Genomic DNA, 57,671 nt, shown 5'->3' on the forward strand with positions numbered 1-57,671 from the left:
TTCCCAGCACGGTGCCGATCCAGGCCATCTCGATCGAGCGCCAGGTCTGCAGCAGGGCGTCCGGAAGCTTCGCCCAGTTCGGCGATGCGAACATCAGCCCGAAGTACCGGATGATCTCGGCCGGCAGATCCGCCAGCCGCGACCAGGTGATGTCCACCGACCAGAACGCAACGATCACGACGACCGTGACCACACCGCCGACGACCAGTCGCCACGGATGGCGGGGTTTGGCGGGCAGCGCGTATGCGGGGCGCGCGAGATCGAGGGCGCTCACACCAGCCTCCGTCGGATCGCGTCGCTGACCACGTCGATGACGATCACCACGATGAGGATCTCCAGGATGATGAGCGAGAGCTGGTCGTAGCGGTAGAACGTACGAACCGAGTCGATGAGCAGGCCCATGCCGCCCGCGCCGACGAGGCCCAGCACGGTGGACGCTCGCACGTTCAGCTCGAACACGTACAGCACCTGGCTGGCGAACGCCGGCCAGGTGTCGGGAAGCACGAGTGCGCGGTTGATCTGGGTCTGCGTGCCGCCGGCCGCACGGCCCGCTTCGATCGGACCGGAATCGGTGATGTCGATCGCCTCCGACACCAGCTTCACGATGATGCCGAGATTGAAGATGACCAGCGCCAGGATTCCCGGGAGGGCGCCGACACCCACCATCGCGACGAGCACGGCGGCGTACAGCAGGTCCGGGATCGAGCGGATGATGTTGAGGATCGTGCGCACGACGCCGCGCGTCCACGCGGTGGGATTGCTCGGCCGTGCGGCCCAGAAGCTCACCGGCAGCGCGATCACGGAGGCCACCGCGGTGGCGATCACCGCCATCTGCAGCGTCTCCACCCACGGCGCCACGGTGCGCGGGAAGAACGTCCAGTCCGGCAGCAGGAGCTTGATGACCTTGTCGGCGCCATGCTGCCAGTTGCGCGCGATCGCCTGCAGGTCGAAGCCGATGCCGATGCCGGGAAGACACATGATCACGGTGATCACCACGACCACCGCCGCGATGGCCCACAGCTTCCAGCGCCCGCGGGGACGCTCCGGCAGCGTCACGGCACGGCCGGTGGCGAGATTCACCGAGCTCATGCGCCGGACCTGTCGGCGTTGGTGAGGGAACGGCCGTAGATCTCCTCGAAGTCGGCATCCGTGGCCGTGGCGGCCGGGCCGTCGTAGACTACCTTGCCGCCGCGCATGCCGATCATCCGGGTGCCGAACTCGCGGGCGAGATCCAGCAGGTGCAGGTTCACCAGCACCGTGATGCCGAGGTCGCGGTTGATGTCCTGCAGGTCCGTCATGACGCCGTGGGCGGTGGGCGGGTCCAGGCTCGCGACCGGCTCGTCGGCGAGGACGATGCGCGGCTGCTGCGCAAGTGCGCGAGCGATCGCGACGCGCTGCTGCTGTCCGCCGGACAGGGCCGAGGCGCGGTCGTAGAGCTTGGGGAGGATGCCCACCCGATCAAGGGCGTCGTAGGCGAGTTCCTTGTCGGACTCCCGGTAGGCGCCGATCATCGTGCGCCACAGCGGCGTGTGGGCGAGCCGGCCCACCAGCACGTTCTGGAGCACGTTGGCGCGACCGGCCAGGTTGAAGCCCTGGAACACCATGCCGATATCGCCGCGCAGGCGACGCAACGCACGGCCGGAGGCGCCGTCGACGCGGTGGCCGCCGACGGTGAGCGATCCGGAGCTCACCGGAACCAGTCCGTTGATGGTGCGGATCAGGGTGGACTTTCCCGAGCCGGACAGACCCACGACGGCGACCATGTCGCCCGCGGCGATATCCAGACTCACGTCGTCCAGGCCGACGACGCCGTTGGGATAGCGGACGGTGACGTGGTCGAGCGAGATCGACCACGGCGCGGACGCCGCGGCCGAAGCCGCGACGTCCGCGCTGTTGTGTGTGGCGGTCACTTACTGCAGTCCCAGTTCCTTCGCGGCCTTGGCCACAACGTCCAGCGACGACGGGTCGGCCGGGGCGAGCTTCGTGATCGAGTAGATGCTCTGCAGCGCCTCCGAGCCGGCCTCGGTGTTGGAGAAGTCCTCGAGAGCCTTCGTGATCTTGTCGCGCAGTTCGGGCGAAAGGTCGTCGGTGAGCGCGACACCGTCGTTGGGGATCTCCTCGCTGAGCGCGAAGACGACCACCTTCTGACCCACATCCGGGGTGTCCTTCATCACGATGTCGCGGGCATCCCAGAAGCTGAAGCCCACCTCGGCGTCGCCGTTGTACACGGCGAGCACGCTGGCGTCGTTGGCGGTCACCGGAAGCTTCTCGAAGTCCGTGTCGATGTCGAGACCGGCCTCCTTCAGCGCGAGCATCGGGTAGATGTAGCCGGCGGGCGAGCCAGGGCCGAGCAGCGCGACCTTGGCGCCCGCGATCTTCTCGATCGCGTCGAGACCGGCCGGGCCCTGCAGCGCGTCGGCGCCGTTGCAGAACAGCTTCCCGTCACGCTCGACCGGCTTGTCCGCGCAGTACTTGTCGGGGTTGTTCGTCATGAACTGCGCCGGGTAGGTGATGTTGCCGTTGCGCTCGGTCTGCAGCACGGTGTGCGCACCATACATGTCCGATGCCTGCCACAGCTGCAGGGAGGGCAGGAAGCCGATCTGGGCCTGGCCTGCGCCCATCGCCTCGACGGCGGCCTGGTAGTCCTTGGACACCACGCCGGTCACGGGGATGCCCAGCGCCTCGGTCAGCGCGTCGGTGAGCGGAGCCGCTGTCTCGACCAGACCCGACTGGTCCTGGGAGGGGACCAGCGCGAGCGTGAGGGAGGTCGGGTCGGACGCGGCTGCACCGGTCGCGGGGCCACCGGCATTGGCGTCACCGGACGCGCAGCCGGCGAGGCCGAGGGCGATGAGGGCTGCGGCGCCGAGGCCGGCAGCGCGGAGAAGGGAGGTGCGCATGGGGATTCGCTTTCGTGTGGGGGCTCAGTGGGAAGAGGTGGATGGGGCGGATGCGGGAAGCCAGGAGCGCAGGTCGTCCCACAGCTCCGGCAGAGTCGGTGCACGATGATCGGGAGCGGCGGACTCGTCCGCGAACTCGCCGATCAGTGCGGTGCGGCCACCCCGGCGGTGCACCGGGGCGAGGTCGTTGCGCCAGATGTCACCGATGCTCAGTACATCGGTGACGCCCTCCGCAGCGAGGTCATCAAGCAGGGCGTCCAGCCCCGCGGGCTTGCCGACGCTGGTGACGATGCGATCGAAGCCGCCCTCGATCCCCAGCGATTCGAGCGCCTCGGCGATGCGCACATCCGGTGCGTTGGTGGCGAGGATGCGCAGCACCCCCGCCTCCCCTGCGGCGCGGAGGAACTCCGCGAGACCGGCGGGGGCGAAGATCGCGGCTTCCGCGGTACCCAGCACGGCGCGGCTCGCGAGGTAGGCAGCGCTGAGGACGTCCGCGTCGACGCCGAGGTCCTCGGCGGCCGCGCGAATGACGTCATAGCCGTCCAACAGCTCCGGGGCGGGAACGGCGAGCGCCTGCTCGATGCCGGTCACGCCGCCAAGCTCCTCGACCGCACGGGCGTATGCCCGCAGCGGCCCGTCGCCGAGTGCGACGGTACCGTCGAAGTCGAAGATCACTGCTGGTCGGTTGGTCACGAATCCTCCTAGTGGACGTTGCGTCCATGATGCCGATAGATTGTGGACAATGCGACCACAGTGTGTGAACAGTGTGTGAACTCCGCCGCACAGACCGGAAATCTGCGACTTAGAGTGGGCCTATGACACCCTCAGCGGCGGCCGACCACAACGCTGACGACCCTTTCGTCCACGAGCTGGACGTTGCAGCGGTCCGTGCGTCCACGGACGCCGATCGCGCCATCGCGTCGCTTGGCTGGCTCGAAACGTCGATCGCAGAGGACCGGGACTCGGACGCATTCGCCGCCTGGGGAGAGTCCACCGTGATCGACGAGAACACGGGAGAGCCGGTGATCGGCACCGGGCTGTTTGGCGCGTTGCATCGGCGTGCGGGCATCGAGGCCACCTGGCCCGTGGGCAATGCCGGCCTGATCCACTGCTACGGATACCTGCTGTCGCTCGCCGCAACACCGTACGGGCTCAAGCGCGAGCGCTGGCTCACCGCCGACCTGGCTCGAGCCGCGGGCCGTGAGGACGACGCCCTCATTCCGTGGCGGCCCGGTCCGACGCTGCTGTCACGCGCCGCCGAGCTGATGACGAGCGCTCTGGACGACGACGCCTCCCCCCTCGATATTCCCGTTCCCGACACGGACGGCGTCATCTCGACGCGTGTCGGCGTCCTGCACAGCGCGGGGCAGTCGGCGGTGGCCTATAGCGTGGCCGGTCGCTTCATCACGACGTTTCCGATGACGGCGCCCCCGGAGCGCATTCGCGCCGATCTCATCGCGGAAGCACCACGCCTGCGCTGGAACGCCGTGCTCCCGGCGCGCGGTCATCCGCACCCCGTATCCTGAATCGTCCCGAACCGAACGAAACCAGGGGGAACTGTGGCCGCCCAGAAGTCCGCGAACCGCTCCGGCACGACCACCTACAACGACCGACCGAGCGCGCGTGCGCTCGGTGCCTTCATCTTCGCGAGCCGCTGGCTGCAGGCCCCGATCTACGTGGGTCTGATCGTCGCGCAGCTGGTCTACGTGGTCGTGTTCGTCTACGACCTGATCGGCCTCATCGGCGACGATGTCATCACGCCGATGGCCACCGGTCACCACCCGAACGAGTCCACCATCATGCTGGCGGTGCTCGGCCTGATCGACGTGGCGATGATCGCGAACCTGCTGATCATGGTGATCGTCGGCGGCTACGAGACCTTCGTCTCCAAGATCAACCTGGAACAGCACCCCGACCAGCCGGAATGGCTCAGCCACGTCAACGCGAACGTGCTGAAGGTGAAGCTGGCGATGGCCATCATCGGCATCTCCTCCATCCACCTGCTGAAGACCTTCATCGAGGTCTCCAACATGAAGGACGGCGTCGCACCCGGTATCGCGGACGGCGGCCACGGCAACGAGATCACGTGGGAAGGCGCGATGTGGCAGGTCATCATCCACATCGCCTTCATCTTCTCCGCGCTGGCGCTCGCGTGGATCGACCGGATGCAGATCACCGCGGACGCCCGCATGCGCGTGGCTGAGGCCGAGGCGACGAAGACGCAGCTCGAGGCCGACGTGCTGGAGAACTCCCTCCCCGAGGTGCACCGCGACGCCCGTCCCGCCGCCCCCGTCGTCTCCCCCGACCTGCACCCCTGATCGATCGCTGATCCCGCCTCCTGATCCCGCGAGACTTCCGTCTGTGGGCGAGAATCCGCGCAACGCGCCGATTCTCGCCCACATTTGGCATTCTCGCGGGTCATGGGTGGCGACATCTCGCGGGTCATGGGTGGCGACATCTCGGGACGGGGGCGCGCATTCTCGGGCGGAATGTGTGACGAACGAGAGGACGCGGATCGCGCTGCGCGGTACGCTCGGGGGGTGACTGAGCGCGCTCCCCTCTCCCGAAAACTCTCCGCCATCGCCGAGTCCGCGACCCTCAAGGTCGACGCCAAGGCCAAGTCGCTGCAGGCGGCGGGCCGACCGGTGATCTCCTACGCCGCCGGCGAGCCGGATTTCGCCACGCCGCAGTTCATCGTGGACGCCGCGGCCGAGGCGCTGAAGGATCCCAAGAACTTCCGCTACACCCCTGCCGCCGGCCTTCCGGTGCTGCGGGAGGCGATTGCCGCGAAGACGCTCCGCGACTCGGGCCTGGAGGTCGCGCCGAGCCAGGTGATCGTCACCAACGGCGGCAAGCAGTCGGTGTACCAGGCATTCCAGGCCGTGGTGAACCCCGGTGACGAGGTGCTGCTGCCGGCGCCGTACTGGACCACCTACCCCGAGGCCATCCAGCTCGCCGACGGCGTCCCGGTCGAGGTGTTCGCCGGTTCCGACCAGGAGTACAAGGTCACGGTCGAGCAGCTGGAGGCCGCCCGCACCGACAAGACCACGGTGCTCGTGTTCGTCTCTCCGTCCAACCCCACCGGCGCCGTCTACACGCCGGAGGAGACGCGCGCCATCGGCGAGTGGGCGCTGGAGCACGGCATCTGGGTGATCTCGGACGAGATCTACCAGAACCTGACCTACGACGGCGTCACGGCGGTCTCGATTGTCGAGGCCGTGCCCGAGCTCGCCGGACAGACCATCCTCGTCAACGGCGTGGCGAAGACCTACGCGATGACCGGCTGGCGCGTGGGCTGGATGGTAGGCCCCGCGGACGCGATCAAGGTGGCCGGGAACCTCCAGTCGCACCTCTCCAGCAACGTCAACAACATCGCGCAGATCGCGGCGGCCACGGCCCTCACCGGCCCGCAGGATGAGGCGGAGCAGTTCCGTCAGGCGTTCGACCGCCGTCGTCAGCTGATCGTGGCGGAGCTGTCGAAGATCGACGGCATGACCGTGCCGACTCCGCAGGGCGCGTTCTACGTCTACCCCGACGTCACGGGTCTGCTCGGCCGCACCTGGCGCGGCAAGACGCCCACCACCAGCCTCGAGCTTGCGGACCTGATCCTGGACGAGGTCGAGGTCGCCGTGGTTCCGGGCGAGGCGTTCGGTCCCTCCGGCTACCTGCGCCTGTCGTACGCACTGGGCGATGACGCGCTGCTGGAGGGTGTCAACCGCCTGCAGGAGCTGTTCCGCTCCTAATCGTCACCTCACGCATGAATGGCTCCGATCCTCGCGGATCGGGGCCATTCGCACGTTCCGGAGGCAGATTTCGTTGAGTTTGAGTCACGAAACGATATCGACGACTTGACTTCGAGTCTCGAACCCAACAGAGTATTCACCGTCGATGAAGACCCTTCGAGTCTTCATCGGAGGACGCCGACCGGCGTGACGTTCACAGCAAAGGAGCTCACAGAATGAACAAGAAGTACGCAGTGGCCGCATTCGGCCTCGCCGCGATGCTCACCCTCGCCGGTTGCGGCGGTGGCGGTGCTGGTGGCGGCGCGGGCGCAGGTGGCGGCGACGCGACCTCAGGTGCCGGCGGCAGCACGGACAAGGGCGACGTCCTCGTCGGCGTCTCGATGCCCACGCAGACCTCGGAGCGCTGGATCGCGGATGGCGACGCCGTGAAGAAGGGCCTCGAGGACGCCGGCTACCAGGTGGAGCTGCAGTACGCGGGCGACGACATCCCCACGCAGGGCCAGCAGATCGACCAGATGATCACCAAGGGTGCCGACATCCTGATCATCGCCGCGATCGACGGCACCGCGCTGTCCACGCAGCTGGACGCCGCTGCGGCCGCGAACATCCCGGTCGTCTCCTACGACCGCCTCATCCGCGACAACGAGAACGTCGACTTCTACGTCACGTTCGACAACTACCAGGTCGGTGTTCAGCAGGCCACGTCGCTGCTCGTGGGCCTCGGCCTGCTGAAGGAGGACGGCTCCGCCGGCAGCGCCACCGGACCGTTCAACATCGAGCTGTTCGCCGGTTCGCTGGACGACAACAACGCCCACTTCTTCTGGCAGGGCGCCATCGACACCCTGCAGCCGTTCATCGACAAGGGCACCATCAAAGTCCCGTCGGGCCAGACCAAGATCGACCAGGCGGCGACGCTGCGCTGGCAGCAGGAGACGGCGCAGAAGCGCATGGAGGACCTGCTGACCTCCACGTACAGCAACGGCACCAAGCTCGACGGCGTGCTCTCGCCGTACGACGGCATCTCGCGCGGCATCATCACGGCGCTCCAGGGCGTCGGCATGGGCCCGACGGTCGCCGACGGCCTGCCGATCGTCACCGGTCAGGACGCCGAGATCGCGTCGGTCAGCCTGATCAACAAGGACGTCCAGTTCGCCACGATCTTCAAGGACACCCGCAAGCTCGCCGAGCAGTCCGTGGTGGTGGCCGAGGACATCCTCGCCGGCGAGGAGCCCGAGGCGAACGACACCGAGACGTACGACAACGGCGTCAAGGTGGTCCCGAGCTACCTGCTGCAGTCGGACGTGGTCTACAAGGACAACATCCAGAAGCTGCTCATCGACTCCGGTTACTGGACCCAGGCCGAGGTCGACAAGGGCGTCGCGGAGTAAGCACGCCTTCGACGGGGGTGCGTCGCACACGCGGCGCACCCCCGCTCAGGCCACTGCACACAGCTGAAAGGAGGAATCGGCATGAACGCACCCATCCTGCAGATGCGCGACATCACCAAGACGTTCCCCGGCGTGAAAGCGCTTCAGGGCGTCGATCTCCAGGTCGCAACGGGAGAGATCCACGCGATCTGCGGCGAGAACGGCGCCGGAAAGTCCACCCTCATGAAGGTGCTGTCCGGGGTCTACCCGCACGGCACGTACGAGGGTGAGATCGTCTATGAGGGCGAGGAGGCCCGGTTCTCGTCGATCAATGATTCCGAGCACGTCGGCATCGTGATCATCCACCAAGAGCTGGCGCTCGTGCCCTACCTCAGCGTCGCGGAGAACATCTTCCTCGGCAACGAGCGCCGCGGGCGCGGCGGTCTCATCGACTGGGATCGCACCAATGCCGAGGCGGCGAAGCTGCTCCAGCAGGTGGGACTCGACGAGAACCCCACCACCCCCGTCGGCCAGCTGGGTGTCGGCAAGCAGCAGCTCGTCGAGATCGCCAAGGCGCTGTCCAAGAACGTGCGCCTGCTGATCCTCGATGAGCCGACAGCAGCTCTCAACGACACGGATTCCGCGCAGCTGCTGGATCTGCTGCGCCGGCTCCGCGAGGACGGGATGACGTCGATCATCATCTCGCACAAGCTCAATGAGATCGCCGCGATCGCGGACAGCACCACGATCATCCGCGATGGTCGCACGATCGAGACCCTCGACATGCACGACCCGACCTCCACGCAGGAGCGGATCATCCGCGGCATGGTGGGTCGCGATCTGGAGCACCGCTACCCGGAGCGCACCCCCGACATCGGCGATGAGGTCTTCCGCATCGAGAACTGGTCGGTGAATCACCCCACGCAGCCCGGTCGCGTGGTGGTCGAGGGGGCCAACCTCACCGTGCGTGCGGGCGAAGTGGTTGGCATCGCCGGCCTCATGGGCGCGGGGCGCACCGAGCTGGCGATGAGCGTCTTCGGCCAGACCTACGGTCGCGGCGCCACCGGCAAGGTGTTCGTCCGAGGACGCGAGGTGGACACGTCCACCCCGTCGAAGGCGATCGCCGCGGGCATCGCCTACGCCACCGAGGACCGCAAGCACTTCGGTCTGAACCTCATCGATGACATCCGCCACAACATCTCGGCCGCATCCCTCGGCCGCATCTCGCGCGGCGGATGGATCGAGGGCAACGAAGAGCTGGCCGTCGCGGAACGCTACCGCGCGGACATGAACATCAAGACGCCCACCGTGCTGGCCACCGTCGGAAACCTGTCCGGCGGCAATCAGCAGAAGGTGGTGCTCAGCAAGTGGATCCAGACGGAGCCCGATGTGCTGATCCTCGACGAGCCCACGCGCGGAATCGACGTCGGCGCGAAGTATGAGATCTATACGATCATCAACAGGCTCGTCGCCGCAGGAAAGGGCGTGCTCGTGATCTCCTCGGAGCTTCCCGAGCTGCTCGGCATCTGCGACCGCATCTACACCCTGGCGTTCGGACGCATCACCGGTGATGTGCCCATCGCGGACGCCGACCAGGAGAATCTCATGACCCTGATGACCCTCGAAAGGACCAACGAGCGATGACCGCCGTCAACAATCTCGCGAGCCTCGTGACGCGGAACCTCCGCCAGAGCGGCATCGTCGTCGCGTTCGTCGCGATCGTGATCTTCTTCGCGATCCTGAACCCGACCTTCCTCTCGCCGGGAAACCTCACCAACATCGTCCTGCAGTACTCCTACATCCTGATCCTCGCGATCGGCATGGTGATCGTGATCATCGCGGGCCACATCGACCTGTCGGTGGGATCGGTGGTGGCGCTCACCGGAGCCGTGGCCGCCGTCGTGGTGATCAAGGGCCAGCAGCCGTGGTGGGTCGGCGTGCTCGCCGCCCTCGCCGTCGGCATCGTGGTGGGTGCCTGGCAGGGCTTCTGGGTGGCGTACGTCGGCATCCCCGCCTTCATCGTCACGCTGGCTGGCATGCTGCTGTTCCGCGGCCTCACCTTCCTGGTGCTCAACAACGTGTCGCTCTCGCCCTTCGGTGGCGAGTACTACCAGATCGCCAACGGCTTCTTCAACGGCCTGCTGGGTGGGTACGGGGTCGATACGTTCACGCTCGTGATCTTCGGCATCGGCGTGCTCGGCTACGTGGTTTCCCAGATCCGCGCCCGTCGCGGCAAGATCTCCTACCAGCAGACTGTTGAGGGCCTGCCCTGGTTCATCGTGAAGCTCGTCGCCGTGGCCGCCGTGGTCATGTGGTTCGGCTTCCAGCTGGCCAGCAGCCGTGGTCTGCCGTTCGTGCTGATCATCCTCGCCGTCCTGATCATCGTGTACTCGATCGTCACGCAGAAGACCGTGTTCGGTCGCCACGTCTACGCGATCGGCGGCAACCTCAACGCGGCACTGCTCAGCGGTGTGAAGGTGAAGAAGGTCAACTTCTGGATCTTCGTCAACATGGGTCTGCTGGCCAGCATCGCCGGCATCGTGTTCTCCGCCCGCACCAACGGCTCGCAGCCCGGTGCCGGAAACATGTTCGAGCTCGACGCGATCGCAGCCTGCTTCATCGGCGGCGCGGCGGTCACCGGTGGTGTGGGTCGCGTGGGCGGTGCCATCATCGGTGGTCTGATCATGGCCGTGATGAGCAACGGCATGCAGCTCATGGGTCTGGACCAGGCGACCCAGCAGGTGGTCAAGGGGCTCGTGCTCCTCATCGCCGTGGCGTTCGACGTCTGGAACAAGCGTCGCGCGGGGGCCGCACGCTGATCCAGGTTCGCACCGGTGGCCGCGATAGGCTCGCGCTGTGAGCAGATGGCCGGCCGGATCCCAGTCAGGACTTCGCGAGGCGAACGCCGCGAAGATCATTGACACGATCAAGCGCTTCGGCGGGCTCACTCAGGTTGAGCTCGCCGAAGCGACCGGTCTTTCCGCGGCCACCGTCTCGGCCATCGTGAAAGATCTCTCGCTGTCGGGGATGGTGGAGACCCATCCGACCTCCCGCAGCGGTCGGCGCGCTCAGCTGGTCACGATCGCCCGGCGCACCGGTGTGGTCGGTGCCGTTCACGTGGGCAACCGATCCATGCGGGTGCGGCTCAGCGATGTGAATCAGACCTCTCTCGCCGAACGGTCCATGCCGCTAGCGGCCGATCATGCCGAAGACACGGTGCTCGACCGCATCGCCCTGCTGATCGTGGACATGCTGGGCATGATCGCGGCGGAGGCCGAGGACCTCATCGGTGTCTGCATCGCCGTTCCCGTCCCGGTCGACCCGGTCACCGGACACGTGGCACTGCGCGGCATCATGCGTCGGTGGGAGGGCGAGCCGCTCGCCGAGGTGATGAGCAAGCGACTGGCGTGCCCGGTGTTCGTCGAGAAGGATGCGAACCTCGCCGCCCTCGCCGAGTCGGTCCGCGGCACGGCCCGCGATGTCGCGGAGAGCGTGTTCGTGCGGGCGTCCCACTCCACCAGCGCCGGCATCATGATCAACCGGCGCATTCATCGCGGACACGACGGTGCCGCCGGCGAGATCGGGCACGTGCAGGTCGACCCGGCCGGCGCGATCTGTCGCTGTGGACAGCGCGGCTGTCTCGACACCGTCGCGGGTGCTGACGCGATCCTCGAACCGCTGCGCGCCACCTACGGACAGCTCAGTTTCCGCGATGTGATCGTGCAGGCCGCGGCGGGCGATCCCGGCTGCGCGCGAGTGATCGCGGATGCCGCCTCGGCCATCGGCACGGTTGTCGCCGGCCTCGGTCGTGCCGTCTCCCCCGCCGTCGTCAGCGTGGGCGGAGAGCTCACCGAGGCCGGTCCGATCTTCATGGTCCCCTTCACGAACGCCCTGCGCGCTCACACCCCCGCCGGCCTGCATTCCTTCCAAGACCCCGTTCCCTCCGCGTTCGGCACCGACGCCGAACTGGTCGGCGCCACCATCATGGTGTTGCAGTCCACGGATTCCACGTCCCTTCTCGAGGAGCGAGCATGAGCCTGCCCGTCTCGATGTCGGCAGCGCAGCCGGCACCGCCGCTGCTGAGCATGCGCGCCATCACCAAGCAGTTCGGCGCGGTGGAAGCGCTCAAGGACGTCGACTTCACCGTGCATGCGCGCGAGGTGGTCGGCCTCATCGGGGACAACGCCGCGGGGAAGTCGACGCTGGCGAAGATCATCGCCGGTGCCCTGACGCCCACCTCCGGGGAGATCGCCATCGACGGCGAGGCGCGCGATATCGCCTCCCCCTCCGACGCGCACGCCCTCGGCATCGCGACCGTGTTCCAGGATCTTGCCGTCTGCGAGAACCTCGACGTCACCGCGAACGTGTTCCTGGGCCGGGAGCTGCGCGGCAGCGGAGGCTGGATGCAGCAGGGCGAGATGGAGGTGGCCACGCGTGCCGCTCTCAATGACCTCGCCGCCCACATCCCCTCCATCCGCAGCCCGCTTCGTGAACTGTCGGGTGGTCAGCGCCAAGCGGTGGCCATCGCCCGCACGCTCATCGGCCAGCCGCGTCTGGTGATCCTGGATGAGCCGACGGCGTCACTGAGCGTGGCGCAGACGGCCGAGGTGCTCACCCACATCGAACGGCTGCGCGAGCTGGGCCTCGGTGTGGTCTTCATCAGCCACAACCTCGCGGATGTGCAGGCGATCTCCGACCGCGTCGAAGTTCTGCGCCACGGTCGCAACAACGGCAGCTTCAGCGCCGACGTCCCGCAGGCCGATCTCATCGCCGCGATCGTGGGTGCCACCCGTCACGGCTGATCTGGGATTCCCGGTGGCGACACCACAACAGGTCCCGAGGAGATCCTGGTCACGCCCGGATGAGTGAAGGCTAGATCTCGACGCCGACGAGGATCGGCTCGGGCTGGAGCGTGAGGCCGAACTCGGACTGCACGCGGGCGCGCACGAAGCGCGCCAGCTCGGCGATCTCCTCCGCGGAGGCACCACCGCGGTTGGTGAGCGCCAGCGTGTGCTTGGTCGACAGGCCCGCGCGCGAGCCCGGCAGCCGGAAGCCCTTCGCCACACCGGCATGCTCGATGAGCCACCCCGCGCTCACCTTGACGTCCTGGGCCGCGGCGACGATCGGCGGCACGGTTCCGTCATAGGCTGCCAGCGGAATGGCCGTGGCGGTCGCGGTGCCGCTGTCGGCGGCGACCGGCCATCGCGGGCACTCGGCGGGCAGCGTGCGGGCGAAGTCCTCGGGGACGATGGCGTTCTGGAAGAAGGATCCGGCGCTGTTCGTGTCGGGGTCGGTCGGGTCCAGCACCATGCCCTTGCGCGCGCGGATCGACAGGATGGTGTTCCGAACCTCCGCCAGCGTCATCGACTCGTCATCGGCCAGTCCCAAGGCGGTGCGCAGCTGACCCGGCGGGATCGAGAGCGCGGCATCGCCCACGATGCCGAGATCCAGCGTCACGCTCAGGATCACGGCGTCGCGTTCGGCCACCGAGCCGTAGTGGCTCTTCAGCACCGACGTGCGAAAGCCGAGTCCCAGTTCCGCAGCGGGAACGTCGGAGACCTCGCCGGTGGACTCGTCGATCAGTTCCACGCCCACCAGCGTCTGAACGATCTCCTGTCCGTACGCGCCGATGTTCTGAACGGGTGCGGCACCCACGGTTCCGGGGACGCCCGAGAGCGCCTCGATGCCGGCGAGGCCGTGCTCCACCGTCCAGGCGACGAGATCATCCCAGCCGTGGCCCGCCTGCACGCGGATTCGCGCGACGCCCTCCGCCGGATCGTCCAGGCGCTCGATGCCCGTCGTCCGAACCCGGATCACGGTGTGCGCCAGCTCCCCGTCGCCGGCGAAGAGGTTCGATCCACCGCCCAGCACCAGCCACGGTTCGCCCGCAGCCCAGGTGTCACGCAGCGCATCGACGAGCTCGTCACGGGTGTCCGCGTCGATCATGCGCGCGGGCACGCCACCGGAGCGCAGGGTGGTGAGCTCGCTGAGCGGAATCGGGGTGATTTCCACCATACTCAGGCGTCCGTGCGGACCGTGAGCTGCGCCTTGCCCAGCACGGTGGTCTCGCCATGCTTGACGGTGAGGTCGATGCGCACGGCACCCTCCAGCACCGCACCGACCACGGCGGTGATGTCAAGCTGTGCGCCGTCCGTGGCATCCACGACCACGGGACGAGTGAAGCGCACGCCGTAGTCGGTGATGCGACCGGTGTCGCCGATGGCCTCCGCCACGGTGTTCACGCCGACGCCCATGGTGAGCATGCCGTGTGCCAGGACCCCGGGAAGGCCGACCTCCGCGGCGATGTCGTCACGGTAGTGAATGGGGTTGAAGTCGCCCGACGCTCCGGCGTACTTCACCAGGCTGTCGCGGGTGAGGTGGACGCTGCGCTGTGCGACGATGTCGCCCTTTTCGAACGCGCTCATTCGGCTCCTCCTCCGACCAGCAGCACCGACGTCGCGGTGACGACATGAGCACCGTCCGCATCGGTGATCGTGGCTTCGCTCGTGACCATGGCGTTGCCGCCGAGGGTGCGGATGCCGGTGACGGCCAGCTGCGCCACGAGCTCATCGCCGGCGACGATCGGGCGCGAGTACGTGAAGCGCTGCTCGGCGTGCACCAGTCGATGCAGCTCGATACCGGAGTCCTCCAGCGCCAGCAGCTGCTGCATGGTGCGGTCCTGGATCACCATGGCGAACGTCGGCGGAGCGACGACATCGGCGTACCCCAGCGCGCGCGCCGCCTCGGGATCGACGTGCTGCGCCGCGGTGGCGAACGTGGCGCGCGCGAACTCGCGCACCTTCTCACGGCCGACGAGATAGGGGGCGGTCGGCGGGAACTCACGCCCGACCAGATCCGGATTCACACTCACCCCGCTATCCTATCGACCCGCCTTCCGCGGGCCCTCCGTGTGCGCCGGGGAAAAGATCAGGCGTTCGCGAGGATCGATGCCACGAGCTCGGCCATATCGGTGATGATGACCTCCGCTCCCGCATCGCGCAGACGCTCAGCCGGTGTGTGGGTCGCATCTCCCGGGGCGTAACCCCAGACGCGCGCGCCCGCGGCGACGCCGGCGGTGACCCCGGCCACCGTGTCTTCGACCACCACGGCACGCTCTGGCGACACCCCGAGCGCCGCCATGGCAGCGAGATACACGTCCGGCGCCGGCTTGGTGCGTGCGTGCTCGAGCCCGGAGAACACGTGGGGACCGAACGCGTCAGCGAGCCCCAGCATGCTCAGCTGCATCTCGATCTTCGCCCGATCCGCACCGCTGGCCAGCGCGATGCCCAGCGGGAAGCGCGCGGCCGCCGTGCGCACCGCTTCGGCGGCGCCGGCGATCGGCTGCAGGTGCGCGCGCAGCGCCTCGTCGCGTCCCGCCCGGAAACGCACGATCCAGTCCTGATCGATGCGGACACCGGTGTGCTGCTCGATCACATCGGCACGATCGATCAGGGCGTGTCCGGCGAACTCCGCCAGGCACTCATCGCGCGTCAGCTGCCAGCCGAGATCGGCCAGCATGCCGCGCAGCACCTCGTTGGTGAGTCCCTCGGAATCGGCGATCACGCCGTCGCAGTCGAAGATGACGGCGTCCACGCGAGTCGCGACGTCAGCGGTTGCGGTCATCGTCTCGGTCAGCTCCTGTCCGGGTGTCGGCGAGTGCGGTTGGCTGGTCCGACTCAGTCTTTGTTCCGACCGCGGACGGCCTTGATCGCCATCTGCAGGCCGATGTAGACCATGAACGCCGCGAACAGGATGTTGCCGAGCCATGGCTCGATACTGGTTGCGAAGTAAGCACCCACCGCCGTCGTGCAGCACGCCGCCAGACCGATGAGCGCTCCACCCAGCAGGTCCACGTTGCCGCGTCGGATGTTGCCGATCGTGCCGGACAGGGCGGTCGGGATCATCATAAGCAACGAGGTGCCCTTGGCTATGAGGTCGCTGGCCCCGAACAGCAGCATCAGCAGCGGCACCACCACCACGCCACCGCCGACGCCCAGCAGGCCGGCGAGCACCCCGGTGACCAGGCCGAGGAGCACGAGTCCGGGACCGGTGATCCAGGTCACGTGGAGTTCGGCATCCCGAGAGGGCACCACGAAGAACAGGCTGATGATCACCAGCACCACGAAGGCGACGAACCCCCAGCGCAGCGCGGTCTGGGAGATGCGCGGCAGCAGGGCGGTGCCGATCTGCGCTCCGATCACAGAGCCGACCGCGAGGATGAGGGCGGGGATCCAGGCGACGTTGCCGCCGATGGCGTAGGAGATCACCCCGACGGTAGCGGTCGGGACGATCGCGGCGAGGGACGTACCCGCCGCGATGCGCTGATCGAAGGCGAGCAGCATCACCAGCATCGGCACGATCACCGTTCCGCCGCCCACGCCGAACAGACCCGACAGAAGACCGGCCGCGAGGCCGATGACGAGATACAGGATGATCGAGCGCGCGGAGCGCGGGGCGGCGTCGGGGGTCATCACTGCTCGAGCCTATCGTCCGCCAGAGGACGCTATAGGCTGGCCCCCTCACGACGTCTGGGGGCATCATGATCATCTTCGGCACGCGCGGCACCGCGAAGTTCCTCGCCGCTCTGTTCACCGTCTGCGGCTTCTGTCGCGCGACGGCCGCCCAGCGGCTGTATCGCCGGCGCACGTGGTTCACGCTGTTCTTCATCCCGATCTTCCCGTTCGGCCACGGCAAGTACGTGATGCAGTGCGCCAACTGCGGCGAGCAGTCCGAACTCCCGCGCGATGTCGCAGACCGATTCCAGGTGGACGCCGCACAGCAGCAGGCGGCGCGCCAGGCGGCGGAATCGACCACCGCTCCGGCACCGTACTCCCCCGACGCCTCCTGAACCGGCGCGCCCGCCGGCGGGCGGGCAGCGAGTAGCATCCCAACGTGGGATCGGAGAGCGCAGGCGGCGGGACGGCCGTCTCGCGAACCACGCAGATCAGCACCGATCTCCGGCGCCGCATCAGCGCCGGCGAGTTCCCCATGGGCGAACGTCTGCCGAGCGAGTCGGCGCTCGGCGCCGAGTACGCCGCCACGCGCAGCGTGATCCGCGGGGCACTCGCACGCCTCGCTCGCCTGTCGCTGGTGGAGGCTCGCCCCCGCGACGGCTGGATCGTGCTCGACGCCCGTCGCACGCAGGGCTTCGCGCGCATGCAGTCCTTCGCCGAGTGGGCACTCGCCGGCGGTCGTGTTCCCGGTGGCCTCATCACCACGCGGGAGATCGGAGCCGCTACCGCACGTGAGGCGCAGCGATTCGGAATCCGACTGGGCGACCCGCTCCCCCGCTTCGTACGGGTGCGCACACTGGATGGGCGCCCGGTGATGGTGGAGCGATCAGTGTGGGCGCCATGGCTGGCATCGGTGGTGGCCGGCCTGCCCGATGACGTCGTGTCCACCACCGCCGCACTGGCGGAGGCCGGAATCATCGTCGCGGCCACCAACCATCGCATCGAGGTATCCGCCGCGTCCACCGAGGAGGCCGCGCTGCTGGGCGTGCGACGCTCGAGTCCGCTGCTCCAGGTCGCTCGCACGACGGTCACCGCCGAGGGGCGACTGGTCGAGATCGGCGTGGATCGCTATCGCGCCGGCGTGATCGCGTTCGAGATCGACGCGGGCACTCCGGTGCGCAGCGCGATCTGATCCCACACCGCCCCGAGGCAGCCCAGTGTGCGCACTCGGCGAACGGACTCGCGGTGCGCCATGCGGACGATGACCGGTGTTCACCGCGCGTTCGAATTCGGTTGCTGGTGTCGGGAAGTACCCCCTCACGCCCGCGATTCAGGAGTTCGGATGTCCAGCGAGCCCACCCCCTTCACCCCCGACCCGTACGAGCGCACGAAGACCGTGCCCGAAGAGATCATCCGTTCCGGGCTGTCTCGACGCGGCATGCTCAAGGCGCTCGGCCTCATGGGGGCCGCGGCCGCGGTGGGAATCACGGGAGCCGTCACCGCGAGCGCTCCGGCATCCGCGGCAACAGGGGCACGCATCGCTCCGGCCGCCGTGCCCCGCGTGCGCGCCGTCCTCCCCGACGGCTTCGCCGGTGACATCACCGACATCAAGCACGTGGTCGTCCTGATGCAGGAGAACCGCTCGTTCGACCACTACTACGGCGCCCTCCCCGGCGTACGCGGTCACAACGACAAGCAGGCGCTGCGGTTCCAGAACGGCACCGACGTGTTCTCGCAGCCGTCGGGCAACTCCTTCGTGCGCCCGAGCCGCGTCACCACCGTCGCCGGTTCCACCACCGGGCTCGATCACTCCTACTCGGGCGGCACGGGAGCATGGGCCGGTGGTCGGTACAACAACTGGATCGGCGCCAAGGGCGCGAGCACCATGAACTATCTCAGCGGCGAGGAGCTGCCCTGGCAGTACTCGCTGGCCAGCGCCTACACGATCTGCGACAACTGGCACTGCTCCGTCATGGGCCCCACCACCCCCAACCGGCTCTATGCCTGGACGGGAACCTCCGGCGGGTCCAGCGACAACGGCGGCGAATCCAACGGCATGCGCGACTGGCAGACCTACCCCGAGGCGCTGCAGGATGCGGGAGTCTCCTGGCGCATCTACGTCGACAACACCAACAACGGCTCCAGCTGGGTCGGCGACTACACGGACAACCCGATCCGCGGATTCGCCACGTTCACCACGTCAGGGTCGACGGCCACCGATATCGCCAACCGCAACGATCCCGTGAAGAACGCCCCGGGTACGGGTCTGGTCTGGCGCGCCGGGTCCGCCCCGTACAAGGGCACCGGCGTGCCGAACAACGACAGCGACACGAACCTCAACGGCGTGCTGCGCGACTTCATCGCCGCCTGCCAGCCGGGCGCGGAGTTCCCGCTGCCGCAGGTGAGCTGGGTGGTGGCGCCGTACAGCTGGTCCGAGCACCCCTCCGCCAACCCGGAGCACGGGGCGCACTTCTGCAACCGCGTGATCTCCACGCTGCAGGGCAACGCGGAGATCTGGAACAGCACGCTGCTGATCATGACCTTCGACGAGAACGACGGCTACTTCGATCATGTCCTTCCCCCGTTCGCGGAGCCGGGTACCGAGGGCGAGTATTCCGGTTCGACTCCGCTCGGATACGGGGCCCGCATCCCGACGATTCTGGTCTCGCCCTGGACGCGCGGCGGCTGGGTGGGAACGGAGACGTTCGACCACACGTCGATCATCCGCTTCCTGGAGACCTGGACCACCGCCATCGGCACTCCGGCGCTGTCCACGACCATCACGGACTGGCGCCGCGCCATCAGCGGCGATCTGACCAGTGCGATGGACTTCCAGAACCCGATCTTCGACATTCCGGCACTGCCCGATTCGGATGCCCTCGTGCAGATCGCGCGCGCCGGTGGCACCATCAGCACGCAGGTGCCGGAGGCCGACAAGTGGGATGGCGGCACGCTGACGGCGCGCCCGCTGTCCTATCACCCGCACGGCACGTTCAGCGAGGACCGTACTTCCGGAACCGTGACAGCGTCCCTGAGCCTCACCGGCGGTCCGGACGGCAAGGCGGTGAGCCTGCAGGCCTTCCCCGATCGGTACCTGCCGTTCGCCAACACCCCGTACACCGTCTCCGCGGCGAATCCGCGCACCCACACGTGGGACGCGACGGCCACCGAGGGACGCTATGCCTTCTCCGTCTACGGACCGGACGGGTTCGTCCGATCCCACGCGGGAACTGTGATCCCGGCCGGGCAGAACAACGCGGGAGTGCCGCGCGTAGACGTGGATCTGATCGGCGGCTCCGAGCCCACGGTCGCCCTGCACCTGCGCAACGACGGTCGTCAGCCGGTGCACTACAACGTGGTCCCCCACGACTTCGCGGGCGAGGCCCGACGCGTGTGGGTGAAGCCCGGCGAGACGGCGGAGCTGATGTGGCCCACCGACAACGGGTACTACGACATCGTCATCACGGCTGACACGAACACCGGGTGGGAGCACCGCTATGCCGGCCGGATCGCCCAGCTCGGCTTCTGACGCGAATCGGAGAACGTAGACATGAACGCGAAACGCACCGGCCTGCGCCGGCTGGCGCTCATCGTGCTGGCCACGATGAGCGTGACCACACTGATCGGACTGGCGGGACCATCCGCAGCACCCGCGGAAGCGGCGCCCACCGTCTCACCCGTCGCCACCTACACCTTCGACGGTGACAGCGGCGCCACGGTGACCGACACCTCCGGCAACGGCCTGAACGCCACCTGGATCGGCACCCCTTCCTACGTCTCGGGCGTCTCGGGGTCTGCCGTGGCGGTCTCGTCCGGCAAGAACTACGTGAAACTCCCGCTGGTGGCGGGCAAGACCGACGCATCGGCGAGCTTCTCGTACGAGTTCTGGATGCAGCTGCAGAGCCGAACCTCCTACGGCACGCTGATGAGCAACCAGAACTTCGTCTCCTGCAACAACGCCGGCATCACGCTCTACAACCAGACCACGCCCGGCGTCCTGCAGGCCTGCTGGGGTCAGACCGCCGGTGGCACCAAGGAGTATCTGAACGGCGCGACGCCGAACATCCAGGGCACCTGGCACCACATCGCCGTCACCGTGGATCGCACCGCCAACCAGGTGAAGATCTACACCGACGGCGCACTCACCGCCACCTCTCCCGCCGGATACGTGAACGCCAACACGAAGTTCGCCAGCGGACTGGCCTTCAACATCGGCGGATTCAGCGGCAGCGAGACCGACTCGGCGGACGGGTACACCAACGCCCTCATCGACACGCTCAGCTTCTACAACGACGTGGTTCCGGCGTCGCAGGTGGCGGCTGACTACGCCGCGCAGAAACCGCTGCAGTACACGATCGCGTTCGACGGCAACGGCGCGACCGGCGGCAGCACCGCATCGCAGCTGCTCGTGGGCGGGCAGACGGCCGCGCTGCGAAAGAACGGCTTCACCCGCAACGGCTTCCTGTTCCAGGGATGGGCGGCGAGCCCCACCGGGCCGATCGTGTACACCGATGCGCAGAGCGTCGCCGACCTCGCGGTCACGCCCGACGCGACCGTCACCCTCTACGCGGTGTGGGCCGCGCGTCCCGCCACCACCGATGGGTCGACGCTCGCTCAGGGATTCGTCTCCAGCGTGCTGCGTGCCCCGAGCGGTCGCGTCGGCGAGACCGTCTCCCAGTCCGTCGCCGGTCTCTGGAACGGCGCCGCCCCGACCTCGTTCACGAAGACGGACGGCGACGACTGGCTGACCGTCAGCGCGGACGGCGTGGTGACGGGCACGGTGCCCGAGGCCGCGACGGAGTTCCCCGGCTGGATCGACGTCTCCGCGACGAACGGAACCACCACCTCACTGATCAGCGTGGAGGTGCCGGGCGTGGCGATCGGCGCGCCCGTGCCCCTGGACGCCGTCACGTGGGACCTGTGGGACGGCGGCTCGCACGTCGACGATGCTCTGCTGAAGAACCTCGCCGTCATCGCGGAGAACGGCTTCGACGTGATCGGCGTTCAGCATGACGGCGGCACCGGGGCCGGGGCCCTCGCCACCGCTCTCGGCTGGCACGCCGTCGAGGGCCCCGACGGCACCGGCATCGTGTCGCCCTATCCCCTGACGGAACGGGTGGATGCCCAGGACGGAGCCCCCGCGTTCGGTGTCACCGCGGACGTCTGGGGACAGGACATCCGGGTGTGGAGTGTGGCGCTCGATTCGGGCGCGTACGGACCGGACGCGGCCTGCGACGCCGATCCCGCCGATCCCGCGACGCTGATCGAGACGGAGAAGGCCACCCTCCGCTTCGCACAGGCAGAGGCCGTGACCCGTTCGCTGCAGGCCGACGTGGCGGCCTCCGCGCGCACGGCCGTGATCGTGCTCGGTGACCTGCAATCGCCCGCCGGCACCGATTGGACCGCGGACACGGCGGCCGCGCACTGCACGACCGGAGCCGTGGACTGGCCCGTGCCCGCAGCCTTCGCTGCGGCAGGACTGACCGACGCGTTCCGTACCGCCAACCCCGACCTCGCTGACCGCGGCGACACCTGGTCGCCGATCATCGCCACGCGCCCCGATGGCTCTTCTCAACCGCAGGATCGCATCGACTACGTCCACTTCGCGGGTGCCCCGCTGACCTTGGACGGCGCGAACACGGTGGTCGCCGGATGGCCTTCGAAGACGAACATCATCGGCAACGCGTGGGCCAGCAACCACCGTGCCGTGGTGGGGTCCTTCCGGCTCGGCGCACCGGCCTCCGCGGTGGCTGCCACCGCGCAGGACGCGCAGGCGGCCACGGATGCCGGTGTGGCGGTCACACTGTCGCCCACGTTCTCGGCGGGAACCGAGATCGGCGGCCAGCCAGCCACGGGCGAGCTCACGGTGACCCCGACCGACGCCGCGCAGGGGACCTGGACCGTATCCGGCAACGACATCACGTTCACGCCCTCGCCGGCCGCCGCCGACGAGACCGTGACGGCGACGTACACGGTGAGCTCCAGCAACGGCACCACCGCGAGCGCGACGCTCACCGTGGTCGTCACCTCCCCGGCCGCGCCGGCCACCGCGAGCGCGAGTTCGGCGGTCACTGATCCCGGACGCGCGGTCCGCGTCGTGCTGACCTATTCGGCCGGGACCCTCGTGGGCGGCACACCCGCCACGGCCACGGTGGAGCTGGTGCCCGACGATCCGGCGCTGGGGACGTGGGATCTCAGCGATCAGGCGTCCACGGGCGTTCTCGCGCAGCTGCTCGACCTCGTCGCTCGCGCGGGCGGCCCCGAGCTTGCGTCCCGGTCCGTCGTGTTCACGCCCGCGGATGGCGTCGCCGATACGACGGCGACCGCGACGTTCACGGTGAGCTCGTCCAACGGCACGACCGCGACGAGCACCGCGACGGTGAGCATCGGCTCGGTGGCGGCATCACCGAGCCCGACGATGACGCCCACCTCGACGCCCACGGGCGAGCCGACCGGAGAACCGACGGGAGAGCCCACGGGCGAGCCAACCGGAGAGCCGACCAGCGAACCCACCGGAGAACCGACCAGCGAGCCGACGGGCGAACCCACCGGGCAGCCCACGAGCGAGCCGACGGGCGAACCCACCGGGCAGCCGACAAGCGAACCCACATCTGAGCCCACGGGAGAACCGACGACACAACCCACAGGAGAACCCACCGGCGAGCCCACCGCCCAGCCGACCACACAGCCCACCGGAGAACCCACGGTGCAGCCCACTGGTGAACCCACGGCACAGCCCACAGGCGAGCCCACCGCCCAGCCGACCACACAGCCCACCCGAGAACCCACCGGCCGGCCCACGGGAGAGCCCACGGGTGAGCCGACAGCTCAGCCCACGGGTGAACCCACGGCACAGCCCACAGCTCAGCCCACCGGGGAACCGACACCGAACCCGTCTGCGTCGGGCTCGGTGACACCGCCTCCCCCGAGCGCGACGTCGGATCTGCCGTCGACCGGATCGGATGCTTCCTCGCTCGCGCTCCCCGTGGTACTCGGTGCGATGCTCGTCGCCTTCGGAGCCCTGGCGTTGCGCGCACGCGTGCGCACTCGCCGCCGCTGAGTCCTGAGCGGGCGAACGGCTCCGGCGCACCCCGTGAATGGGGTGCACCGGAGCCGTTCTGCGTGCAGGATCCGACACGGGTGGCGTTCAAACGCGACCCGGTGACCAGGTCAGTCGGTCGGTCGCGGATCCAGATGAATCCCCGCGAGCATGCACCGCACCGAGCCGCCCGCCAGCTCGATCGGTCCCACCTCCAGCGGGAGGATCCGGCACGAGCTCTCGATGACGGAGCGCTGCGCGGCGGTGAGGGCGCGCTCCGCCGTGGTGGACATCGCGAGCAGGCGGGAACCATCGCGGGACCGCAGTTCGATGGCGTTTCCCGCGAAGGCGTTGAGCTGCTCGAACGACAGATCGATCAGCTCGTGCCCGCCATCGGCCAGGCGCTGCAGCACAGCGGCCCGACGGCGTTCATCGGCGATGGCCGCCGAGCCGATCAGGGCGAAGTCCGTGGCAACACACATCATGACGTTGGTGTGATAGATCGGCGTGCCGTGCTGGTCGGCGGCGTCGAACAGCATCGGCTCGTAGCCGAACGTCGTGCAGAAGCGCTCGAGAAGGAAGGGGTCAGCGCGTGCCGATCGGGCCGCATACGCGATGCGAGCGACGTGATCGAGCACCATCGCCCCGGTGCCCTCCAGGAACAGCTCGTCCGGTTCCAGGCCGGAGTAGTCGATCACCTCCTGCACGCGATACGCCCGCTTCAGGAACTCGATCACGTCGCTGCGTCGTTCCCCGCGACGATTCGCCGCGCGCATCGGATACACCGCGACCCGGCCGCCCGCGTGCGTGGAGAACCAGTTGTTCGGGAAGACGCTGTCGGGATGCGAACTGGTGCGATCGTCGAACAGCACCACCTCCACGCCGGCGTCTCGCAGCCGTTCTGCGGCCTTCGTCACGGTGGTCCGCGCCTGCCGCGACACATCGGTCTCGGGCTCGGACTGGAACGCGTTGTCGATCGCGGTCTGCGGGTTCGGTCGGAAGTGATGCGGACGGATCATCACCACCGCAGCCGGGGCCTGGGCGGAGAAGCCCGTCACCTCTCGATCCCGGCAGCGGCGATCAGCGAGAACAGGTCCTTGGGGTCGCGGGGGTCGGCAACGAGGTCGACGGCGGATTCGGTGCCGTCGAACTCGTCGGCCAGCAGGCACAGCGCGGAGAAGTCCTCTACGGCGAAGCCCACGGAGTCGAACACCGTCACCTGATTCGGATCGGTGCGCCCCGCTGCTGCACCGGAGAGCACTTGCCACAGCTCGACGGCAGGGAAGTCGTCCTCGAGGTGCTGGATCTCCCCCTCGATCCGGCTCTGCGGCAGGTACTCCGCGAAGACGGCCGCGCGGCGGAGGATCGCGGGATCCAGCTCCGTCTTTCCCGGGCAGTCGCCGCCGATCGCGTTCAGGTGCATCCCCGCGGTGACGAGGTCGTCGGTGAGCACCGTGGCCAGCGCCTTGTCGGCGGTGCAGGTGGTGACGATGTCCGCACCCGCCACGGCCTCGGCCGCGCTGCCGGCTCGCACCACCTCTAACCCGAGCGCGCGGGCGTTGCGCTCGAACTTGTCCATCGCGGCGGGATCGGTATCCCACACCCGCAGCGTCTCGATACCGAGGACCCGCCGGAAGGCGAGCGCCTGGAACTCGGCCTGGCTCCCGGTGCCGATCAGTGCCAGCACCCGCGAATCGGGCCGCGCGAGCACCGAGGCGGCGAGCGCGGAGGTCGCCGCCGTGCGCAGCGCCGTCAGCAGCGTCATCTCCGCGATCAGCACCGGGTATCCGGTCGCGACATCCGCCAGCACGCCGAACGCCGTGACCGTCTGCAGCCCGGTGCGTGGGTTGTCCGGGTGACCGTTGACGTACTTGAACGTGTAGCGGCGGCCGTCGCTCACCGGCATCAGCTCGATCACGCCGCGCGCCGAGTGGCTGGCCACCCGCGGCGTCTTGTCGAAGTCCTCCCATCGCAGGAAGTCCTCCCGCAGGCGCGACACCAGCCGCTCGGTCAGTGTTTCCACCCCGTGCCGCGCGATCCAGGCGGCCATCGCGGGCACATCGATCATTCGTACCGTGGCGCCGCTCATCGGCGACCCTCCATTCCGATGACGTCGTCATCCTCGTCCAGCGGGTGGCGCACCACCGGGATCGGCGCGGTCAGGGGCCGGCCCTCGCGCAGCAGCCGGCGCTTGCGCAGCTGCCACAGCACGGCGAGGATCGCGAACCACACCGGTGTGGCCAGGAACGGCAGCCGCGTGTCCTCGCCGTACAGCAGCGTGGCGGCGATGAACACGAAGAACACCAGCACCATCCACGGGGTGACCGCGGCGAACGGCATCTTGAACTTCGAGGCGGCGTGACGCTCGGGGAAACGACGGCGGTAGATGATGAAGCTCACGACGATGCTGCCCCAGGTGAACAGCACGAGGGTGGCGCACACCGACGACACGAAGGTGAACGCAGCCGACACGCTGTTGCCGAGCAGCAGCAGCGGCACCGCGGCGAACAGGAAGACGCACGTGAACAGCGCGGCGTTGCGCGGCACTCCGCGCGAGGTGGCATGCGAGAACTGCGTCGGTGCATGGCCGTCCTTCGACAGCCCGAACAGCATGCGCGTCCCGGAATACAGGCCCGAGTTAGCGCTGGAGGCCGCCGAGGTCAGCACCACGAGGTTGATCGCGAGCGCGGCGATCCCGAAGCCGGCGTACGCGAGCGTTGTCACGAACGGACTGGCGTTCGGGTCGATCTTGTCCCACGGTGTGATGCTCATGATGATCGTCAGCGCCCCCACGTAGAAGATCAGGATGCGCACCACGATCGAGTTGATGGCCTTCGGTAGCGTCTTGCGCGGATTCTGCGTCTCCGCCGAGGCGGTGCCGACCAGCTCTACCCCGATGAACGAGAAGATGCCCATCTGGAAGCCCAGGATGAAGCCGCTGAGCCCGAACGGGAACATCCCGCCGTGATCCCACAGGTGCGAAAGGGAGGCGGTGGTACCGGTGTCGGGGTTCTGGAAGCCGATGACCAGCATCACGACACCGGTGGCGATGAGGCCCAGGATCGCGACGATCTTGATGAACGCGAACCAGAACTCCACCTCGCCGAAGTACTTCACGGGCTGGAGGTTCAGGAGGGTCAGCGCGAGAGCGGCGATGAGCGCCGGCATCCAGTGCGGGATGCTGGCATTGAAGTACGCCACGTAACCGGTGATGGCGACGATGTCGGCGACACACGCGACGATCCACGAGAACCAGTAGGTCCACGAGACGAAGAACCCGGCCCACGGCCCGATCATGTCCTTCGCGATGTCGCCGAAGGTCTTGTAATGCAGGTTCGACAGCAGCAGCTCACCGAGCGCCCGCATGACGAAGAAGATCATGAACCCGATGATCATGTAGACGAAGATCACGGCCGGCCCCGTGACGCTGATCATCTTCCCGGATCCCATGAACAGGCCGGTGCCGATGGCACCGCCGATCGCGATCAGTTGAAGGTGCCGGTTCTTCAGCCCGCGGGCGAGTTCTTCGCCCTGTGCCGGTAACGTGCCCTGCGACATACCCATCACTCCCTTGGAATAGGTGGGCCGGCTCGTCCCCCGGGCGGCCCCGTGGCCTCAACCTAGCGACTCACTGGCCTGCGACTGAATATCAAAAAATCTTCCAGAGCGTCATACTCTCTAGCATGCTCACGATTCAGCAGCTTCGCGTCCTGCTCGCGATCCGCGACCACGGAAGCCTGTCGCGTGCCGCGGCCGAGCTGCGGTACGGCGTCCCCACGGTGGCCCATCACCTCGATGCGTTAGAGGGTCACCTGGGCGCTCGACTCGTGGAGCGCACGCCGCGGGGCACGGATCTCACGCCGCTCGGCGAGCTGTTCGCCCGTGAGGCTCAGCACATCCTGCGCCGGGTGGAACAGGCCGAACGCATGGTGGCGCGCCAGCGCGAGGCGGGTGTCGCGACCCTCCGAGTCGGCACGTTCGCCTCGTTCGGTGCGCGGTTCCTGCCGGCGGCGATCGATCGCCTGCGCGCCGAGTATCCGATCACCGTCGAGATCAGCGAGGCCGAGCCCACTCGACTGGTGCACCTCGTCGAGGATGGCGAGGTGGATGCGGCGCTCATCTACGACTTCGCGGACGACCCGCTGTTCGGCGGCGGCGGTCTGCGGTTGACCCGACTGCTGGACGAGCCGTTCCGCGTCATGGTGGCGGCGCACGGTCCACTCGCCGCACAGGAGGTGCTCGACCTTCGGGACCTCCGCACCGTCGCGTGGGTGTCCAGCCGCAGCGACGACGAAGCGTCGGGACGAACGATCCGTCGCGCCTGCCGTTCGGCGGGATACGAGCCGCGCGAGCTCATGCGCACGGACGACCTCGCGATGATCCACGGCCTGGTGGCGCAGGGGCTCGGCATCGCGCTCGCCACGGAGATCGCCGTCGATCCGCGCTTCGACGTGTCGCTGCGACCCGCACTGCAGGATCTCGGGTTCCGGCGCATCCTGTTCGCCACCAGGCCGGGACCGCTGCTGCCTGCGGTGGAACGGCTGCGGACCATCCTGCAGGAACTCATCAGCGAGGCCGCGGCCGGGTGACGACAATGGTCGCAGCGCCGGTCAGGACGCTGCGACCATCGGGTGTCGGCTCAGACTGTGCGTGAGATCAGTCGCGCAGCGCCCGCGTCCGACGGCGCGCCATCAGCACGGCTCCCGCCGCAACCAGCAGCAACGAGACGAAGCCGGCTGCCGCCCAGGACGAAGCGTCGACACCTGTGGACGGGAGTCCTCCGGTCGGCGCGCTCGCCACGGGTGCCGGGCCGCCGGGCGTCGTGTCTTCGCTTCCGCCCAGGGCAGGAGTGCCCGGGGCCGAGGTCTCGCTCGGGGCGGAGGTTTCGCTCGGTTCCGGCGTCTCGCTCGGCTCAGGAGTCCCGCTCGGCTCAGGAGTCTCACTCGGCTCAGGAGTCTCGCTCGGCTCCGGTGTTGATGTCGGTTCCGGGTCGCCCGTCGGGGTCGACGTCGGCTCCGGGCTCACCGTGGGTAGCGGCGTTGATGTCGGCTCCGCCGTCGGCGACGGGGACGGCGTGGACGTCGGCTCTGTGGTCGGCGTGCCGGTCGGCGAGGGGGTCGCGGTCGGTTCCGGAGTCGCCGTCGGCGTCGGTGTCGGTGTCGGTGTTGGTTCGGGCGACACGGTTCCGCTCGGCGTCGGCTCCGGGCTCACTGTCGCACTCGGCGTCGGTTCCGGCGTGACCGTGACACTCGGCTCCGGCGTCGCCGTCGGTTCCGGCGTTGCCGTCGGTTCCGGCGTCGAAGTCGGCTCAGGCGTTGCCGTCGGCGTCGGCGTCGGCGTCGACGAGGGCGTTGCCGCGAGCGCGACAGTGACAGTGACGCTGTCCGACACCCCCTCCACCCGCGTACTGCGCGCCGTGATCCGATAGTCGCCCGGCACGGCGTCGACTGCTACGTGCAGCACACCGGACTCATCCACCGTGAGCGCCGGCTCGACGTCCGCCCGCAGGGCGACGCGCGCGATTCCGGCGTTCGCCTCGTCCACGCTCCACGCGATGTCTTGGCCCCACTCATCGGTCGTCGTATACGGCGCGGCACCGATGACATTCACCGCGATGGGAGCGGAATCCCCCGGCGCGAGCTCGGACTCCGTCATCGTCAGCTCGATCGACTCCGGCCGCGGGTGCGTCGTGACCACCTGTTCCGGACGCAGTTCGCTCGGGTTGGTGATGCCGCTCGGCAGCTGGATGCCGCCGGGGAACCGGTACGTGTCGGGCGGGCTGGTGGGCCCGTAGTTGCGGGGATCATCGTCCCATCCGGTGACCACGAGGTCCACGGTCGATCCGTCGTCCAGCGTCGCCGAGACCACGCCGGGCATGCCCAGCTCGCTGCGTGAGAGACCCACGGGGACGTCCATCGGCGCCAGTTCCGCGAGGCTGACCACGTGGCGGGCGATCACGCGCACCACCGCGACGATCGGCGCGGACACCCCGGCCGCGCGACCGAGGAAGGTGTGCTCCCCCTCGTTCTGCAGCTGGTCCGCCGTGATCTCCGGCCACGCCACCGCGACCTCCGCCGTCTCGCCGTTCGAGTACGTCACGGTGACCTTCTCGGGCAGCGTCGGCACCTCCCCCGGCGCGACATCGACCGAGACGGGGCTCACCGACGACAGGAACACCTCCGACAGACGCAACGACGGCGCGAGTGCCGTCTCGGACATCTCGAAGCCCGCCGGCAGGTTCGCCGGCAGCGTGAGCTTGCCCGCACCGTAATCGGCGAACGCCTGCTTGGCGCCGAGGATCGAGAACGCGTCGAATCCGGCGTTGTCGCGGTTGTAGTTCGCGATGGCGCTGGCGGGGATGTCGATCGCGAAGCTGATCGGTCCGGAATCGGCCGGGAGGGAGCGGATGTAGTCCGCGACATCCAGGTCGATCGCGTTGCCGTTGTCGATGATCTGACCGTTGGTGAAGGCCTGGTGCGACACCGGGACCAGCTCGTCGTACGACGGGATGCCCTCGTTGGCCGAGTAGTCGGCGTGCGCGTAGCGGGAGATCTCCGCGCCCAGGGGCGCGTTGTTCCACGTGAGCGTCGAGGAGTTCCACGTGGGCTCGGTGGCGTACACATCAGCGGTGAACGCGGTATTGCGCAGGCGCTCCGCGTCTGTGCCGCCCGCTCCCGTCCACGCGTCATACCGCGAGACGTAGAGCCGGATGGACGCATCCTTCACCGCGGAGAGATCGCCCTCGTAGGAGGACGGGTCGAACTGCACGTAGATGCGGCGGGTGAACCCTGCCGACGCGGCGTTCTTCAGCTTGAGCACCAGATTGTTGGACATCGAGACGCCGAACGGGAACTTGTACTTGTCGGCCGCGGCGGGCGCGGTGCTGGTCCCCGCCTGCGCACCCATTGCGGTGGTTCCGGATCCGCGCTGAACGAAGCTCGCGTCCAGGGCGATCGACTCACCCTGTGCGGTTCCGGCACCGAGGTCACCGACCACCGTGACGGTGGCCTCGATCGGAGCGCTGGGCGTTCCGCCCACGGTTCCGGTTGCCGTGATGGTGCCGGCGGTGCGATAGCTGTCCCCGGGGATGAGGTCCCAGGTGACCGGTCGCTTCTCGGTGCGCTCCGTGGTGTTGCTGCCTGCGGTCTCGCGGACAGTCACGTCCAGCACCTCGGGCAGCGTCGGGTACACGCCGGCGGCGGTGGGCACGGAGACCTCGGGAAGCACGAGCGTGGCCACCGTCTTCACCTGCGACACCTGGTGCGCACCGATGTCGAGTCCGACGCCGGCGGTGTTCGCACCGAAGAAGTCCTCGGACGGACCCCCGGTGATGGCGGTACCGGCCGTGACCGCGGGGCTGGTCGACGCGATCTGGAACAGCGACGCCCGCTCGCGGAGCCGCCCGCGCGAGGTGAAGTCGGCGATGCGGTCGGTGGCATCGTCGAACGTGGTGGTCGCCTGGGATGCCAGGCGGGAAGCGAGCTGTGCGTCACCCTCGATGGCGAGCTGGGGCTTCGCGAAGATGTTGCCCGCGGCCTCCATCTTGGCGACGTCGACACCGCTCGCGGCGCTCGCCAGGCTCTCCGGCCAGAAGATGTTGTTCTTCATGAGCTTGTCGGGTGACCCGAGCGCGCGCTCGATGGCGTCCTTGCCGTCCGACGGGTGCGCGGTCAGGAACTTGAGCGATCCGGCGCCTTCCTTCATCAGGATGTTGTTCCAGAAATAGGCGTTGGTCCCGGAGTTGTCGCCCGAGTTGCCCTCACCGAACAACGCGGTGGAGATGCCGTCGCCCACGTACAGGGTGTTGTTGTAGATCTGGGGCATCGCGGAGCCCTCGTTCTTCACCCAGTAGTGGAAGATGCTCTGTTCCTTGTACGTGTAGCCGCCGCCACCGCCCTTGTCGGCGTTGGTGCCGCGGTTGCCGCCGCCGTCGTTGGCGGAGATGTTGTACCGGACGATGGAGTCCTTCTGGTCGGACATCAGCAGCATGAAGCCGCCCGCGTTGTGATGGCTGTAGTTGTACTGGTAGACCACGTTCACGCAGCCGAGGTCGATGTCGTACGCCTCGGCATCGTTGTAGCCGAACGTGGTGCCGTAGACCTCGTTGTACTGGAACAGCGCGTCGTTGTTGGACATCGACCAGACGCCGGCGAAGTTACGCGCGCCGTAGTCGGCGTTCGCGGGACGCACGGCGATGTTGCCCTCGACGAGTCCGCCGGATGCGACCTCGCTCAGCACGATCGCATCGCCGGAGACGTCCTCCAGGTAGTTGTTCTTGATGCGGATGTCGGACATCGTCTTCTTGAACGAGTTGCTCACCGCGGTGTTCGCGTCCGCCTTGGTGCGGATGCCCTCCAGCCCGACGCGCTTGACCACGTTGTTCTCGACGGTCACATCGTGGAAGCCGGTGGACGAGCGCCACTCTCCCGCGGGCAGCAGCACTTTCCCATCTGGGTCGACCCAGTGGCCCAGGATGATGATGCCACCGGTGGCCTTCAGTGCCGGCCCCTGCGACGCCGGCGGGAGGCCCGGCTGCTGGAAGTACTCCGACTGCACGTCGTGGACGTAGTTGTTCGCGACGCGAATGGACGTGAACGTGCGGTCCTGCTCGTAGCCCATCACGAGGATGCCGGCGCGCTGCGCGTCGCCCGGCTTCTTGTACCCCTCGGGATTGGAGGCCTCGGGGCTGTTGGTCACCTCGAGGTTCTGAATCTGCCAGTTCTCCTGATTGACCAGCTGCACCGCACCGGTGATGTACCGCTTGAAGGTTCCCGTGCCGTAGGTGCCGCCGCCGTTGATGACGGGGCGCCGCTCCGCAGTGAAGGTCGCCGTCCCGCCTTCCTCGTTGTAGAAGTCGACGGCGATCGGAGCCTCGGCAGTGCCGCTGCCCTTCGGGTGCAGCATCTGACCGTTCCAGGTGCTGTCGGATTCGAGCAGGATGTGATCGCCCGGCTCGAACGTCGTAGCGGAGACCTTGGTGAGACTCTTCCACGCGGTGGCGGGGCTGGTTCCGTCAGCGCTGTCGGCACCGGACGCGCCGTCGACGTAGTAGGTGGTCCCGGTCGTCGAGGGGCCGATCGAGGTGAAGGCCGCCGGTTCCGGCTCGACGGCGGAGGCCGCCGGCGGGGCGGCGACGCCCGGTATGAAGAGCGCCGCGGACAGTGCCGCGGCGAGAGCCACGCGGGAGATTCTCATTCCGACGCAGTCCTTTCTGTGTGGGGAGGTTCGTGTCGCGATGCGCGTGCGGTTGTGCCGCCGTGCGGATCGGTGACAGGTCAGGGAATGGCGTCGAGCAGCAGGCGGGAGAGGTCGGTGGTCACGCGGAGGGGCTCGGCATCGATCTCCTCCGCCAGCCGCTGCGCGAGCAGGTCGTTCACGTAGGCGTTGCGGGCGAGCTGCGGCGCCTGTTCGAGGGTGAGCAGTCCCCCACCCACCTTGTCCACGAGGATGAGACTCTCTCCGTCCGCGAATCCGTCGATCACGATGCCCGCCTCGGCGTGCTGCATGGCGTCGAGGATCTGGGCGGAGTACAGGTCCTCTTTCGAGATCTCCTGCGAGTCGATGTGCAGCTCGTCGATGCTCGCGCCCGCGGCCGTGAGGCGCTCACGCAGCTCCGCGGTATCGGCGGCATTCGCCGCGGTGGCGTTTGCCGTGGTCGTCCCGAGCACCGCGTCACCGCCGTGAACGCGCCAGACGGTGACGGCCAGGTCGGACTCTTTGTACACGTCACCGAGTCGCTCGAATGCCGTGCGCAGCTCCGCGTCGTCGGGCGGGGACCGCTCGAGCAGAGCGGCGCGCACGGTGTCCTTGAGTTCTTCGGCGCGGGAGCGGATGCGCTCGTACGCGTCCACGCCGCCCGGGGTTTCGGTGACCGCGCGGAATGCCGACGTGTCCGCGCCGACCTCATCGGCGACGCGGATCAGCGCACAGTCGGCCGCAAGCGCGGATTCCACGGCCGAGGCGAGAGCGTCGACCGGTCGCGCACCGTCGTACTCCTGCCCCCAGAAGTCGGAGCCGTAGGACGCGATGTCGTGCTGGGTCGCGAAGTCGGTGCCGACCGCGCTCTGCAGGCCGAGTCCATACGTGGTGGCCGTGACGTCGGAAACCGGGTCGCCGCCGCACATCGCAGCTCCGGTGTCGCCCTCACGCGTGATCGCCCATGCCCCGGCTGACACTCCCCCGATGAGAAGTGCGGCGATGACCGCTCCGATCAGCGTCCGTCGTCCTTGACGCGCCCTCTGCATGCCTGTTCCTCCGGGACTGCGAGTTGTGAACACTGTTGTTCACCAAATCACAGTCTTAAACAGAGAGGAACACTAACGAAAGTTCGTGTTCATTATTGATCACTTCGGTCGCAGCACGGGCCGCCGCGCATCGGTGGAAGCTGGAAACCGCACCCCCGCACCGCCTGCGCAGAGGCGTCTTCGACCTTTCATCGCTGCGATTCGACGGCCCAGTTCTGGAAGGCGAACGCCGCGAAGGTCGGCACGAGCGCGATCGACATCGTGGCGGCGAACAGCGTGACACCGGCCGCTGACGCTCCCGCGGCCAGGTAGACGGCGAGAACCAGCTGAAGGCTCACCGACACGACTCCCGACGCCAGCGCGGTGAAGAAATACACGCGCGATCGAAGCGGCACCGTCGGGACGAGCGCCACCCGGAGCAGGAGCGCACCGATCGCCAAGACTCCGAGCACACGCAGCACCCACGGACCCGGACCCATCGCAAAGCTGAAGAACTCGAAGACTAATTGGTCGTACACCAGCGACGCGCTCGCGAGGAGGGCAGCCCAGAGTGCGAGCCACGATGCCGCTCCCACGAAAGCCAGGGCGGCGAGCAGAGCGATGAGCACTTGCGCGCGGCGGGAGGTGTTGAGCCCGATGACGATCGCGCCCCACAACATCGCCACGCCTGACAGAAATGCCGCGGCGCAGAGGGAGATCAGAGGCCACGGCGACCCGGGAACGGGAGCGAGGAAGAGGAACGCGGCGATGCCCAGCATCACGCCGGCGGCACCGAGCACCACCGAGATCCACATGGCGTGTGCCGGATGCGACATCACTGTCCTCTCCCCGTTTGGGCGAGTCTAGGCCCGATGCCCGCCGTCGCCGCAACAACTGCGCTCGGTGACGGTGCAGATCGTCGCGAACTTCACGGGGCGCACCGTCGAGAACCCGACGACGCGCCCCCGACGCCGGATCAGCGAGCCGTGCGAGCGAATGCCACCGCGGCGAGCGCTGCCGCCTGATCGCCGAGCACCGCGTCGTCGAACACGACGCGCGGCGAGTGATTCCACTCGACCGTCGCCAGATCAGTCTCCGGAGGCGAGGTCATCAGCGCGATGAACGTGCCCGGAACCTCGTTCAGCACGAAGGCGAAGTCCTCTGAACCCATCATCGGCGTCGGCATGATCATCACCCGCTGCTCGCCGAAGGTCCCGCGCAGCACGTCGACGGTCTCCGCCGTCTCCGCCGCGTCGTTGACCGTGACGGGGTACATCGTCTCGAAACGCACGTCGACCGACAGTCCGTGCGCGCTCGCGACGCCCTCGATCACCCGGGGCAGGCCCTCCTGCAGCGTCTGCAGCGATGCCGGAGACATGTTGCGCACGGTGGCGGCGAGTTCCACCTGCTCCGGGATCACGTTCACGGCGCCATCGCCGGTGGACAGTCGGGTGACGGACAGCACGATCGGGTCGAACGCGTCGAACCGGCGCGTCACGAAACTCTGCAGCGCCAGGACGATCTCCGCGGCCGCCGGCACCGGATCCAGCGTCTGCTGCGGCTGGGATCCGTGCCCGCCGCGTCCCTTGACGGTGACGAAGAGCTGGTTCGAACCAGCCGCAACCGCACCAGAACGCGTGGCGAACATGCCCCGCGGACCCGGAGCGACGTGGATCGCGTAGGCGGCGACGGGACGCTCGCCTGCGGCGTCCAGCAGACCCTCGTCGAGCATGACCTTCGCTCCGCCATGCCCTTCCTCACCCGGCTGGAACATGAAGATCACGGAGCCGTGGAGTTCGTCGCGTCGGGCGGAGAGGAGCTTCGCGGCACCGACCAGACCCGCGGTGTGCAGATCGTGCCCGCAGGCGTGCATGTTGCCGTTGGTCGAGGCGAAGTCGAGGCCGGTCGCCTCGTCGATGGGAAGCGCGTCCATGTCGCCACGGAGCAGGACCGCAGGGCCCGGATGGGCGCCGCGAAGCACGGCGACGACCGAGGTGGTGGCCGTTCCCGTGGTGATCTCCAGCGGAAGTCCGGCGAGGGCGTCGATGACTTTCTGCTGGGTGCGGGGCAGGTCGAGTCCGAGCTCGGGGTCGGCATGCAGTGCTCGGCGCAGCGCGACGAGTTCGGGAAGGATGCCGACGGCGTCTGCGGTGAAGTCGGGGGCGGTCATGATTCAGCCTTTCGTGGTGACGGTGGTGTCAGCGTGGCTCGGCATCCGCATGAATGCCAGCGCCACGGCGGCGATGATGAAGGCTCCGGCGCATACGGCCCAGATGGTGACATAGCCGCCGATCGACGAGGAGAGCGAGCCGGATGCCGTGAAGCCCGCGAGGATCACGGCGAAGACGGCACCGGCCGCGGAGCCGCCGAGCGTGCGCAGCGAGTTGTAGACACCGGTCGCGATGCCGGTCTGATCGCTCGGCGCGACCTCCGCCACGAGGGCGGGAAGAGCTCCGAGCAGCAGGCCCATGCCGATGCCGTTGATCGCGGAGACCAGGAAGATCTGCCAGAGCTGATCGTGGAAGGCGATCTGCACGAGCGAGCCGGATGCCGCCACGATGGCGCCGGTCACCAGCACCGATCGAATGCCGACCTTGCGTGCGATCGGCGCGAACGTGGCGGCGCCGATCGTGGCGAGGATCGTCACCACGGCTGTGACCGCGGATGCCGTGCCCGCGCTGGCGGCGAAGCCGTACCCGGTCTGTGCGGGGTCGGCGGTGAGGAACGTGGTCGACGGGGACTGCGCTCCGAACATCACCATGCCGAACAGGAAGGCGGTGAGGTACACCGGACCCATCCGAGGGGACACGATCAGGCGGACGTCGATGGCCGGAGAGGAAGAGCGCAGCTCCCACAGCACCCACAGCGCGAAGATCACGACGGCGGCTGCCAGCGTGCCGATCGTGGCTGCCGAGGCGAAGCCTTCGCTCGAAGCAAGGCGGAGGCCGAACAGCAGCACCACCATGGCCAGGCCGATGCCGACGAAGCCGAGCACGTCGACCTTCGCACCCGTGCGCGAGGTGGACTCGGGAACCTTGAAGAACACCGCGTACACGCTCACCGCGACGAGGAGCACCGGGATGAACAGCGTCAGGGTCAGGTTCGGCAGCAGCGCCGAGAAGACACCGGCCGAGATCGTGCCGAGGATCGCGCCACCGGTGAGGAACGACACCAGCAGGCCGATCGACGTGCGAGCAGTCTCGCCCTTGATGCGGTTGTGCACCAGCGCGATCTCCAGCGGCAGCCAGACGGCGAGCGGTCCCACCAGGATCCGGGCGGCCAGCACCAGCGGATAGTTCGGCAGCAGTGCGGTGACGACGGTGCCGATCAGCACGGAGATCACCGCGATGCGCAGCATCCGACGATGACCGAAGATGTCGCCGAGCTTGGACAGCAGCGGGACGCACACGGCGGCGGCGAGCGTCTGCACCGTGAGGAACCAGGTGATGTCTGCGTCAGAGACCTTCAGGTGACCCGCGATCTCGCCGAGCAGTGGGGCGTAGAAGCCCTGGACGAAGCCGCTGGCCAGCTCGCAGAAGATGAGGAACCCGACGACCGCGCGAGCGCTGACCTTGGGCAGGGATTGGGTGACGGGGGCGTCAGTGGACATGGTGGACCTGTTCGTCGGAGTCGTGGGAGCGACGCGGCGGGCGGGAGACGAGCGCGTCGATGATGTCGACGTAGGAGTGCTCGGCGATGCGAATGCGTTTGACGGACTGCCGGTACAGGGTGAGCCCGGCGATCGTGTCGAGGAGAACGTCATGGTGGACGTCGGCGGGGAGCTCGCCTCGGGCGATGGCGCGGTCGATGATCTCGATCCCCTGCGCTCTGCGGTGCTGGAAGAACCCGTCCCAGAGGGCCGGGAAGACGTCGGGCTCGAACATGGCGCGCAACCCGTGGCTCTGCTCAGGGGAGAGCTCCTGGTTGCGCTGGTTCTGCAGTGCGTGCTCGAGGAGGTCGGTGCGCACGTCGCCGGTGTCGGGCATGTCTCCGATCCGTACCTCCGACTGCAGCACGGCGGCGACCAGCGCACCCTTGTCGGCATAGCGACGGTAGATCGCGGTCTTGCCGCAGCCGGCGGCCTTTGCGACCTGCTCCACACTCAGCGCGGCGTATCCGCGTTCACCGAGAAGCCGTCCGGCGCTCTCGAGGATGCGGCGGGTGAGGTCTTCGTCGGTCGGACGGCCGGTGCGCTCGGAGCTGGTCGACGTCATGAGAGAAACGATACGGTACGACGTGTTTCGTAAGTGTTACAGGTCCATCACGATGCGGAGGGGGGCTTTTCGCGCCGCGTCGGAGCGCGAACTGTGCCCCGTCGACGACGCACTTGTGCGCGATCTCCTCGCGATCAGCGCCTCGGGGCGGCCACCGAGGAGGGGCTCAGCGGCGCAACGGGCCTCCGAGGCGATCAGCGTCTCCTGATCGCCACAGGTGGGCGGCTCAGCTCGTGGCCGGCGCGCATGCAGCTGCGCGGCGCGCGATGAGCATGATTCCGGCGGCCGCGGCGAGGAAGATCCCCGCGAGCATCGCCCATCCCGCGAGGCCGAATGTCAGCGCGGTGGCGTTGACCACCATCGGCGAGGCCAGTGCGCCGAGCGAGAAGCCCATTCCGAACACGCCCTGATACGCGCCCGCGCGCACCGGATCCGCCAGCTCGAAGCTGAGCCCCCAGGCGCCGGCCTGCGACAGGATCTCCGCGAACGTGTGCGCGACCATCGCGAGCACGAGCACCGTGATCGCAGCCCAGGTGGGAAGCCCGGCCGCGAGCGCGTAGATGAAACAGGCCGCAGCCATAAGCCAGCCCGCGATCATCGTCACGCGACCGGCGACGCGAACATCGTGCGTGCCGCGGGAGGCCTGAACCTGGAACAGCACTACGAGCGCCGTGTTCAGAATCAGAAGCACCGACACGATCACGGTCGGCGCCTGCGTCTCCTGCGTGATCCACAGCGGCACGCCGAGTTCGGCGACGCCGAACTGCATGCCGAACACCGCGGACAGCACGGTCAGCAGGAGATAGCGCGGATCCCGCCACGGCGAGCGCCGGCGCCAGTCGCGGCGCTCCTCCTGCGCCACCGTGTTGATCGAGCCGGTCGGGGTGCGCAGCGCGCTCGCGTTTCGTGCGGGTGCGTCGACGGTGGCAGGCAGGCGGAGCAGCGGGATCGACCCGATCGCGCAGAGCAGCCCCGCTACGAGGATGACCGTGCGGTACGCGGGTGCGGTGCCGAGCGCGAGGGCGATCGCGGCGATACCGGACCCCAGCGCGATCGACAGGTTCGTGACGGTCCGCAGCACCGCTCGCGCATGCACGCGGCGCTCGGGAGCGAGTCCGCGAGCGATGATGGCCGAGCGAGCCGAGTGACCCACCGAATCGAAGAATCCGGAGAGACTGGCGAGGATCAGGGCGGAGACGAAGTCGCCCGCGAGGGCATACCCGGCCAGCAGTAGACCACCGAGCGCCTCACACACGAACGCGATGCGTCGCGCGCTGCGGCGATCGGCCAGCCAGCCGCCCACCAGCGAGGCGACCACTCCGCACGCACTCGACACCGCGAGCACGACGGCCGCCTCCCCCGCACCGAGCCCGAGGATCTGCGTGAAGAACAGCACCGTCACGGTGAGGAACACGCCGCGACCCACACGGGACACGGCCGTCGAGATGACGAGGGTGCGCAGCACCGGCTCATTCATCGAGGCGGCGAGCCTGCGCCACAGCCCCTCACGAACGGGGGCGGGTTCTGCAGAGCTCATCATTCGATCCTCGCATGCGCGAGGGGACGGTCGTGTCGCGCCAAGTTGAGCGAGTTCGTTCTTCTGTTCCCGTTAATTCCGCAGTCCTCATACGCTTAATTAGTACACAAATTCGAGTACATGACTCATCAACAAGGAGGTGATTGAACTGCCGACTTACTCAAATGGTCAGATTCCGACCAGCGAGCTCACGAATGTGGGTGGCTCCTACTTTCGTAATGACGCTGCCGTAGCCCTCACAGCCATGCGCGGCGCCTACGCTGCCGCTCTCGGCCGTACGCTCATCATCAACGACGGGTACCGCGATCTCGCGGGCCAGTGGGACGCATGGAATGCATACCAGAACGGCACGGGAAACCTTGCCGCTTACCCGGGCACGTCCAACCATGGTTGGGCCATCGCCGCTGATTTCGGCGGCGAGATCTATTCACCAGGTCGCTCATCCGCGGGGCATGTCTGGCTCCGCAACAATGCCGCGAACTACGGATGGTGGTGGGCGGGAGCAAACTTCTCTCAAGTCGAATCGTGGCACTGGGAATTCAACGGAAACTACACGCCCCCAGCGGGCAGAAAGAAGGATGATCAGATGCGAGTAATTCGCTGGGCAACGAACGGCGGACAGGTCTTCACTGTCGGCCAGGAGTTCATCAAGTACGAAACCAACCCCGGTCAGGCTCAGACGATGGCTTCGATCCTCAACGGCGGTCCCATCATCGACGTCAACCACGAGGGCTTCAACGCCATTCAGCTCTCGATGGGCATCCCGTGGTCGGGCGTCGTGATGGCGACGCAGGGCAAGGGCTACACGCCGGACGGCGTTCGCGTCACCACCAGCGGGAACATCTGGTCTCGCGTCATGGAGATCAAGAACAAGTAACCCGGCCTGACTGAGCTGAACTCCCCCGCACCGAATCGCTCGGTGCGGGGGAGTTTCGGTCGATACCGATGCATGCGAGCTGAGGCCATCGCGTTCTCATCAGCGAATCAGCGGAGCAACAGTCTCGATGGGCCGCCATGCCGGCATAGGCAAGCGATCAGCCGCCGGGTCCCGACGGGTCGATCGGAGCACCGTCGCCGTGCTCAGGAAGGTCGCCGCGCTCGACAGGCTGCCCCTGCAGCCGCTTGAGTGCATCGGAGAAGAGCAGCTCGAGTTCAGCGGCCGACGGCACGTGTACTGCCTGCGCCGCAGCCCGCAGGTCCTCGGCGGACGCACCACGGCCGCTCACACGGATGAGTACATCGCCCCGCACCGCGAAGTACTCGTGCACGTCGCCCGCCGTTCGATGCCAGAGTCCATCGTCGTCCTCGTCACAGGTCACGGCAGCTTCGCCTGACTCGAACATCGGCATCTCTGCACAGGTCTCGGCGGTGACCTCTCCAAAGTCGGTGCGGATCGTCAGTATTCCGCCACGTGCCTCGCTGAACCACGACGCCGACATGCCGCTGGAGCCGGTCGAGCCGACCGACTGCACCGCGAGGTCGTACCCGTCGACATCGGTCGTGTAGACGAGCTCGGGAACGATGTCGAGGGAGCGCGCACTCTCAGCGATCTGCTCGGCATCTGCGGGGGCGTCTCCGCCCGCGCACGCGGTCACTGTCACGGCGACACAGGCCGCGATCGCGATGGCGATCGAAGACCGGAGCGAGGCATGGAGGCGCATGGCGCGATCCTACCCGGGGAGTGGGGACACGCTCCCAGATGTGAGTGCGCGGCCCACCCATTGCCGCGGTCCGCAGCCCCGCCGCGTCGTCGCCGTGCGATGGCCACCAGCTGCCATGGGCAGTGACGGCCTCGGTCGTGGTCTGCGCGAAGATCGCGGAGATCAGCGCGTTGTCCGGTTTCGAGCGCGCCGAGCCGAGCTTCTGGGTGACGTTGCGGGTCGAAATAAACCCGGCAACGCTGCCAGCCCGCGCCGGGCAGGATCGCTTTCACCGCGGCCTTCAGTCCGGCGTGTGAGTCCCTCGTCACGAGGGTCACGCCGAGCGGGTCGGCGTCGGTGGCGACCTTCAGCCCGCGCTCGCGCAGGCCACGGAGGAACTCGGTCCAGAAGTCGGTGGTCTCCGCGTCTCCCAGCGCCATCCCGAGGATCTCCCGGCGCCCTTCCCCGCTGACACCGTTGCTCGACAGCATCCAGGTGCCCAATCGCTGGGTCGCGACAGTGCTTGAGGGCGAATACCTGATTCACGTGGATGAGTTCCGCGCCGAACCGCCTCACTGGATCGCACAGGTCGCTGGCGCGACAGAGTTCTGGAAAGACGGCATCGAACTGCCACCGCTGCAAGAGATGTTCAACGCAACCTGCGGTACAGAAGCCGACAGCGCTTGGGTCACGGCGATCTCGCGCCTCGACGCCTCCGTGTGGAACCACGAGTGATGAGGGCGTGTCGCTGCACAGAATGTTGCGGAACAGGTCGCTCGCGGGCCTCAGGGACGGCGTAGGAGACCCGACTCGTCCAGACCACCAACAACCATCAGCTTTTCCGCGAGGGCAACGCCCGATGGTTGTCCGTTTCTCGATGCGAGCGGATCCAGCAGTTGTCCGAGACGGCTCAGATGCAGGGGCATCCATTGCTCCGCCGCGTGCCGGAGCGCATCCGCAATCAGGGAAGGATCTTCGCGAGTTTCGACAAGGTCAGCGATCGTACGCTCGGGCGTCATCGTCAGCAGGCCATCGACGTAAACGACGTCTTCTTCGTCAAGCCGCCGTACGCGGAGCCTCACCGCCGGGAGACGTGTCGTTCGCCGTCTGCGATGCGTCCGATGTCCCGTCTACGGTGGAGAAGTGACCTTCCGCCCCGCAGACCGCGTCTACGTCGATGAGTCGAAAGCGCGAGGCTACTACGTCGTTGCGACTGCCACCGCAATCGGCGATGTTCAGGCATCCGAACGGGCATTGCGCGATCTCCTCAAGCCGGGTCAGCGACGCATCCACTTCAAGAGCGAGAACGACAGTCGACGCCGCCAGATTCTCTCGCGCATGTGCACTCTTGAGGTACGTGTGTCCGTGTGGGTTGTCAAGCGGCGGTCAGACAAGGAAGCGCGGCCGCTGTCGCTCGGCGCACTCGCTGAGGAGGCCGTCCGCGCTGGTGTGGCGCAGCTGATCATCGAACGAGACGAGTCCCTCGAGCGGGCCGACCGCCGACTGATCGCGGACACAATCCGCCGCGCTGGATCTTCGGAGATGCAGTATCGGCATGTCGCGCCACATGAGCATCCGCTGCTCTGGGTGAGTGATGCCGTCGCCTGGTGCTACTCGAACGGCGGCGACTGGATCCGTCGCGTCGAAGCGATCGTAGAGTCCCGGGTCACTCGCCCTTAGAAACACGTGAGCCTGGCTCGTCATACCGTCCGGAAGACTGCCAGGCTCCGAGGGCTACTGCCCGCCGTGCTTCAAGTGTACCTCGGCGCGACCGTGGCGGGCCAGTGCAACTGATATCGACGTAAGGTCATGCTGTCCGATGGGCACAGACACCGAGTGGCAAATCGAGGAGCCTGATGAGGGATCACTATATTCCAGCCGCGTTTCTGGGGCGCTTCTCAGGCGAGGAAGGAGACGCGCTTCGGGAGCGGCGGTTGCAGGTCCTGCGCCCCGGTCAGCATGTTTCGCAACCATCACGCGCTGCGGCAATCGGGTTCGTTAACGACCTGTACGACGTGGACAACATTGACGGGCAAATGCATCCGTCGGGCGAGCGGTTCGTCGACGACCTCTGGGATGAGTATGAGCCACGCCTCTCAACCGCCCTCGACAATCTGATTGGTGGCACGCTTCCCCTCGTGGAGTGGCTTGAGGTTGTGGTCCCATTTGTCGCCTCGCTCACGGTTCGCGATCGGTTCTACGGGGAACGGCTGGTGAATGCGTGGCAGAACGACGCGAGTACATCGGACGAGGACTCCCTGTTGATTGAGCTCGCAGCGGACAAGTCCACCGTCAATCAGAACCGCATCATGGGGCGAAATCGAGCGATGGGGAAGCTACTCGTGTCTGGCTGGTCGCTTGGTACGACGCAAAGCGACTTGTGCACCTCTGACCTGGGATACGCCTATTACGTTGACACGATCGAACGCGATGGAGTTGAAGAGGTTCTCCTGCGCCTCATCGTGCCCATCTCGCGCCGCGCCTTTTTGGCAATTTCCCCTGAAGGCCCGTCGAAGGTCCTCTCCTGGGAAAAGGGTCGGTGGAGGCGAGATTTCTTTTCATTGCCTCCACAACCAGACCTCGCGCTCTCGGTCAACAGCCACGGTCGCCGGGTTCTCTCAGGACTTCGTTGCTGGAACTGCGGAGGCGTTGGCGGTTGTGGCCGACACCCCAAGGCGTGCGCGCACCCCATCGCATATTCAGAGCTTGCAGGAGTACTGGCCGTATGCGGTGCCATCGACGACCTTGAGCGGGCTATGGAGCGGGCTCAAGGTCGTTGCGGGACGCAACCTCCCGCCGCGGCATGCGCTTGAGACGCCCCTCAATCCGTTCGTAGGGATCATCGACCGGATTCATACACCAGTGTTCCTCGTCGGGGGCGCGAGAGGCGGTACTTGGCGATATCGCGAGCGTGGAGGATGGCGGGCTGGTCATTGATCTGTGAATCCGAAACCGCCCAGGCGCGGTGAGCCTGGCCTCCCTCGCCGTGCAACCGACCGGCACAAATCCGGCACAACGTCCGCCGCTGTCCCCACGCGCACCCTCCCGGATACGACAAAACCCCCGGAGATCCGGGGGTTTTCATCTGTAGCAGGAGCGGGGCTTGAACCCGCGACCTCACGATTATGAGTCGATCATTTGTCGGTTCCAGTCATTTCCAGTGATTTTGCCGCGTGATTTCGGGTTTACTGGGTGGCGATGATGACTGAAGATTACTGGCTTTAACCGTAGATCACTGGGTTAGACCGTAGTTCAGACCGTAGCAACCTCACCTCGGAGCGGCCGCTGCGCGTACGTCGTTGCCAACAGCTCGGCAGGCTCCGTGGTCGCGCGGCTCGAGAATCGATCAACGAGACGGCGTGACGAGCAGTCGGTGGCCCGTCAAAGCGCGGGCCGAGAGTCGTTCTCGTCGTCTGACGCGTCTAGAGTCTCGAAAGCAAGCTGATCTTCCGCGGCGTTCTGCAGCGACGTATCGTCCTCGAGCTCGACACCGACGACGGTCACGTCACCGCCCTCGATATCGAGCGCGACGGCCGCGCGGACCGCCACTTCGCTGCTCGCTTCGAAGTAGCGATCGTTGAGCTCACCAGTGATCTCAACCCTGTGCTCGTCGTCTGCGAACCAGTCGCCTTTGTGGACGCCACCTTCAAGAGTGATGATCGCGTTCGCAGTGCCCACGAGTACGTCAGGACTGTCTGAGCTCTCCTCGAACGTGAACTGCGACGTCTGATCGATGCTGGTGATCACGCTGCTCTCAAAGGCGGGTACCGTGAACTTCACGAACTCCGGGTAGTCGTAGTCTCCGCCGTAGCCCATCTGCATCTCGACGGCTTTGCCCTCCAACTCGTAGAGCGCTTCGGTAGCCGCGGTCACGAGGGCGAGCTTCGATGGGATCGGACCTCTCAGCTCATCGACAACGATCTTGAGAATGTCGTCCGACGAAACAGCCGTCGGGCCCTCGGGCTCTCGCGCGGATGCCTCCTCCATTGCACTCTCGACCTTTGCAATGACCAAAAGAAGGCTGTCCACTCTGTCTACGACGCCAGCTCTGACACCGAGGGCATCGAGGTCCCCCAGCAGATCGGGATGGAGAGATCGCGAGTTGGTATCGATGAACCCGTTGTCCGACGTCGCAAAGAGAATCACCTCGTACTGAGCGCCTGCAGCAGCAAGTTCGAGCACCGTTTCCCAGATCAGCACGTCTCTGAAGCCGACCGACTTCTTCTTGTTCTTGCCTCCGTGCTCAATTTCCATGAACGGTCGCCGGCGTTCCAGGTCACGTCTCAGTAGCGCTGCCGCTGCGACCCCAGGAACGGGCGCAGTCGTGACACCAGGGCGATCGAGGAGCCCGGTGAACGCGCTGTCTATGTCGGATTCGATGCGCTGCAACACGGCTGCCAGCGCGGCTGCAGTCTCATTGACGTCGACGCCCGATTCGCCAATCTCGGCAAGGCCGCCAGCCGCACTGTCGTGCGCCTCGTGTGCGCGCTCGACGCTCTGTCGGCGCAGCTCGTCGATCACCACCTGCGGGTATACGACGACGCAGTTCCCCTTCGCGGCCAGTTCCAAGAGCTTCTGACCGGACTCTTTCGCCAACCAGGCTCCGGCGACGACCGATGTCGAGCAGAGCCCCGCTCCTGTGGAAGAGATCACCGACGCTCCCGCGGTCGATGTGACGGAGCCTGCAGGTGGCGACAACGTCACCGCGCCGACGGAGGCTCCAGCGGCCGAGGAGCCCGACGAGAACGCCGTCGACCTGTCGACTGAGGAAGGCACTGTCTACCTGCACGCGGTGCAGGCGTTCAGCCCCCGTCTGGAGCGCTGGGTGGTCGACGGCGACACGCTGATCTTCCAGGAGCTCGACTGCCTCGGGAGGACCAAGAAGGACGTCACTGCCAACCTCGTCGACACGGGCGCGGACACCTACCTCGCGACGTGGGAGGGCGACAACCCGCTCATGCACTCTCCGCAGTCGAAGCTCACTATCACCGACACCGCACTCACGCCCGACTACGGCGAGATCGCATCCAGCCGCGCCGAGGCACAGGCGGACATCTACCAGAACATGTGCATCGAGGCCGGCGGCGCGATCGCCAGCTTCATCTTCTGAGCAGCACCCATCACCACAGAGATCGGAATCAGCATCATGACCAGCACCATCAACCGCACCGCTACTGCCGTCGCGCTCATCTTCACGGCAGGGCTCGGCCTCGCCGCGTGCACGTCGGCGGAGACGACCGGGAGCCCGGCCGGCGAGACCGGATCCCCTGCGACGCAGGGCGACGTCGGGAACACCGATGCGGAGCAGGGTAGTTCGTCCGGCAACGCCGCAGCCGGTGAGGCCACCTACAGCTTCGTCGACCTCGCCGTCCCGAGCGTCGGACGACCGAGCCTCGTCGCGTCGGAAGACGCCCCCTTCACCATCCAGTTCCCCGAGGCCGTGCGCGAGCTGCTTCCGGAAGAGAAGCGACCCGTGATCGACATGTACACGTTGACTCCTCGTACCTTCGCGCCAGGGCTGTGCGCTCTCGAGGTCATTGCGACGCCACACCCGGACGGCCCCGGCCTTGAGGGTCTCTACGGCGGCACGATCGACTCCGAGGGCACGGTCGTCGAGCGCGGTGCCGTTTACGGTGCAGACCTCTATGGCCCTGCTGTCGAGCTGGTCGACTCCCTGCCACGCGACGAAGATCTGAAGGATGCAGTGCGCGGCACCACCGAAGACGTCTCGCTCACCTACGCGCTCGACGACCTATCCGAAGCCGTGATCGTGAAGAACTGCTCGACGTCGACGGACGACGAGTACATGCGTCTCAGTTTCGGGAACGGCGGGCTCGACTACGTCTCCGACGTCAAGCCGGCAGACGACCTCTTCGACGACGTGGTTCTCGCACACTACGCAGGCGATGTGGTGGTCAGCGTCTTCCACGACGGTCTTACGACGGTCGTCGACTCGACCATCGTCGACGCGGAGCCCGACGTGCTTGGCGAGTGGGTGCTCATCGAGGAGTGATCGGAGACATGAAGGAACCCCCTGTCGACCGCCAGGGGGTTCCTTGCTGTTGGAGATTCGACGTCAGATTGCGGCCCTCTCAGCAGCAACCCGCTCGTCGAAGCCGTCCTTCGACTCCTCGACGTCAACCGACACATCGATGCTCCGCTCGTCCGCCGCCTCGAATCGGACGGCCGTGATCTCGAAGTCGGTGACGCTGCGTGCATGCTGGAAGCGCGGATCGACGATGTCCCACGGCAGATCGGCGATGAATGCCTCGCCCTCGGGGGACTCGACCCATTCCTGAGCGGCCGCCTCGAGCTGGTCCTCATCGAAGCCCTCGAGGTCACCGAGAGCCTCAGTGGTGACGATGGTGGCGTCAAGATCGCCCGGGCCGGTGTTGACGTAGGGGCCGGCCGAGGCAAGCTCGTCGGTTGAAAGCAGTGCGATATCGTCGTTCACGCACGCCAGGATATCTAGCGGCGCTCCTTCTCACTGGGAACGAGCCCTGGCGCTCTTGAATCGGGTCACATCCCGCTCGAAGTGAACGATGCCGTGCGGCTCAGTACACCACGGCTCGCCTTCGCAGACGCCCTGCGTCTTGCCGACCGCCCACGCGCGGTACACGTCGACACCGTCGCCTAGGATCTCTCCGAGCTGCGTCGCGGTATAGCCGAGGGTGCACGCGGGCTCGGGGAGGGTCATCATTCCATGATGCTGCGTCGCAGGAGATCGAGACAAGGCACAGGGTGAGGAACGATGGCCAGCGTGTGGAACTCGGCTCTCATGCTGCGTCGAGGACCACAACACGTTTGCCGGGATGGCCACCGACTTCGAGGTCGCGGTGTGCTGTCGCAACCCGGTCGAGTCCATTGTATAGGTTGGCGACCACTATCTTCATCGTTCCAGCTTCGATCGCGCGAAGGTAACGCTCGAGGGCATCAGTGGGAAGGTCCTGTGCGCCGCCGCTGTAGCTCGTCAAGCGCACGCCATTGGGGATCGTGAAGGGTGAGAAGTCTGGGAAGGTCCGCTGTCGATAGCGGGACGACGACGCCTGACGCCGCTGGCGTCACACACGCGCGTGATCGAAAAGATCTGGTGGCCCTCCGGGAGACGGGGGCGCATGTCAGAGAGGTCTTCGGCTTCCATCGTCGTCGCCCCGGCGGGCGATCGTCGCCGTGCAGCGCGGTATGAACACCAAATCGATCGGCGGATGTGACTTCGGGAGTGGTTAGAGGCCCTCACCCTCGTCAACGAGCGCTGCAATCCGTTCCGCGCGCGTCAGTGTGCTCAGGGGTTTTCCCGGTAGCAACAGGATGGACACGACACAGATGACAGCCAGAACCGCACCGATCAGGTACGCGTCCCCGACTGCTCGGGCGTAAGCATCGCGCACGATCACCTCGAGCGCGATGCCCAGGGTGCCCGGGTCGGAGACCTGATCCAGCTGAACCCTGTGGAGGCCGGCGCTGGGGGCCGCTTTCGCTATCGCATCGTTGACCAGGAACTGGGCGCGCGCGGCGATGACGGCCCCCAAGCCAGCGAGGCCGATGGTCCCGCCCAGGCTTCGGAAGAAGACGACACCGGCACTGGCGACACCGAGCTGCCGGGCATCGACGTTGTTCTCGGCCATGAGCACGAGGTTCTGCATGACGCTGCCGATGCCGAAGCCGACGAGGGCCATGTATACCCACAGCAGCGGGTAGGGGGTGGTGGTGGTGATGGTGCCGAGAAGGACTAGGCCGAGCGCTTGGGCGCTGCCTCCTGCTGCCATCCACTGCTTCCAGTGCCCTGTGCGGCTGATCATCGCGCCCACAACCGTCGATGCGACGGTGACACAGATGAGCTGCGGGAGGGACGCGATGCTCGACTCTGTGGCGGAAGCGTTCCGCGCAACCTGGAGATACTGGCTCATGAACACGGTGGCACCGTAGGTCGAGACCCCGACCGAGATGCTCGCGATGACCGTGAGCACGAAACCCCGGTTCTTGAACAGCCCCAGGGGAAGGATCGGTTCCGCGACACGCGACTCGACGATCAGGGCAATGACGAGGAGCAGAACTGCCGCGCCCAGAACACTGAGGCTGAGCGGGGAGCCCCAGTCGAAGAGGTCACCCCCGAGCGTGACCCAGATCAGCAGAGCCGAGATTCCCAGTGTGAGGAGCAAGGCTCCGGCGTAGTCGATGCGGACGTGCTTCGACTGGGCGGCCGCACCGGCGGGGATCGTGAACGGCACCACGACGAGCGAGAACAGGGCGATGGGGGCGGACCCAAAGAAGTTCCACCGCCACCCGAAGACATCGGTGACGAGGCCGCCGATCAGCGGGCCACCGATGGTCCCGAAAGCCATGACCGCTCCGAAGAGCCCCATGTACTTGCCGCGTTCTCGGGGACTGATGATGTCCGCCATGACGATCTGCACCAGTGAGAGAAGCCCGCCCGCACCCAGTCCTTGGAAGACTCGGCCGACGATCAACCAGGTGGCGTCGGGGGCGATTCCGGCGGTGACGCTGCCGATCAGGAAGAAGATGAGTGCGACCACGAGCAGGGCCTTGCGGCTGAGCTGATCAGAGAGCTTCCCCCACACAGGTGTGCTCACCGTGATCGCGAGAAGCGTCGCCGTCACAATCCACGTGAGCGTCGCTTGATTCCCGTTGAGGTCCGCGACGATCTTCGGAAGCGACGTGGAGACGATAGAGCTCGCGAGCATCGCGACGAGGAGCCCCGACAGCAGGCCAACGAGGGTGCGGCCGATGGGCACTCGGAGTGTGGTGTCTGTGTCACTCACCGGCGGCCTCGAGATCGGAGATCAGTCCCTGCACCCGCGCACGGGCTCTGTCCAGAACACCGGTGCCGGGGGCGACGTGGACGCGGCCCGCGGCGATTGCAGCGAGTGCAGCCTCAGCCACCTCGAGCGGGCTCAACGCTCCGGCTCCAAGGCTTGCGATGTTCCCGGACATACCTGCGGGGAGCTGAATGGCACCGAGGGACGCCGAGTTCTGGCCGAGCGGCGTGTCGACCAGCCCGGGGCAGAGGACCGTTGCTCCGAGCAGTTCGTTGACCGTCTTGAGTTCGAGATCGAGCGTCTCAGTGAGACCGACGACAGCGTGCATCGATCCCGTGTACGGCGTTCGCAGAGGCAACGGCGCGAGACCGCCCGAGGACGCGGTGTTCAGGATATGCCCGCGTCCTTGAGCGATGAGGATGGGGGCGAAGGCCCGGACGCCGTTGATGACGCCGCCGATCTTGACGGAGATCATCCGGTCCCATGTTGCGGGCGTCTGTTCCCACATGGGGGCGGCCGGCGACACGAGACCGGCGTTGTTACAGACGAGGTGCACGGTCCCGAACGCTTCGAGCGCCCGCTCTGCCAGGTTGCAGACAGAATCGCTGTCCGCGACGTCAGCCGCGATGGCGATGGCCTCCGCGCCTGCATCTCGCAGTTCAGCCGCCGTCCGCTCGGCGGCCTCGGCGCGGACGTCCGAGATGACGACGCGACCGCCTCGTGCGATCACAGCCCGCGCAAGGCCGAGACCGATGCCACTCGCGCCACCCGTGATGACAGCGACGTCGCCCGTTTCGATCTTCATGTTGCTCCTTCGGCGGCTGCCCGCCCATCGTGGTTCTATCTCGAGTGGCGCTTCCCCAGTTGCGCTGGGTTGCACCGCTCTGACGAGTGCGGCGGAGGGGCGGCACTCGGAACCGCCCCTCCTACTCACCTCAGTGCTGCGTTGACGGCTTCGAGAAGCTGGGTCAGTTTCTCTTTGGGCATCGCTGTACCCCCGCTCAGCGAGCGGATGCGTCCGACGGGGATCCGCATCGCCGACTTGTTGGCATCGATTCCGAGCTCGTTCGAGGCGACGGCGCTGTCGCCTCGCCCGCTGCGCTGCAGAGCGTCTGCGATCACCTTTGCCGCGGTCGGATTCGCGAGAAGTTCCCCGATGGTCGACTCTTCGGTGAAAGGCCGGATGACGTCATCGCCCTCGATCTCAACGGTCACGCTCGCCCGGATATCGCGGCTCGAGGCACCGACATGCACCTGATACGTGCCGCCTTCGACGACCCAACGGTGAAGCTGGATATCCCAGTAGGCCAGGTCAGACCTTGAGATGTCGAGGGCAACGGTCATTTCTTCCCCCGCAGCGATCTCGACGGCTCGGAATGCCTTGAGCTCGCGAGGTGCTCGCTGCACGGCACTGTCGGGCTTGGAGAGGTAGACCTGCACCACCTCGCGTCCGTCACGCTCCCCCTCATTCGTGACGGTTACCGAAACCTGCACGCGCTCGTCCGAAGCGGTTGCATCCGCGTCGGCATATCCGAACCGCGTGTAGGAGAGCCCATGACCGAACGGGAACGCCACATCACGGTTGAGGAAGTCATACCCCCGGTAACCCACCAGAATTCCTTCGCCGTAGCGCGAGTGAAGCTGATCCCCGGGGTATGTCGGGAAGGACGGCGCATCTTCCAGACGCAAAGGCACCGTCTCAGCGAGTCGACCGGACGGATTGACCGCACCGAAGATGACGTCGGCGATCGCGCCTCCGCCAGCCTGACCGAGGATGCTGGCGTCCACGACGGCGGGCACTAGCTCTGCCACTTCGGCAAGGCGAACCACGCCACCATGAACGATCACGGCGACCGTACGCGGCTGCACATTCGCCACCGCGCGGAGAAGCTCGATCTGGTGAGGGGGGATGTCGATGTCGACACGGTCGGTGCCTTCTGCCTCCTCGGCAGCCGTCAGCCCGATGAACACGAGTGCGGCGTGGGCCGTTTCTGCGAGTGCGACCGCTTCGGCAGTGAGTTCCTCCTGGTCACTCCCGTCGAATCGGTAGCCGTGCGCGAAGGAAAGCACCGCTTCCGGGGCTGCCGAACGGAGCTCATCGAGCGGCACATCGACCCGGGTCGGGACGACACGCGAACTACCTCCGCCCTGAATGCGCGCTTCTGAAGCGAACGGTCCGACAACCGCGATGGACTTGTCCGTCGAAAGTGGGAGCAAGTCACCGGCGTTTTTCAGGAGCACGATGGCACGGCTCGCGACTTCCCGGGCGAGCGCGTGATGGGCATCGTGATCCACAACGGTGTTCGGATGCGCGCGGCGCGCTTCCTCGGCACGCTTGGCGAGCTGTACGACGCGCCGAACGCGAGCAGTCAGCACGTCCCTGGCGATCTCGCCTCGTTCGACTGCCTCGATGACGTCCTCATCGGCGGATGCGTCACCGCCGGGCATCTGGAGATCGAGACCGGCGCGTGTCGCCGCCACGCGGTTTCCGACCGCGCCCCAGTCGCTGACGACGAGGCCGTCATAGCCCCAGTCTTCCCTGAGGACCTGGGTGAGGAGCCACTCGTTCTCCGTCGCCGCGACGCCGTTGAGCTTGTTGTAGGCGGCCATGACCGTCCACGGGTGTGCGTTGCGGATGACTCGCTCGAAGCTCTTGAGGAAGATCTCGCGGAGCGGGCGCTCGTCGATGTCGGCGCTCACCCGCATGCGGTTGAGCTCCTGGTTGTTGGCGGCGAAGTGCTTCACCGATGCGCCAGCACCCTCACGCTGCAAGCCGGTGACCCACGCCGCCCCGAGGTGTCCGCTGAGCACGGGATCCTCCGAGAAGTACTCGAAGTTGCGTCCGCACCGCGGGTCACGCTTGATGTTGACGCCGGGGCCAAGCAGCACATCGGTGCCGAACGCACGAGCTTCCCTCCCTAGGGCTTCACCCACCCGCTCGAGTAACTCCGGATCCCAGGTCTGAGCCAGGGCCGTGGCCGGCGGGAAGCAGGTAGCGGGGTCGCTGGGTGCGATGCCCATGTGGTCCGTATCTCCGGACTGGTGACGAACACCGTGCGGACCGTCCTCAAGAACCACTCGAGGAAGTCCACCGATCTCCTTAGTCACCCAGAACGCCGCGCCACTTCCCAGCAGAGCCTTCTCTCGATCAGAGAGTTTGTCGACGAACGCGTCGACGTCGATGGAGTCGTTGGCAGAGGTACTCATTGATTTCCTTATCTATCGCGTCTTCTTGAGCAGCGAGAACAGGACCCCGGAGACGGCGAGGAATCCCGTGGCGACGATGAATGCGGGCGCGAATGTTCCGGTGATCGCGATGGCGGCCGATGTCACAGCCGGGGCGATCGCTTGTCCGCCCGTTGCGGCAACGTTCAGGAACCCGAGATCCTTGGCGGACGAGTCCGTTTCGGGGAGAACTTCGGTACTGACGACCTGTTCCACCGAGTTGTAGACCCCACCGCCGAGGCCGTTGCAGATGCCGAACACGACCATCGCCCACGGCTGCTGAACGAAAACGAGGAACAGCGTCCCGAAAGCGATCAGGATCGTTCCTCCGACGATGAACACCTTGCGCCTCTTGAAGAGATCCGAGAGCGGACCTGCGGCCGTGCCGACGACCACGGACGCGAGGAGCTGAACGACACCGAGTAGGGACATGATGCCGGCTGCTTCCTGCTGGGAAGCGCCCAGGTAGTCGGTGATGATGTACAGCTGGTACCCCGTGACGACGTACGTACCGATGATGTTGAACACTCGCCCGAAGAAAACGAAGTAGTAGTCGCGAGACTCGTGCATCGGGAACGCGAACGCCTTCACCAGCGACTTCGCGGAGAACGGCACGCGCGGCTGGTCCTTGTTCGACGGCTCCGGAGCGATCAGCCACACGAGCGGGCCAGCAATCAGCACCAGGAACGCAAAGATGAACATTCCAGTGGTCGGGTCGCTGAGAAACCGTGGAGCGGCGATCTGTCCGATCAGGGCGATGCCGAAGAGCTGACCGAGGCCGTAGAGCGCCGACATCGTGCCGCGGCGAGCGATCGGCACACGGTCAGGGAGCATCGCAATGAGCGGGGCGATGATGGCGTTCAGGAAGAACTGGAACACGCACCATCCGAAGACGAGAACGGGAATCGAGGATGCGCTGGCGACGATGAGCAGTCCAGCAGTACCGCCGACGGAGCCGACGAGCATCCACGGGATGCGTCGGCCGATGCGAGTGCGGGTCATGTCGGACAGCGCGCCGAACAAGACGTTCGCGACGGTAGCGACGATGACGCCACTAGACGCGACGAGTGCGACAACACCGACTTTGCCGTCCGGGGCCAGCACTTCGATGCGCGCCGGAAGGAAAACCGCGTTGAAGGCCATGAACGGGCCCATGCACAGCATGGAACCGATGGCCAGAGCGAGCGCGATACGAATCGGCCGCCAGGGCTGGGCCGGCACAGACACAGTGTTCTGCACGAGGGCGGGTTCGTTCAACTTTGAACTTCCAATCTGAGTAGCTCGGGTCGGGCAGAGACGAGGCACCATAACCTGCACCCCTGCAAGTAAGGATGCTACAACGCTACTTGCACCCTCGCAAGTAGAAAGAGTGGGAAGATCGAACCATGGCACAACGTCGTATGCGGATGACCGCCGAGGACCGCAAAGAGCAGCTCATCGAGCTCGCATCCCAAATGATCGCTAAGCAGGGTTTTACCGGCTTCTCGATCTCCGCACTGGCGGCCGCAGCTGGACTGACCCGCGCAGGTGTGTCTCATCATGTCGGCTCGAAGGAAGAGCTTCTCGTCGAGGTCATCCGGCTCAAGGAGCGTCAGTCGTCGCAGGTGACCCGCGACGCAGTGCAGCGCGCGGGGCAGATGAACCCTCGTGAAATCCTCGACATACTTTTTCGTCGCAACATTGAGCGGCCCGAGATCACACATTTGTTCACCACTCTGGCTGTGGAATCGATTCGACCCGACCACCCCGCGCACGAGTACTTCGCTGATCGCATTACCCGCGGTGCCCGTCAACTGCGTCCCCTGCTCGAATCGGTGAGTGATCACCCCGAGCGCATGGCCATCGAGATCCTGTCGTTCATGGACGGGCTGCAACTCAACTGGCTCAGAGACCGATCCATCGACGTGTGGGCACACTGGAGCGCATTCGCGGACCGATACGTGCCGAAATCCGGTGACGGAGCATCGACGCCCGCCGCCGAACATAACTTGTAAGAAGTAGAGCTCACTCCCCGGTAGCGGGAGTCGGGGGCCTACTCGTTCGCGTCGCCGTGCTCGCGCAGTGACAGTCGCTCTTGCAGAAGCTCATCTCCGTCCTGCTTGGTAGCTGCGTAGCGAGTTCCGGCCACGTTCGATGGGCGGGCCGCGTAACGCGATCCTCCACCGAGAACGCTGTTCGGAAATACAACGGTCGGGAGCTCACGGTGCGCAGGTTGCACGCACTCGACGTCGGTGCAATCGCGCCCGGCGAGTTCTGCCGCTCGATATTCCTGAATCACATCAAGCCCACGCACATCGCTCAGCGCCGACGCAACGAGTGTGCGAGCATAAGAGGCGGGTGCGACACCCGCGCGAGATCACGAATCTAGACCGTAGCCTTGACCGTAGCTCGCTGAGATGACAGAAAAAGAAAGGCTCCAGACCCGGGAGAATCCCTGATCTGGAGCCAAATTCTGTAGCAGGAGCGGGGCTTGAACCCGCGACCTCACGATTATGAGTCGTGCGCTCTCACCAACTGAGCTACCCTGCCGCACGGCATTTTCATGCCTTGAGCCCCGAGTCAGGATTGAACTGACGACCCCTTCCTTACCATGGAAGTGCTCTGCCACTGAGCTATCGGGGCGTTGTCACCCTCACCGGGGCAACTCATCTAGCGTACCAGATGATGGAGGCGACTCCTGACAACTCACTCCGTGTGAGCGCGCAGCCAGGCAATCGGATCGATGGTCTTGCCGTCGATGATGATCTCGAAGTGCATGTGCGCACCGAAGGACCGTCCGGTGTTGCCGGTGAGGCCCAGAACGGTGCCCACGGTGACCTGGTCGCCGGCCTTCACGCGCAGCGAGCCGTACTGCATGTGCGCGTAGTGGCTCGTGACGACCTGGCCGTCGATCTCGTGATCGATGTAGACGTTCACGCCGTACGCGCCGCCGTTCTCGGTGGCGATGCGGACGGTGCCGTCGGCGATCGCCTGCACCGGCGATCCGTCGCCCGGCTGGAAGTCGGCGCCCTCGTGCATCCGGCCGTCGCGCATGCCGAAGCCGTCACCGACCGGGACACCCACGGCGAACGGCCACTGGATCGGTGCGGAGACGTTGTTCACGAATACGGCCGACGAGTAGTTGCGGATGCCGCTCTCCTGAGCGAGTTCAGCACCGGAGATCGTGGAGTAGTTCTCGCTGCGGGCCAGGTCATCGGTCAGCGCGTCGCCCGAGGCGACGAACGCCTGGATGTCGCTCTTCGCCGTGGTCGGGCCGGTGTTGGCGACCGACGCGACAGCCGAGCTGCCCCCTATCGACGGCGGCAGCGCCATCGCGACCACCAGGGCCGCAGCGGCGCCCATGACACCGATCGATGCGCCGGCCGTAGCGATACGACGAACGTTGCGACGTTTGCGCGGAGCCACGTGCAGGTACGCCGGAAGGTCCGATACCGGAACGGTGGTGTCGGCGGCAGGAGCGCTCGGCTCCTCGATGATCGATGTCACCTGGGTGTGTCCAGCCTCAGCGAACACACGCGAAGCCTCAGCGAAGGCATCGCCTTCAGGATCGGCGATGACGTCGGAAACGTGCGCGGCAGGAACCGTCGGCGCGGCGGTCTCAGCGGCACGAGCCTTCTGCGCGCGACGTGCATCGCCGCGCCGCGAGGCGTGGGGACGCGCGAGCTGAGCGGCATCGAGCGTGGGTTCGGCGGGCACGACAGCACCCTCGGTGGGAGCAACGGCAGCGGCGGCGATCGTGACGGCGGCAGCGCGAGCGCGCAGTTCACGCCGCGTCAACTGCGCACCAGAGTTGGCGGGAGCGGATTCGTCGCGGTCAGCTTCAGACACAGCGCCGTCACCGGCTCGGGTGTGATCTATCGACAAGAACTCGTTACCTCAGGTTGGCCACACAACGGCGACACGTACAGATTCAGGGGGGCGTATCGATCTTAAACTGCGGGTCAGTAAAAGTAACGATCAGGTAAAGGCTACCCCCGCTCCGCTGAAAAAGCCATCCGAAGGGTGAACTCCGTTCGGGATCCGCGGCCTCACTCGGTGAGTGCGGCGACCACGCGATCGTGCGCAGGCCGGGATCCCGCGACGATCCGCGGGCGCGCTCCCTTGGCTTCCAGGAACGACACCGTCCCCCCGGCCTCGGTCACCAGCAGAGCTCCTGCCGCGTGATCCCACGCTTTCAAATCACGTTCGGAGTAGGCATCGATCCGGCCGGCCGCCACCGACGCCAGGTCCAGCGACGCGGCCCCGAAGCGACGTAGGTCACGGGCGAACGGAAGGAGCCGGGCGATCTCCGCAAGGTCACCAGCGTGCGTCGACACGTCGTAGCCGAAGCCCGTAGCCACAAGCTCCCCCGCGGCACTCGGTTCGGCCACCCGCAACGTGACGCTTGTTCCGTCACCCGCGTCCAGTCGCGCTCCCGCACCCCGTGCCGCGCTGAACATCTCGCCGGTCGCCGGCGCGTAGATCGCACCCGCCTGTGCGGTCCACTCACCGACCCGCGCGGGACCGGAGACCACGGCGATGCTCACGGCCCAGAATGGAATGCCCTGCGCGTAGTT

At 66.8% G+C, this 57,671-nt stretch carries 52 protein-coding genes, 2 tRNA genes and 1 pseudogene (2 of these 55 cut by a window edge); 20 read left to right on the forward strand and 35 right to left on the reverse strand.

Going from position 1 to position 57,671, the window contains the following annotated elements:
• The 5 genes in view from phnE (ABTV68_RS16365) to ABTV68_RS16385 are tightly spaced (at most 24 nt apart) and all read right to left on the reverse strand, a layout consistent with a single transcriptional unit that may run on beyond the window.
• Positions 1-274 carry the 5' portion of a phosphonate ABC transporter, permease protein PhnE gene (phnE, locus tag ABTV68_RS16365; RefSeq protein WP_433674755.1) on the reverse strand. Its footprint begins 554 nt before the window's first position, so the window shows 274 of its 828 coding nt (coding positions 1-274); its start codon is at positions 272-274; the stop codon falls past the left edge of the window.
• Positions 271-1,089, reverse strand: coding sequence for a phosphonate ABC transporter, permease protein PhnE (gene phnE, locus ABTV68_RS16370; protein ID WP_433674756.1), 819 nt, complete (start codon positions 1,087-1,089; stop codon positions 271-273). The genes phnE (ABTV68_RS16365) and phnE (ABTV68_RS16370) overlap by 4 nt, the downstream gene beginning before the upstream one ends.
• Entirely contained in the window at positions 1,086-1,910 is an 825-nt protein-coding gene (phnC, locus tag ABTV68_RS16375; protein WP_433674757.1) for a phosphonate ABC transporter ATP-binding protein, read from the reverse strand. The genes phnE (ABTV68_RS16370) and phnC overlap by 4 nt, the downstream gene beginning before the upstream one ends.
• The gene (locus ABTV68_RS16380; RefSeq protein ID WP_433674758.1) at positions 1,911-2,897 is read right to left on the reverse strand and encodes a phosphate/phosphite/phosphonate ABC transporter substrate-binding protein; all 987 of its coding nucleotides are present in this window, start codon (positions 2,895-2,897) and stop codon (positions 1,911-1,913) included.
• A gap of 24 nt (positions 2,898-2,921) precedes the next feature.
• A complete protein-coding gene (locus tag ABTV68_RS16385; protein ID WP_433674759.1) occupies positions 2,922-3,590 on the reverse strand; it encodes an HAD family hydrolase in 669 nt (222 codons plus the stop codon).
• 122 nt (positions 3,591-3,712) lie between these two features.
• On the opposite strand from ABTV68_RS16385, the gene ABTV68_RS16390 reads away from it, so the two are divergent.
• The 8 genes from ABTV68_RS16390 to ABTV68_RS16425 all read left to right on the forward strand — a co-directional run bounded on the left by ABTV68_RS16390 (position 3,713) and on the right by ABTV68_RS16425 (position 12,809).
• Complete coding sequence (locus tag ABTV68_RS16390; RefSeq protein WP_433674760.1) at positions 3,713-4,423, forward strand: amino acid deaminase; 711 nt, start codon at positions 3,713-3,715, stop codon at positions 4,421-4,423.
• 33 nt (positions 4,424-4,456) lie between these two features.
• Positions 4,457-5,215, forward strand: a complete 759-nt coding sequence (locus tag ABTV68_RS16395) for a TIGR00645 family protein (RefSeq protein ID WP_433674761.1) — start codon at positions 4,457-4,459, stop codon at positions 5,213-5,215.
• A gap of 222 nt (positions 5,216-5,437) precedes the next feature.
• Positions 5,438-6,640 (forward strand): pyridoxal phosphate-dependent aminotransferase, encoded by a 1,203-nt coding sequence (locus tag ABTV68_RS16400; protein ID WP_433674762.1) that lies wholly within the window; start codon positions 5,438-5,440, stop codon positions 6,638-6,640.
• A 215-nt stretch (positions 6,641-6,855) separates the two neighbouring features.
• Positions 6,856-8,028, forward strand: coding sequence for a multiple monosaccharide ABC transporter substrate-binding protein (gene chvE / locus ABTV68_RS16405; RefSeq protein ID WP_433674763.1), 1,173 nt, complete (start codon positions 6,856-6,858; stop codon positions 8,026-8,028).
• A gap of 81 nt (positions 8,029-8,109) precedes the next feature.
• A complete protein-coding gene (gene mmsA, locus ABTV68_RS16410) occupies positions 8,110-9,651 on the forward strand; it encodes a multiple monosaccharide ABC transporter ATP-binding protein (RefSeq protein WP_433674764.1) in 1,542 nt (513 codons plus the stop codon).
• Positions 9,648-10,826: a multiple monosaccharide ABC transporter permease gene (mmsB, locus tag ABTV68_RS16415; protein ID WP_433674765.1), complete on the forward strand. Its 1,179-nt coding sequence runs from the start codon at positions 9,648-9,650 to the stop codon at positions 10,824-10,826. Before mmsA ends, mmsB begins: the two co-directional genes overlap by 4 nt.
• Positions 10,827-10,863: 37 nt before the next feature.
• A complete protein-coding gene (locus tag ABTV68_RS16420; protein ID WP_433674766.1) occupies positions 10,864-12,042 on the forward strand; it encodes an ROK family transcriptional regulator in 1,179 nt (392 codons plus the stop codon).
• The gene (locus ABTV68_RS16425; protein ID WP_433674767.1) at positions 12,039-12,809 is read left to right on the forward strand and encodes an ATP-binding cassette domain-containing protein; all 771 of its coding nucleotides are present in this window, start codon (positions 12,039-12,041) and stop codon (positions 12,807-12,809) included. Before ABTV68_RS16420 ends, ABTV68_RS16425 begins: the two co-directional genes overlap by 4 nt.
• Positions 12,810-12,879: 70 nt before the next feature.
• On the opposite strand, the gene ABTV68_RS16430 is transcribed toward ABTV68_RS16425, so the two are convergent.
• The 5 genes from ABTV68_RS16430 to ABTV68_RS16450 are packed head-to-tail and all read right to left on the reverse strand — an operon-like array spanning position 12,880 to position 16,478.
• The gene (locus ABTV68_RS16430) at positions 12,880-14,022 is read right to left on the reverse strand and encodes a UDP-N-acetylmuramate dehydrogenase (RefSeq protein WP_433674768.1); all 1,143 of its coding nucleotides are present in this window, start codon (positions 14,020-14,022) and stop codon (positions 12,880-12,882) included.
• Positions 14,023-14,024: 2 nt separating this feature from the next.
• Complete coding sequence (locus tag ABTV68_RS16435) at positions 14,025-14,432, reverse strand: MaoC/PaaZ C-terminal domain-containing protein (protein ID WP_433674769.1); 408 nt, start codon at positions 14,430-14,432, stop codon at positions 14,025-14,027.
• Complete coding sequence (locus ABTV68_RS16440) at positions 14,429-14,878, reverse strand: FAS1-like dehydratase domain-containing protein (protein WP_433674770.1); 450 nt, start codon at positions 14,876-14,878, stop codon at positions 14,429-14,431. Before ABTV68_RS16440 ends, ABTV68_RS16435 begins: the two co-directional genes overlap by 4 nt.
• A gap of 56 nt (positions 14,879-14,934) precedes the next feature.
• Entirely contained in the window at positions 14,935-15,630 is a 696-nt protein-coding gene (locus ABTV68_RS16445) for an HAD family hydrolase (RefSeq protein ID WP_433674771.1), read from the reverse strand.
• 53 nt (positions 15,631-15,683) lie between these two features.
• Positions 15,684-16,478, reverse strand: coding sequence for a sulfite exporter TauE/SafE family protein (locus ABTV68_RS16450; protein ID WP_433677633.1), 795 nt, complete (start codon positions 16,476-16,478; stop codon positions 15,684-15,686).
• 68 nt (positions 16,479-16,546) lie between these two features.
• Between ABTV68_RS16450 and ABTV68_RS16455 the strand changes: the two genes are divergently transcribed.
• The 4 genes from ABTV68_RS16455 to ABTV68_RS16470 all read left to right on the forward strand — a co-directional run bounded on the left by ABTV68_RS16455 (position 16,547) and on the right by ABTV68_RS16470 (position 23,520).
• Entirely contained in the window at positions 16,547-16,855 is a 309-nt protein-coding gene (locus ABTV68_RS16455; protein WP_433674772.1) for a zinc-ribbon domain-containing protein, read from the forward strand.
• Positions 16,856-16,899: 44 nt separating this feature from the next.
• Positions 16,900-17,652 carry a GntR family transcriptional regulator gene (locus tag ABTV68_RS16460; protein WP_433674773.1) on the forward strand — a complete coding sequence of 251 codons (753 nt, stop codon included), beginning with the start codon at positions 16,900-16,902 and terminating at the stop codon, positions 17,650-17,652.
• Positions 17,653-17,802: 150 nt separating this feature from the next.
• A complete protein-coding gene (locus tag ABTV68_RS16465) occupies positions 17,803-19,989 on the forward strand; it encodes an alkaline phosphatase family protein (protein ID WP_433674774.1) in 2,187 nt (728 codons plus the stop codon).
• 21 nt (positions 19,990-20,010) lie between these two features.
• Complete coding sequence (locus ABTV68_RS16470) at positions 20,011-23,520, forward strand: LamG-like jellyroll fold domain-containing protein (protein WP_433674775.1); 3,510 nt, start codon at positions 20,011-20,013, stop codon at positions 23,518-23,520.
• A 110-nt stretch (positions 23,521-23,630) separates the two neighbouring features.
• On the opposite strand, the gene ctlX is transcribed toward ABTV68_RS16470, so the two are convergent.
• Genes ctlX through ABTV68_RS16485 form a run of 3 tightly spaced genes read right to left on the reverse strand, consistent with a single transcriptional unit; the run spans position 23,631 to position 27,063 of the window.
• Positions 23,631-24,557, reverse strand: coding sequence for a citrulline utilization hydrolase CtlX (gene ctlX / locus ABTV68_RS16475; RefSeq protein WP_433674776.1), 927 nt, complete (start codon positions 24,555-24,557; stop codon positions 23,631-23,633).
• On the reverse strand, positions 24,554-25,588 hold the full coding sequence (locus ABTV68_RS16480; RefSeq protein ID WP_433674777.1) for an ornithine cyclodeaminase: 1,035 nt from the start codon (positions 25,586-25,588) through the stop codon (positions 24,554-24,556). Before ABTV68_RS16480 ends, ctlX begins: the two co-directional genes overlap by 4 nt.
• Positions 25,585-27,063, reverse strand: coding sequence for an amino acid permease (locus ABTV68_RS16485; protein WP_433674778.1), 1,479 nt, complete (start codon positions 27,061-27,063; stop codon positions 25,585-25,587). Before ABTV68_RS16485 ends, ABTV68_RS16480 begins: the two co-directional genes overlap by 4 nt.
• A 119-nt stretch (positions 27,064-27,182) precedes the next feature.
• On the opposite strand from ABTV68_RS16485, the gene ABTV68_RS16490 reads away from it, so the two are divergent.
• Entirely contained in the window at positions 27,183-28,088 is a 906-nt protein-coding gene (locus tag ABTV68_RS16490; RefSeq protein ID WP_433674779.1) for a LysR family transcriptional regulator, read from the forward strand.
• A gap of 67 nt (positions 28,089-28,155) precedes the next feature.
• Here the strand turns inward: ABTV68_RS16490 and ABTV68_RS16495 are convergent, their stop codons facing one another.
• The 7 genes from ABTV68_RS16495 to ABTV68_RS16525 form a co-directional block, all read right to left on the reverse strand.
• Positions 28,156-32,694: an Ig-like domain-containing protein gene (locus ABTV68_RS16495; protein WP_433674780.1), complete on the reverse strand. Its 4,539-nt coding sequence runs from the start codon at positions 32,692-32,694 to the stop codon at positions 28,156-28,158.
• An 80-nt stretch (positions 32,695-32,774) separates the two neighbouring features.
• On the reverse strand, positions 32,775-33,743 hold the full coding sequence (locus ABTV68_RS16500; RefSeq protein ID WP_433674781.1) for a hypothetical protein: 969 nt from the start codon (positions 33,741-33,743) through the stop codon (positions 32,775-32,777).
• A gap of 188 nt (positions 33,744-33,931) precedes the next feature.
• Positions 33,932-34,558 (reverse strand): hypothetical protein, encoded by a 627-nt coding sequence (locus ABTV68_RS16505; protein ID WP_433674782.1) that lies wholly within the window; start codon positions 34,556-34,558, stop codon positions 33,932-33,934.
• A 140-nt stretch (positions 34,559-34,698) separates the two neighbouring features.
• Positions 34,699-35,892 (reverse strand): M20 metallopeptidase family protein, encoded by a 1,194-nt coding sequence (locus tag ABTV68_RS16510; RefSeq protein WP_433674783.1) that lies wholly within the window; start codon positions 35,890-35,892, stop codon positions 34,699-34,701.
• A gap of 3 nt (positions 35,893-35,895) precedes the next feature.
• Positions 35,896-37,332 (reverse strand): MFS transporter, encoded by a 1,437-nt coding sequence (locus ABTV68_RS16515; RefSeq protein ID WP_433674784.1) that lies wholly within the window; start codon positions 37,330-37,332, stop codon positions 35,896-35,898.
• Complete coding sequence (locus tag ABTV68_RS16520; protein WP_433674785.1) at positions 37,322-37,936, reverse strand: TetR/AcrR family transcriptional regulator; 615 nt, start codon at positions 37,934-37,936, stop codon at positions 37,322-37,324. The genes ABTV68_RS16515 and ABTV68_RS16520 overlap by 11 nt, the downstream gene beginning before the upstream one ends.
• A gap of 226 nt (positions 37,937-38,162) precedes the next feature.
• The gene (locus ABTV68_RS16525; protein WP_433674786.1) at positions 38,163-39,473 is read right to left on the reverse strand and encodes an MFS transporter; all 1,311 of its coding nucleotides are present in this window, start codon (positions 39,471-39,473) and stop codon (positions 38,163-38,165) included.
• Positions 39,474-39,612: 139 nt separating this feature from the next.
• Between ABTV68_RS16525 and ABTV68_RS16530 the strand changes: the two genes are divergently transcribed.
• Entirely contained in the window at positions 39,613-40,350 is a 738-nt protein-coding gene (locus tag ABTV68_RS16530; RefSeq protein ID WP_433674787.1) for a M15 family metallopeptidase, read from the forward strand.
• Between the two features lie 157 nt (positions 40,351-40,507).
• Here the strand turns inward: ABTV68_RS16530 and ABTV68_RS16535 are convergent, their stop codons facing one another.
• Positions 40,508-41,134, reverse strand: a complete 627-nt coding sequence (locus ABTV68_RS16535; protein WP_433674788.1) for a hypothetical protein — start codon at positions 41,132-41,134, stop codon at positions 40,508-40,510.
• Positions 41,135-41,144: 10 nt separating this feature from the next.
• A pseudogene (locus ABTV68_RS16540) lies at positions 41,145-41,589 on the reverse strand (transposase); the annotation flags it as partial.
• A 1-nt stretch (position 41,590) separates the two neighbouring features.
• Here ABTV68_RS16540 and ABTV68_RS16545 point away from each other — a divergent pair.
• Complete coding sequence (locus tag ABTV68_RS16545) at positions 41,591-41,848, forward strand: hypothetical protein (protein WP_433674789.1); 258 nt, start codon at positions 41,591-41,593, stop codon at positions 41,846-41,848.
• Positions 41,849-41,898: 50 nt separating this feature from the next.
• On the opposite strand, the gene ABTV68_RS16550 is transcribed toward ABTV68_RS16545, so the two are convergent.
• Positions 41,899-42,195, reverse strand: coding sequence for a hypothetical protein (locus ABTV68_RS16550; protein WP_433674790.1), 297 nt, complete (start codon positions 42,193-42,195; stop codon positions 41,899-41,901).
• Positions 42,196-42,256: 61 nt separating this feature from the next.
• Between ABTV68_RS16550 and ABTV68_RS16555 the strand changes: the two genes are divergently transcribed.
• Together ABTV68_RS16555 and ABTV68_RS16560 are read left to right on the forward strand one after the other, a co-directional pair.
• Entirely contained in the window at positions 42,257-42,793 is a 537-nt protein-coding gene (locus ABTV68_RS16555) for a hypothetical protein (RefSeq protein WP_433674791.1), read from the forward strand.
• 176 nt (positions 42,794-42,969) lie between these two features.
• Positions 42,970-43,926: a DUF4238 domain-containing protein gene (locus tag ABTV68_RS16560; protein ID WP_433674792.1), complete on the forward strand. Its 957-nt coding sequence runs from the start codon at positions 42,970-42,972 to the stop codon at positions 43,924-43,926.
• A gap of 568 nt (positions 43,927-44,494) precedes the next feature.
• On the opposite strand, the gene ABTV68_RS16565 is transcribed toward ABTV68_RS16560, so the two are convergent.
• Complete coding sequence (locus ABTV68_RS16565) at positions 44,495-45,766, reverse strand: PIN domain-containing protein (RefSeq protein WP_433674793.1); 1,272 nt, start codon at positions 45,764-45,766, stop codon at positions 44,495-44,497.
• Here ABTV68_RS16565 and ABTV68_RS16570 point away from each other — a divergent pair.
• A complete protein-coding gene (locus tag ABTV68_RS16570; RefSeq protein ID WP_433674794.1) occupies positions 45,753-46,223 on the forward strand; it encodes a hypothetical protein in 471 nt (156 codons plus the stop codon). The two genes, ABTV68_RS16565 and ABTV68_RS16570, sit on opposite strands and share 14 nt — an antisense overlap.
• A gap of 36 nt (positions 46,224-46,259) precedes the next feature.
• On the forward strand, positions 46,260-47,126 hold the full coding sequence (locus tag ABTV68_RS16575) for a hypothetical protein (RefSeq protein ID WP_433674795.1): 867 nt from the start codon (positions 46,260-46,262) through the stop codon (positions 47,124-47,126).
• Positions 47,127-47,189: 63 nt separating this feature from the next.
• Here the strand turns inward: ABTV68_RS16575 and ABTV68_RS16580 are convergent, their stop codons facing one another.
• The 7 genes from ABTV68_RS16580 to ABTV68_RS16610 form a co-directional block, all read right to left on the reverse strand.
• Positions 47,190-47,567 carry a hypothetical protein gene (locus ABTV68_RS16580; protein WP_433674796.1) on the reverse strand — a complete coding sequence of 126 codons (378 nt, stop codon included), beginning with the start codon at positions 47,565-47,567 and terminating at the stop codon, positions 47,190-47,192.
• Positions 47,568-47,597: 30 nt separating this feature from the next.
• The gene (locus ABTV68_RS16585; protein ID WP_433674797.1) at positions 47,598-47,813 is read right to left on the reverse strand and encodes a hypothetical protein; all 216 of its coding nucleotides are present in this window, start codon (positions 47,811-47,813) and stop codon (positions 47,598-47,600) included.
• A gap of 76 nt (positions 47,814-47,889) precedes the next feature.
• Positions 47,890-48,093 carry a zinc-binding dehydrogenase gene (locus ABTV68_RS16590; RefSeq protein ID WP_433674798.1) on the reverse strand — a complete coding sequence of 68 codons (204 nt, stop codon included), beginning with the start codon at positions 48,091-48,093 and terminating at the stop codon, positions 47,890-47,892.
• A 243-nt stretch (positions 48,094-48,336) separates the two neighbouring features.
• Positions 48,337-49,893, reverse strand: a complete 1,557-nt coding sequence (locus tag ABTV68_RS16595) for an MFS transporter (RefSeq protein WP_433674799.1) — start codon at positions 49,891-49,893, stop codon at positions 48,337-48,339.
• Entirely contained in the window at positions 49,886-50,695 is an 810-nt protein-coding gene (locus ABTV68_RS16600) for an SDR family NAD(P)-dependent oxidoreductase (protein WP_433674800.1), read from the reverse strand. Before ABTV68_RS16600 ends, ABTV68_RS16595 begins: the two co-directional genes overlap by 8 nt.
• A 125-nt stretch (positions 50,696-50,820) precedes the next feature.
• On the reverse strand, positions 50,821-53,097 hold the full coding sequence (locus tag ABTV68_RS16605) for a glycoside hydrolase family 3 C-terminal domain-containing protein (RefSeq protein ID WP_433674801.1): 2,277 nt from the start codon (positions 53,095-53,097) through the stop codon (positions 50,821-50,823).
• A gap of 12 nt (positions 53,098-53,109) precedes the next feature.
• A complete protein-coding gene (locus ABTV68_RS16610) occupies positions 53,110-54,336 on the reverse strand; it encodes an MFS transporter (protein WP_433674802.1) in 1,227 nt (408 codons plus the stop codon).
• 164 nt (positions 54,337-54,500) lie between these two features.
• On the opposite strand from ABTV68_RS16610, the gene ABTV68_RS16615 reads away from it, so the two are divergent.
• The gene (locus ABTV68_RS16615; RefSeq protein WP_433674803.1) at positions 54,501-55,109 is read left to right on the forward strand and encodes a TetR/AcrR family transcriptional regulator; all 609 of its coding nucleotides are present in this window, start codon (positions 54,501-54,503) and stop codon (positions 55,107-55,109) included.
• Between the two features lie 461 nt (positions 55,110-55,570).
• Here the strand turns inward: ABTV68_RS16615 and ABTV68_RS16620 are convergent.
• The 4 genes from ABTV68_RS16620 to ABTV68_RS16635 all read right to left on the reverse strand — a co-directional run.
• Positions 55,571-55,644: transfer RNA gene (locus ABTV68_RS16620), tRNA-Met, on the reverse strand.
• A 21-nt stretch (positions 55,645-55,665) separates the two neighbouring features.
• Positions 55,666-55,737: transfer RNA gene (locus ABTV68_RS16625), tRNA-Thr, on the reverse strand.
• A gap of 63 nt (positions 55,738-55,800) precedes the next feature.
• A complete protein-coding gene (locus ABTV68_RS16630; protein ID WP_433674804.1) occupies positions 55,801-56,943 on the reverse strand; it encodes a M23 family metallopeptidase in 1,143 nt (380 codons plus the stop codon).
• 200 nt (positions 56,944-57,143) lie between these two features.
• Positions 57,144-57,671, reverse strand: partial view of an inositol monophosphatase family protein gene (locus ABTV68_RS16635; RefSeq protein WP_433674805.1) — the 3' portion only. Its footprint extends 267 nt past the window's final position; 528 of the gene's 795 nt are visible here — the last part of the coding sequence; the start codon falls outside the window, past its right edge; the stop codon is at positions 57,144-57,146.

The organism is Microbacterium gorillae (assembly GCF_050990725.1).
Taxonomy (GTDB): Bacteria; Actinomycetota; Actinomycetes; order Actinomycetales; family Microbacteriaceae; genus Microbacterium; species Microbacterium gorillae_A.

What these genes read in the sequence shown, in the direction of transcription:
- phnE (WP_433674756.1), bottom strand. Translation starts at nt 1,089, where the DNA reads ATGAGCTCGGTGAATCTCGCCACCGGCCGTGCCGTGACGCTGCCGGAG.
- ABTV68_RS16380 (WP_433674758.1), bottom strand. Translation starts at nt 2,897, where the DNA reads ATGCGCACCTCCCTTCTCCGCGCTGCCGGCCTCGGCGCCGCAGCCCTC.
- ABTV68_RS16390 (WP_433674760.1), top strand. Translation starts at nt 3,713, where the DNA reads ATGACACCCTCAGCGGCGGCCGACCACAACGCTGACGACCCTTTCGTC.
- chvE (WP_433674763.1), top strand. Translation starts at nt 6,856, where the DNA reads ATGAACAAGAAGTACGCAGTGGCCGCATTCGGCCTCGCCGCGATGCTC.
- mmsA (WP_433674764.1), top strand. Translation starts at nt 8,110, where the DNA reads ATGAACGCACCCATCCTGCAGATGCGCGACATCACCAAGACGTTCCCC.
- mmsB (WP_433674765.1), top strand. Translation starts at nt 9,648, where the DNA reads ATGACCGCCGTCAACAATCTCGCGAGCCTCGTGACGCGGAACCTCCGC.
- ABTV68_RS16425 (WP_433674767.1), top strand. Translation starts at nt 12,039, where the DNA reads ATGAGCCTGCCCGTCTCGATGTCGGCAGCGCAGCCGGCACCGCCGCTG.
- ABTV68_RS16430 (WP_433674768.1), bottom strand. Translation starts at nt 14,022, where the DNA reads ATGGTGGAAATCACCCCGATTCCGCTCAGCGAGCTCACCACCCTGCGC.
- ABTV68_RS16435 (WP_433674769.1), bottom strand. Translation starts at nt 14,432, where the DNA reads ATGAGCGCGTTCGAAAAGGGCGACATCGTCGCACAGCGCAGCGTCCAC.
- ABTV68_RS16445 (WP_433674771.1), bottom strand. Translation starts at nt 15,630, where the DNA reads ATGACCGCAACCGCTGACGTCGCGACTCGCGTGGACGCCGTCATCTTC.
- ABTV68_RS16450 (WP_433677633.1), bottom strand. Translation starts at nt 16,478, where the DNA reads ATGACCCCCGACGCCGCCCCGCGCTCCGCGCGCTCGATCATCCTGTAT.
- ABTV68_RS16455 (WP_433674772.1), top strand. Translation starts at nt 16,547, where the DNA reads ATGATCATCTTCGGCACGCGCGGCACCGCGAAGTTCCTCGCCGCTCTG.
- ABTV68_RS16465 (WP_433674774.1), top strand. Translation starts at nt 17,803, where the DNA reads ATGTCCAGCGAGCCCACCCCCTTCACCCCCGACCCGTACGAGCGCACG.
- ABTV68_RS16470 (WP_433674775.1), top strand. Translation starts at nt 20,011, where the DNA reads ATGAACGCGAAACGCACCGGCCTGCGCCGGCTGGCGCTCATCGTGCTG.
- ABTV68_RS16480 (WP_433674777.1), bottom strand. Translation starts at nt 25,588, where the DNA reads ATGAGCGGCGCCACGGTACGAATGATCGATGTGCCCGCGATGGCCGCC.
- ABTV68_RS16485 (WP_433674778.1), bottom strand. Translation starts at nt 27,063, where the DNA reads ATGGGTATGTCGCAGGGCACGTTACCGGCACAGGGCGAAGAACTCGCC.
- ABTV68_RS16490 (WP_433674779.1), top strand. Translation starts at nt 27,183, where the DNA reads ATGCTCACGATTCAGCAGCTTCGCGTCCTGCTCGCGATCCGCGACCAC.
- ABTV68_RS16495 (WP_433674780.1), bottom strand. Translation starts at nt 32,694, where the DNA reads ATGAGAATCTCCCGCGTGGCTCTCGCCGCGGCACTGTCCGCGGCGCTC.
- ABTV68_RS16500 (WP_433674781.1), bottom strand. Translation starts at nt 33,743, where the DNA reads ATGCAGAGGGCGCGTCAAGGACGACGGACGCTGATCGGAGCGGTCATC.
- ABTV68_RS16505 (WP_433674782.1), bottom strand. Translation starts at nt 34,558, where the DNA reads ATGTCGCATCCGGCACACGCCATGTGGATCTCGGTGGTGCTCGGTGCC.
- ABTV68_RS16510 (WP_433674783.1), bottom strand. Translation starts at nt 35,892, where the DNA reads ATGACCGCCCCCGACTTCACCGCAGACGCCGTCGGCATCCTTCCCGAA.
- ABTV68_RS16515 (WP_433674784.1), bottom strand. Translation starts at nt 37,332, where the DNA reads ATGTCCACTGACGCCCCCGTCACCCAATCCCTGCCCAAGGTCAGCGCT.
- ABTV68_RS16520 (WP_433674785.1), bottom strand. Translation starts at nt 37,936, where the DNA reads ATGACGTCGACCAGCTCCGAGCGCACCGGCCGTCCGACCGACGAAGAC.
- ABTV68_RS16525 (WP_433674786.1), bottom strand. Translation starts at nt 39,473, where the DNA reads ATGAGCTCTGCAGAACCCGCCCCCGTTCGTGAGGGGCTGTGGCGCAGG.
- ABTV68_RS16535 (WP_433674788.1), bottom strand. Translation starts at nt 41,134, where the DNA reads ATGCGCCTCCATGCCTCGCTCCGGTCTTCGATCGCCATCGCGATCGCG.
- ABTV68_RS16560 (WP_433674792.1), top strand. Translation starts at nt 42,970, where the DNA reads ATGAGGGATCACTATATTCCAGCCGCGTTTCTGGGGCGCTTCTCAGGC.
- ABTV68_RS16575 (WP_433674795.1), top strand. Translation starts at nt 46,260, where the DNA reads ATGACCAGCACCATCAACCGCACCGCTACTGCCGTCGCGCTCATCTTC.
- ABTV68_RS16585 (WP_433674797.1), bottom strand. Translation starts at nt 47,813, where the DNA reads ATGATGACCCTCCCCGAGCCCGCGTGCACCCTCGGCTATACCGCGACG.
- ABTV68_RS16600 (WP_433674800.1), bottom strand. Translation starts at nt 50,695, where the DNA reads ATGAAGATCGAAACGGGCGACGTCGCTGTCATCACGGGTGGCGCGAGT.
- ABTV68_RS16605 (WP_433674801.1), bottom strand. Translation starts at nt 53,097, where the DNA reads ATGAGTACCTCTGCCAACGACTCCATCGACGTCGACGCGTTCGTCGAC.
- ABTV68_RS16615 (WP_433674803.1), top strand. Translation starts at nt 54,501, where the DNA reads ATGGCACAACGTCGTATGCGGATGACCGCCGAGGACCGCAAAGAGCAG.